Genomic DNA, 57,671 nt, shown 5'->3' with positions numbered 1-57,671 from the left:
TGTTGAATGGGTCCAGCCAAGTTTTTCCTTGGCTTTGGTCGGATCACCCAACAATTGTTCCACCTCTGTTGGGCGGAAATAACGAGGATCAACCTCGATCAAACATTTATTTGTTTTGGCATCATACCCTTTTTCAGCCTCGCCTTCGCCTTCCCAGCGAATTTCAATACCGACATGCGAAAATGCGATTTCGCAAAATTCGCGAACCGAATGCATTTCACCCGTGGCCAAAACGAAATCATCAGGCGTATCGTGTTGCAAAATGCGCCACATGCCCTCGACATAATCGCGCGCATGGCCCCAATCGCGTTGCGCGGACAGATTGCCGAGCATCAATTTGTCCTGCAGACCCAATTCAATCGCTGCAACTGCGCGAGTGATCTTACGTGTTACAAATGTCTCCCCACGAATGGGGCTTTCGTGGTTGAATAAAATCCCGTTGGTCGCGAACATATTATAACCCTCACGGTAATTCACCGTGATCCAATAGGCATATAATTTCGCCGCCGCATAGGGTGATCGCGGATAAAACGGGGTTGTTTCGCTTTGTGGAATTTCTTGAACTTTACCATAAAGCTCTGACGTAGATGCCTGATAAAATTTGGTTTTTTCTGTCAGTTTGAGCAAACGAATTGCTTCTAGCAATCGCAAGGTGCCAATGCCATCCGCGTTTGCTGTGTATTCTGGCATTTCAAACGAAACCTTTACGTGGCTTTGCGCAGCAAGGTTATAAATTTCATCTGGTTGGATATCCTGAACCAGTGAAATCAACGACGCGCTATCGACCATATCGGAATAGTGTAGATTGAAATTCGAATTCTTGTGGCTATCGATTTGCAAATGGTCAATACGACCCGTGTTAAAAGACGAAGAACGGCGTTTAACGCCATGAACTTCGTAACCTTTTTCCAACAAAAGTTCGGACAGATACGCACCGTCTTGGCCTGTTACACCGGTGATAAGGGCGGTTTTAGTCATTGTTTCTCCTTTGGGCGGTTAAACCCGCGCATAAATGTCTTCGTAGCGAATGATATCGTCTTCGCCAAGATAGCTACCTGTTTGCACCTCGATCAGGTGCAAATCAACTTTGCCTGGATTTTCAAGCCGATGCACCGCACCAAGGGGGATATATACCGATTGATTTTCAGTCAACAAATCCACGCGATCATCCACCGTAACGTTCGCCGTTCCTGCCACAACAACCCAATGTTCCGAACGATGCACGTGTGATTGAAGGCTTAGCTGTGCACCTGGCTTCACCATGATGTTTTTCACCTGAAACCGATCACCAAGAGCAAGCGTTTCGTACCACCCCCACGGACGGTGGCATTTTGGAAATTCTTCGGCCTGTGGCGCATTAATGGATTTCAAATGTTCCACGGCTTGTTTCACCGACTGTACCTGATCCATATCGGCCACCAACACCGCATCGCGCATGGCGATGGCCACGATGTTTTTCAAACCAATGCCCACTATTTGCACCTGATCACCGCGTGATTGCAGCAATGTATTTTCACAATCAATCGCAGTGGCCGTATCGCCCAAAGCAACACCGTCGTCGTCTTTGTCAGCCTCTTGCCAAACGGTTTTCCAGCTTCCTAGATCATTCCAACCTGAATCCAGTGGAACGGTTACACCCGATACATTTTCCATGATCGCATAATCAAAGCTGATATTATCAGCCCTATCATAATCCGGCGACATCCTGAAAAAATCGAGGTCTTCCGCGCCGTTTTTCACCGCCAGTTTTACTACATCTAACACTGCTGGGGCATGTTTTTCGAATGCGGCCAACACTGCATTAGCAGAAAACATGAACATGCCTGAATTCCAGAGGTATCGACCAGACGCCACCATTTTTTCGGCCGCTTTTTCATCTGGTTTTTCAACGAATTTTTCAAATGGTAATGCGGTTGGCACATTTCCATCAGGTGCCGCGTCCAACTCAATATATCCAAACCCCGTTTCGGGTCGTGTTGGGCGAATACCAAATGTCACAAACGCACCCTTGGCCGCTGCATCGGCGGCAACGTTCACGGCTGTTTGAAATGCGGCTTCATCTTCGATTACGTGATCGGATGGCGCGACAAGAATCAATGCATCTGGGTCTTGTTTTGCCAAAATCACCGCCGCCGCCGCGATTGCGGGTGCGGTGTTACGCATTGATGGTTCAATCACAATTTTAGATGGGCCCGCGTCCAGTTGCGCCAATTGATCGCCCACCAAAAAACGAAACGCATTGTTTGATAACATCAAGGGTGGTTCAAACCCAGCGCCCGCAAAACGGCGCACCGTTGATTGCAACAAACTTTCTTTGCCAAACATCGACACGAATTGTTTTGGATAAGATTTACGCGACATTGGCCACAACCGCGTACCAGAGCCGCCACATAAAATTACAGGATAGAGTTTATGAGCCATGTATCATCCTATGCTTTGTCCGCGACATCCTGAACAACCTGGCGCAACCGCGCCAATTGTTCAGGGATGGGGTGATGGTGATTGCCAACAAACAACCCGTCAACATCCACATCTTCTGCGGCGGTGATGGGGCTACCGACGGAATGTGGTAATTTTTCAATCACAGGGTTTTTCAAAAAATTGCCTGTCACAATCGGGCGACATTCAATTTCGGCGTCTTTGAAAGCATCAACCAACAATCCACGCTTACCCTTCATTTTGCCCCTTAAAATCATAGCAAAGCCAAACCAGCTGCTCTCGCCGCGCTCTTGTTGGATATCAACAAAATCAAGGTCGCTGAATAAGTCTTGGAATTGTTTACCGTTTTTACGCCGTTCACTTACGAAACCATCCAGTTTCGCGAGTTGTGGGATGCCCAGCGCACCCTCCATTTCAATGGGTCGCAGATTGTACCCAGGCAGAACAAATCGAAACTGGCGCACGAATGGATCAGGGTCCATCGGTAAATGCGTATCAGATGGCAAATCACGTACCCAACCATGCGCACGCATGGACAACATCGTGTCATACATTTTGCGATCATCGGTGATGACAACGCCACCTTCCATCGTGCAAATATGATGCGAGAAAAACGTAGAAAACGTGCCGCAAAATCCAAATGCGCCCGCCTGTTCACCATCATATTTTGCCCCCATTGATTCACAATTATCTTCCATTAACAATAAGTTGTGCGCCTTACATAATGTACGTAATTTGTCCGCCTCAACAGGGTTTCCCAACAGGTTCACGGCAAATACAGCTTTGGTTCGTGGGGTAATTGCCTGTTCGATCTTGTTCAGATCAATGTTCAGCGTTTCAGGATCAATATCAACAAACCGCAACATCAAACCAGATTGCGTAATCGGGAAATAGGTAGTGGACCAACTGACCGCAGGCACCAACACCTCATCCCCTGGCCGCAAGCCCAAATCGGGATGATGAAACGCCGACGAAATCGCCAACAAGTTTGCCGTTGATCCGCTAGAAGTCATAATCGCGTATTTCTTGCCAAATTTGTCGGCGAATTTTTCCTCGAATTCGCGCACCTTTGCGCCCATCGTGTACCGATCAGATGCGATGACATCTTGTAACGCGGTATGTTCGGCATCATCCCAAGTGGTATTTGCGAGCGGGTAAAACATTGATCAGTCCTGTGTCTGCATTTGAAATTTGTGAACAATTTGTTCTAAGGCTTGGTTAATGGGTGTTACGGGACCCCATCCGTGTTCTTTCGCGATGCTGCTATCCATAAGTTTTGCCATCATTCCCTCTGGCTTGCTGATATCAAAAGTAAATTCACCTTTGAATGAGAAAAGACCTGCAATCATTTGATAATATTCAAAAACTGAATGATCATGCCCATATCCAGTATTCAAATACGCGGGCAAATTATGCCCCTTGTCAATATTTTGCAAAATGAAACGCGCCAAATCATCAACAAGTAAAAATTCGCGCCGCGCCTTCCCTGATCCCCATATTTCAACCGTATCCTTATCGTTATTCACCGCATCTGATATCTTTGTAACAATTGCGGCGATCAGATGGCTGGCGTCTGACCCAAAATGGTCATTTTCACCAAACAGGTTGCACGGGATCAGTGTTTTATAGGCATATCCGCGTTGCACTGAAATATATTCGCACAAACGCGCGCCCGTGATTTTTGATAATGCGTAGCCTTCGTTTGTGGGTTCAAGCGGCGCTTGTAAAATATAATCTTCTTTGAGTGGCTGTTTGTAATCCTTGGGATACATACAAGATGACCCAAGAAAAAACAGGCGTTCGATTTTTGCCTCGTAGGCGCCCATGATGACGGCATCATTCATTTGCAAGTTTTGCGCAAGAAATTCAACGGGATGGGCAATATTTGCCTGAATACCACCAACGCGGGCTGCGCCGTGAATAACCGCGTCGAACCCACCGTTTTCCATGAAATTCGCTACCGCTGAACGATCCGTTAACATTAATTGTGAGCGTGTCGGCGCAACAATTTCGTGGTCTGGAAATTCACGCGCGGCAATGTCACGCAAACTTTGGCCCAACATGCCACTGCCACCTGTTAATAATATGCGCACGAATATCCCCTAGCCAGCCAGATTGTCCGGCGTTGTAATTGTGTTTAAACCTTCCATGCGACGAATATAATACCAATCGTCATCATACCCATAGGTTATTTGTTGAATACGTTCTGGCGTCATCACATCGTGATGGCGCGGCATTTCACTGCTTGGGTAATTTTCGGTATATTCGCGCATGATATTATTCATTTCGTCATCTGTAATATCGGGTGAATTTCCCAGATATTCGCGCAACAATTCACCCCCCTCTAGCGAAAGCCCCGTATTTATCGGGCGCGTTTCGAATTCCAATTTTCCTGGTTCGGAAAAACCTGTCATTTCGCAAATCAGTCGTCGCGAAATATCGTGAAGTTCTTCGTATTTCCAAACAGACAGGTTGATATCAGGCGTTGTTTTCAACAATTTTTCAAACGTTGCAGACCAGCGAAATCGGTCGATATCCATGCGTTCAATGTATTTTTGAAACGGCATAGATTTTTCAAGCCTTGCGATTTCACTATACGCAGAAATTACAAAATTGGCAGGATTGCGAATTCCAAAAAATAACCGCAGCGAACCTTGTTCAAAAATCTCGTGCAAGCGAACGCTTCGTGATGCTAACGGGGCATATGCCTGTGTATTAACAATCGGGGTGCGAATGGAACCTGCAATGCTATTGGTCATCACAACCAATCGCTTTGGGTTTTCGACATCCCCCATAAGTCTTTGAAAAAACTCTTCGCGTGCCTCTGATAGTGATTGGCCTTTATTGGTGTTCACAATCATTTGCGACACGGCACCTGCACCAGCCTTGGCCGTTGGTACGACGATATTTTCGCTCGCTAGAATTTCCGCGTTTTGCAGCATACACCGATTGAGATAATGCAATGCAACCCGATGCGCGCCGAGGAAAAAGCTAACTTCGATCTGATCTGTTGTGTTCACGTCGCATTTGCCTTTGGTTGTAGTTCACTAGTTAGGTATAGATTGATAAATTTCAGCGTCTAGCCATCGAAAAAATGCAAGTAAAGCACCTGAAACCAAAACAACACGACAATGGCGAGTTGATTATACCGAAAAACACCGTAAATATAGAGCCTTGCGATTAACCTAACGCGGCGACATCAGAAGAGCGACAATGACGAACTATTTGCACAAGGGCGATTTGCCCGACGATTTGGATCTTGGCCCAGTGGTGGCAATCGATACAGAAACCATGGGATTGAACCCACATCGCGATCGGTTATGCGTCGTGCAATTGTCCGATGGTAATGGTGACGCGCATGTCGTGCAAATCGCCCAAGGCCAAACATCGGCACCAAACCTGTGCAAATTATTTGCCAATCCAGATCAAATCAAATTGTTCCATTTCGCTCGGTTTGACATCGCGGCGATCGAAAATCATTTTGGTGTGCGTACCGCGCCCGTCTATTGCACTAAAATCGCATCAAAATTGGTGCGGACATATACGGATCGTCACGGGCTTAAAAACCTATTGCAGGAATTGCTCAAGGTGGACGTTTCCAAACAACAGCAAAGCTCAGATTGGGGCGCGGATAATTTGACAGATGCGCAAATCGAATACGCGGCCAGCGATGTGTTGTATCTGCATGGGTTGATGGATGAATTGAACGTTCGTTTGAAACGCGAGGGGCGCCGCGAAATCGCCCAAGCTTGTTTTGATTTTCTGCCCACACGTGCCACATTAGATTTGGCTGGCTGGCCAGAAACCGACATTTTTGCGCATATGTAATTGTGGCACAAAAAGATACATATTCAAAATTTGTCGCGCTGGCGAAATTCGTTTTGCCCGTTGTCGCCATTGGATTGTTTGGCAGTATCTTTTTGTTCACGAAATCCGATGCAATCCGTGAAGGTTTGATTTTTACCAATGCTGAAATGGCAGAATTGGCAACGGGACAAAAAATCACCAAACCCCATTTTGCCGGCGTCACACAATCAGGTGAAGCATTCACCGTTTCTGCCAAAGAAGCATTGCCAGATGCGCCCAACCCAGATCGTATTGATTTGCTGTTCCCCAATGCAGAAATCAATACCAAAAAGGGTTTGAACATTGTTTCCAAAGCAACAGATGGCGTGATCAATATCAAAAACAAATCCGCTACGCTCACTGGTGATGTCAGCATGGATACTTCAAACGGATATTCCGCGCGCACACAGCATTTGGTTTTCGATTTCAAAACTGGCAATGCCGAAAGCCCAAACAAAGTCATCGCACAAGGCCCGATTGGATCAATCGAGGCGGGCTCGCTTCAGGCCATTCAAAACCTTGATATCGCGCCCCAAGGCGGACAGGCGGTTCTGCTGTTCAAAGGGGGGGTAAAGCTGATATATACCCCTACAGATACCAACAGTGCCGAGTAGATAATGAAACACATATTGATCGCATCCATTACTTCGCTTGTCCTATTTTCATCGCCTATTATGGCGCAAACGGGCGTGTCACTGTCTGGGCCAACCCATGACACTCAACAACCCGTACAGGTCACTGCAGATAATTTAACCGTGCAACAGGCCAGCAACTCTGCGATTTTTGAGGGCAACGCCAAGGTTGCACAGGGGGTTGTGCGATTTGGTGCCGATAAAATTACGGTGCATTACGATGCAACGGGCAAAACTGTTTCCGACATTGTTGCGAACGGGGGCGTTGTATTCACCAATGGCGCAGAATCCGCCGAAGCGCAAAACGCCAATTTCAATGTAAATTCGAACATGGTGATTTTGACGGGGAATGTTTTATTGCTGCAAGGATCCAACGCAATTTCGGGTGATACGCTACGCTTAAATCTAACGACAAACCAGGCGACCGTATCTGGCAATGTAAAAACTGTAATCTCGCCCAATTGAAATGAAAACCAACACGCAACATCAAGGTGAACATCCAAGCGGTTTAACGGTTGCCAGTTTGGGTAAATCGTACAAAGAGAAAATTGTGCTGCGTGATGTGAACCTATCATTAAGCCGCGGCGAAGTCGTTGCGTTGCTTGGCCCAAATGGCGCGGGCAAAACCACATGTTTTTACGCGATTGCAGGTTTAATTGCACCTGATTTGGGAACCGTCATCGTCGATGGTTTGGATGCAACCCATTTACCGATGTATCGCCGCGCAAACCTTGGGCTTGGTTATTTGCCGCAAGAGGCCAGCATTTTCCGTGGACTGTCCGTGGAAAAAAACATCAGTTCAGTGATCGAACTGTGGGAACCCAATCGACGCAAACGCCGAGCACGTTTGGAACAATTATTGGATGAATTTTCCATTAATCACATACGAAAATCACCTGCTGTGGCGCTTTCAGGTGGTGAACGGCGCCGCGTTGAAATTGCACGCTGTTTGGCCAGCAATCCAAATTATGTCCTGCTTGATGAACCATTTGCAGGCGTTGATCCCATTGCGGTGGGTGATATTCGCGCGCTTGTTTCACAGCTAAAGAAACGCGATATCGGCGTGTTGATCACCGATCATAACGTTCGAGAAACACTCGAAATCGTGGATCGTGCATATATTTTGCATGATGGCGTGGTTTTGATGAGCGGCACACCAAAAGAAGTGGTCGCAAACAAAGATGTGCGGCGTGTCTATCTGGGTGAAGATTTCAAAATTTAGATTTTGTTAACTTTGGAATCAGTGTCAAAATCCACATTTTGCAACGCAACTATCTGCCATAAAATTTTGAAAATCAATATTGTTTGGTAACTGTTTGAGTCCTAGATTAGTGACATGTCTATCCGAAAAACACACAACTACCCTTTCATTTGACAGATGTCATCTGGGGGGATTGCGTGATGAAACAACAAAAAAGGAGGATAAAAACCACGATAGACACCCCATCGCTACCATCAAAACAGGAGAATTCATGCGATATCAAATCAGTGGAAAAAAACTCGACATTGGCGAATCACTTCAAACCCATGTGAAATCGGAATTGGGCGAAGTTATCGATAAATATGCCGAACGACCAACCGATGCGGTGATTACTTTTTCCAAAGACAGACATGAATTTCTATGTGAATCGACCATTCATTTGTCCACTGGGCTCACGGTCAATGCACATTCGCGCGCTAATGAGATATATGAATCCTTTGATATTTGCGCCGAAAAAATGGAAAAACAGCTGCGTAGGTACAAGCGCAGATTGAAAGATCATCACAATACACGCACAACACCAGTTGAGTTTATGGGCGCTTCGTCGTATATCCTCGCCAGCGACGGGAATACTGCAGAGGCGAGCGAACCTGAATCACTGCAACCCATAATTGTCGCAGAAATGGAAACGAAGATTAAATCGCTGTCCGTTGGGGAGGCTGTCATGCAAATGGAACTGGCCGACGAACAGGTATTGTTTTTTAAAAACGAAGGCCACGATGGTTTGAACGTGGTGTTTCGGCGTAAAGATGGGAATATTGGTTGGATTGACCCCGAAAACATGAAATAGGGGCGGCCTAGCTAATAGAGGCATAAAATGGAACTGAAAGACATCTTGGAAAAAGACGCAGTGCGGTTTGTTCAATCAACAAGCAGTAAAAAGCGCCTGTTACAGGATATCAGCGAGCAGGCGGAATCCAACTATGGCATCAGTGCCGAGGTTGTTTTGGCTGCTTTGCTGGAACGTGAAAAGCTTGGCTCAACTGGCGTTGGGCGTGGCGTAGCGATTCCGCACGCGCGCTTTGACGAAATTGACCGCGTTTTTGGTCTGTTCACACGTTTGGAAAAACCTGTCGATTACGATTCGATGGACAGTCAGCCTGTTGATCTAATTTTCACCATTTTAGCGCCCCAAAAAGAAGGTGCAGAGCACCTCAAAGCGTTGGCATTGGTTTCACGCACCTTGCGTTCAGAAAATATCTGCTCGAAACTGCGCGCCAATAGTGATTCCAACACTTTGTACAGCCTGCTTACCGAAGTGATGACTCATCAAGCGGCCTAACCCCACGGTTAGGCCCAATCGCTAAATCCAAACCGATTATAATCAATTTGATATGCCGCACGGGTGAGCTTTTCCACCTTTGCATCATAAATTTCGGACAGCGTGAACATATGATCTGGTTGATCCGCCTCTGGCAGCGTGATTGATTTTAGTCCCAGCTTGGTTTCTATGAACCCCAATGAATCTTGCAATTGGTCAGGTCGGATTATTACATCTGGCTGCACCCATTCAGACAGACCCGCAAGCACCGAAAACTGGCTTGCCCAACACGGATCAATCCGTGCGCGGGTCTGGCCGTTTAAATTGCCCTTAAGGTACTTCAAAAAACATTCAAATGCTTTTGCATGCTGCTCGGTGGTATATCCGTCTGCAATTAATGTTTCGCGGGTGGCATTTTCCATCTGTTCATCAGAAGGCAGCGGCGCGTCATAATATTGGATTAAATTTTTTCTAATCCATGGGAATACGGATGCGCCATTTAAAAAAATGTGATCGTAAAACGCCTTGTACGCACGATCCACGGGATGATCCAAAACACTAAAAACAGATCGGTTGTTTTTTGATTTTAACCAGTCATTCAAAACGGCTTTGTTTTGGTTGTTTGCCACGGATGAATCATGCCCCGTCATCCAGTCCAAAACATGATTTCGCACGGTAATTCCGACCGGAAAATACAACATCGGCGATACGTTGCCACAGTAAAACTGTTTCACATCCAATTGATACTTCGCACCAGACATGGATTCTTCGCGCAGGCTGGTAAAATCAATTGACGCGATCGACTGCATCATTTCATCAAAATTGGAAACCTTTTGCGATAACGGTTCGGGGTTTTGGCGTGCCATTTTTTGCGACAACGTCTTTTGCAATTTGCGCGCTCCAATGAATTGCGCCGCACCGTTCATCGCATCTATTGTATTTAGATCTTCGTATTTCAAACGAAAGGCCGCTTGTCCCGATGATTGCAAAGATTTCTCGATATGATCGGTATTGGCATCACGCTTGGCGATGTACATTTTGAACTCTTCAACATCAAATTGCACCATCGCCTTTCTACGTCTGTGTAAATCACCCATTTTCCATTGATCGGTTTGTTCCGCAATTTTTTGGGAAACAAAACTGTCCACTGGATTGCGCGTCAAAAGAATTTTTGCGCATTCTTCGTCTTCCAAACAAAAATCCAAAACCCGCCGATCATGATCCGAAAACCAACGAAAACCTGGCAGTGTATCTGTAACTGTTTCCACCAAATTGCGTAGTAATAAAAATGGATCGCGCTCGCGGGTTTTTAGATCCATCTCAACAACAGAGTCTTTTAACGGATACCCGACAAAGCCTGGATTGAACAATTCACCATGGCACGACAATTCGTCATACCCGTTGATGTGGCTTTCAAATAAATTTGAACCCGTGCGCATTTCCGCCAGCAGCACAAAATATTTGAATTTTCCATCCGCCATTATTGAACCAACTTCGGTGTGGAACGTGGCATTTCCCCACTACGTTTTTCGCCGGCTGATTTCACCAGTGCAACTGTTTCCAACGTCAGCCCTGCATTTTTCAAATCTCGAATTGCCTTGTTCACCCCCTGCAGATCAACCATCTTTGGCATATCTATCAACGCAGGTTTCGCGACATCATCCAAAATTCCTAATGCACACGTTAAAATATCACGCGGATTTTCCAAAACTTCTTGCAGGTTAAACATGGTGATCTGTGCCCTTGTGTCTTGCTGTTCCAATTCAAGCAGGAAAGCACGCTCCATATCTTGTAGCTGTCGCGCATATGACGGCACATCTTTGCCCAGTTTTTTCGCAGCTAGAAATTTCAATATCCAACCTTCGCGTATGACAATTATACGCGCATTATGATCCTGTATCAGACGGGTGCGCACCGCTTGATGATCACGCAAATCAAATTGAAAACTATGTTTGTTCGTACGATCATTCCACAGAATATTTTGCAAAAATCCATATGGATTACGATTGCGAATTTTCACATTTCCGTCCAATCCCCCCAGAAAATTTTTCGCCCCCGTCGCAAATTCAACTTTCTGTCGGTGGAACAAATGCCCGTGGCAAACCATATCGCTAGATTTGCAAAGCCATTCTGTAATATCAGGATAGAGATCATTTAATCCGTAATGCACGGCGAACGGCGCCACTGTTTGACCTAGTGAACCAGCATGGCCACCAGGGAATCGTCCCGCATTAAAATAACCGACACCGCCCGATGTACGGCGTTCAATCGCGAGTTCAAAATGTTCATCAATTGATTTCGCACCCACCTTTGACATTGGAACCTTGTCACGGTTTTCCGCCAGTAATTGCGCATACATTTCATCAGCACCCGCCCACACCTTGCGTACAAAAAATGCGTCTGATTTTGAAATGGCATCAAGATGATCGTCATACAGAATAAACGGTTTTCCTTGTGCATCAAATTTGGCAAATGTCAGGCTGCGCGATTCAATACGCTCGGAATGATTGCGAACCAGTGTTTGAAAGTAGGATTCATCTGGGATCCAGCAATGTTTGAAATATGAATCATTCACCCCACGGTTTGGATCATTCACAATCGCGCGCAATGTATGCCCCGTTAAACACCACCATTGTGAACCAGTGTGTGGCTCAATATGAATTGGGATTTGGCGGTTCACGCCAAACAAACGTTGCGCCTGAACCAATTTGTCGAATGTATAGCGATGCCGTTTCCAAGATACTGGGAAAAACAACGTAAAGCGTTCTTCGTTCAGACCATCCTGAACCCACTTATCTTTTTCAACAGATACGGATTGAATAAAGTCCGTCGCTTTGTGACGTGACAGAAAATGTTTGAATTGTTTGATCGGCCTGATCGGCAAACAAGAACCAGAAATTAGCGCGACATGCCCAATGTTCGGATGCCTTTGTAATAACAATTCTGCGGCGCTCAGGCTGGCCTGAACCAACGAAAAACGACCCCATTCGCAATGAATAGAATCCGTGAACATGACATGTTTGTTCGCCTTGAAACGATCCCGCAATTCGTTGCTTGCATCGATTGGCGTGTGTGCATCAATGTGTAAACTGACGGCACAGTTTTGGTTTGCCAAATACTCTACCAGCGCACCAACACGGTGCAAATTTTCATGCGCGAGTATGACAAAGCCAAGCTCCATTACGCCCAATCCCCTGATGACATCAGACCAAGCGTTTCCAATTGGCGCCAATCTTTATACTTTACAGATTGGCCATTCCAAAGATCGTGTTTACCGCCACGGTGTTTTGAATACGAATTGTATTCACGGCTAGCCGCGTAATGCTGTTTTCGCGCCAATTCTTCTTTGGTTTTGGTGCTGAACATTTCCAAAAATTTCGTATGCACCAAACAACCAGACGCACGCTGTCCGCCGTTATGCGCGTAAACCAAATTCAAACTGCGCGGTAACAGGTTATGTGTCGAACTTACAAACACATTCCCACGCTTCCATTTCACCAGCGGTATTTTGTTCAACGCGGGCGCGAATGCGGGACGTCCGGCAAAAAACCCTCGCTGACGTGCGCCTCCTTGGATCCACAAATTTCCGTACTTGCGGTTCCGTTCGTAATAATAATTCCCCGCATCAAAATGATCCGAAACCGTCATCGGATTATCGCCGGGACGGTAATGTGCCTCTGATATTTTTCCCTTGGGATATGTGTCCACCAATTGCGTGCCAAAACTACGCGTGGACGATTGATCCAACCAATGCGTCAGCGCCTGAATGGGGCGGGTATCACAATGCGGGTAAACAAAAAATTCATCGACATCCACAATCAAACACCAATGACCAACCGCATAGGCACCGAGCAATCCATTCAACCAATCCATACCAAACCCAGCGCGTTTATAGCTTCGCGTTGTATGCCAAACGGATACGTCTGGCTGGCTGATCAAATATTCCAGCGTGCCGTCGTCCGAACCGTTATCGACGAGACAAAAATGGTTCACACCCATTTTACGGTAATATTCAAAAAAGAACGGCAGCCGTATTTTTTCGTTGCGCAATGTAGAAAACAAAATCACATCGTTTTTTTGGATTTTCGAAACGTTCAACGCAGCAGGCGTCAGTTCTCTGCGTTTACGCAGCGATCTGGCCCGTCGGCGTTTGCGCTCTAATCGCAATCTATATTGATCCCAAAACTTCATGATCATCCTAAACTGGATACTGATTAAGGAAATTCTACGGCGAACACAGTATTAAAATGTGCCGTCCAAGTTGATTCATCAATTAATTTCAATTCTATGGCCGTTAGTTTTGCTTGTTTTTTCCCAATTTCCAAGCGGGATTTTATCGCAGCGTACCATTGATCAACATCTGTTGCAGGTACATAGGTTGGATAATCGCCAACACATTCACGAAACACTACAAGATCGCTACAAATTGTTGGGATATTTTGCGCCATGGCCTCTATCGCTGGCAATCCATATCCTTCGGCAAAGCTGGGAAACAACAATGCATGTGCGCCACTTACCGCCGCCGCAACAACATGATCGGGCAATCCTTCTTTTTCAAAAATATTCATCTCAATTTGCGATGACTGATCCAAAAAACGAAAAACATCCGCGTTGCCCCATCCCCGCCGCCCAATAACAAACAGATCAGGCATTTGCTCTGCGGGAATGGATTCCTGAAATTTTTGCCAAACGTCAAATAAAACCATGTGATTTTTGCGTGGTTCAATTGTACCCAAAACCACAAAATAGGGCCGCCCGTTGCCAAAATTTTCATCGCTTTGAGCATCCGCATTATGAATACCCAGCTTGGCAACACAGATTTTTGGCACATCGCCCCATTTCGAAAAATGATGATGAACTGCGCTTCTGGTTTGGTTGGAATTTACAATAATCCTGTCTGCAAATTTTTGGGCAGTTCGCATTTTTTGCAAAAAAACCGCTGGGGTATCAATGCGGCAATACTGTGGAAAATCCAGCGGGATCATATCATGAATGAAAACATGTATGTTTGAACATCCCCCGCGTTGGATTTGTTGAAAACATTGCTGGGTCAAATTTGAATGGGCCGTGTTGTAATATTCAAACCCATCAGGGAACGATCGGTGCAATGCATTTGCAAGTACGCGCCATTTTCCAAATGATATGGCGAGGCATCGAATTTCGCTTCGCAATTTACGTTGATCGCTGTTCAGTCGAAACCGCAACCGATCAAGACCCCTCGCGTTGGGCAAAATGCGTTGCGCAATCTTTTGTTTCATGGCGATAAACTTAGTGGGCGAAATGAGAGCAAAATCGCGACCCAGTGCGGTCAGAAACAATGCATCTGGAAACCGTCGGCCAATTTCGTCGATATAGGCAAGCTCGACCCGATCAACACCAGTAACCAATCCTTGGCTCATCCGTGAAACGGTGCGCGTGATATCCAATAATACTGTCAACAGCGCCCCATTTCACCACCTATACAATTTTGCAAATCTATTGCGCAGCGCGACGTGTTTCAACCATTTGCACCAAATAGTCCATCAAATCATCGCGCAAATCATGACGGGACAGGCCAAATGCAATGCTGGCCTGTAAAAATCCGGCCTTGGAACCACAATCGAACCGTTCACCGTCAAAACGAAACCCATAAACATTTCCACGTGCACGCAATTCCAAACCAATGGCATCGGTAAGCTGAATTTCATTTCCAGCACCTTCGCCCGTTTGAGCCAATTGATCCAAAATACTTGGGGTCAGGATGTACCGCCCGATCACCGCCAGATTTGATGGCGCTTTATCAACATCTGGCTTTTCAACCAACCCTTTGACGGACACCAGTTTTCCATTGTCATGTTTTACATCCAAAATGCCATATGCATCGGTGCGATCGAATGGAACCTCCATCGCCGCAACAATATTGCCACCCGTTTGTTCATGGGCATCAATCATTTCTTTCAAACACGATTTTTCAGATGCAATCACATCGTCTGGCAAGATAACCGCAAAAGGTTCATCCCCGATCAAACGACGCGCGCATAAAACTGCATGACCAAGCCCTAGGGGTTGCGTTTGGCGCACATATGAAATTTCGCCACATTCCATTGATGTTTTATAACACTCTTCCAGTAAATCCCATTTTCCACGGGATTTCAGGGAATTTTCCAATTCAGGTGCGGCATCAAAATAATCCTCAAGTGCGGACTTTCCTCGCGATGTTACAAATATGAATTCCTCGATACCTGCATCGCGTGCCTCGTCAATTGCATATTGAATCAATGGGCGATCAACCAGTGTCAAAATTTCCTTGGGAATAGATTTCGTCGCGGGCAAAAAACGCGTTCCCATTCCAGCAACGGGAAAAACGGCTTTGGTAACTTTTGGCATCTTGATCATCCTTTTTAACTGTTAGCAAAGGAATAGAATCAATTTTTTAAAGTTACGTTTGCGCCCGCAAATTTATCCACGCGAACTGTCTAAAATTTTCGAAAAATCACGCTGATCGCTGAGCAATACCTGTTCGCGTTTTGCCCGTGATCCCGTTGTATAGGGATGGAATATCGGATCGGTTCGATCAGAGCGTCCGTACACACCACCAGTTTGAACCCAAAATCCACGCGCGTCAAAATAGCGGCGGTGAAATAACGTCGTATGCGTAAAACAAAACACTGTTGTCGGAATGCCATGTGCCGCCATGCGTTCTGCTCGTTTTACCATTTTATTCCAACGCAACAATGATCCAACGATCGCGACCCCTTGTGGTTCGACATCACTAAATGCAGGTTTAAATTTGCGCTGTTTTTGCAAGGATAGATTACACTTCGGATCAATCACTTGTGCGCCTTGCGCCATGCCTTGATCCAGGCTTTGTAGTAATGCATCCCTTTGTGCACTGGTAATTTTTGTTCCAGAAACAAATGCCGATAATCGCTGTCCTTGCTCATCACGAAACGCCTGCAACGTTGCAAGGTCACCATATTGGCGCAAAAAATATGTCTTGCTAAACCCTATTTGAAACAACGATTTTGGGGCACGGTTTGCGCCGCGCGTACCGCTTGCCGCATAACCATGTTGCACCTCTGCCAGTGGCACAACCGCGGTATTCCAACCGGCACGGCCCATGCGCAGCGTCAATTCTGTTTCATCCAAATAGAACGCAAAGTTTTCATCAAACCCACCAAGATCGATCAACGCCGATGTTCGAAATGCACAGTTTGTTCCTTGAACCTTGGCAAACCTTTTATCGTATGTGTGAATGCTAACACTTGTATCATCAGCCCGATCCAGCGTGTGATCATTACCATTCATGTCGGTTGCAAGTGCACGCCATTGAAACGAAATCCCATTTCGCCCACGCACATAACCCCCCGCAACACCCACATCAGGGTTTTCAAAGGGTGCGATCAAACGTTCCAACCACCGTGGTTCTGGAATTGCGTCATCATCGCAAAACACGATGACGTCACCAACAGCGTGAGAGATACCAAGGTTTCGGGCAGTTGAAATATTGGCATCACCAAAATGTATAAATTTAACGTTTTTCAGCGCAGGATCATGATCCGCAACCACGACAATTTCGAAATTGTGATAGGTTTGAAACCGCAACGCCGCCAACACCCGTGCCAATCCATCGGGGCGCCCGTGACTGACGATAATCACACTGGCGGGTGGCGCAAAATTCATTCGATGCCCAGCGCTGCCAGTATTGATTCAACACGCGGTACATCTTCTGGATTGTTAACCTCCCAGAATACGCGGCCTTTTGCGTCGACTTCGACGCATTGAATATGGCGACCTTCGGCCAAAAATCGCATTTGTTCCAGACCTTCTTGGCGTTCCAATTGTGATTCAGGCCACTTGGCATATGCGCGTAAACTTTGCGGGCGGTATGCATAAATTCCACAGTGGTGATATACTTCTGCGTCGGGATTTTCCGCATATGGAATGACTTCTTTGGAAAAATAAAGTGCGCGATTGCTTTTATCAAACGCCGCTGTGGTACCACCCACCAACCCATTCATACGATCATTTTTCAGCTCTGCCACCATTTGTGTATCACAACGTAAAACGGGTGTGGCGACATCGGCCAAGGGCGCATCATGTAACCGTTCAATCAACGCAGGAATAAACCAAGGAGGCGTGAGCGGTGAATCGCCCTGCAGGTTCACCACGATCTCAAACTCTTTGCCCAATGCATCGTAAGCCTCGGCACAGCGTTCGGAACCATTTCGCGCAGATGATGATGTCATCACAACATCCGCACCAAAATCCGTTGCCACATCTTTGATGCTTTCGTCATCTGTTGCAACAACGACCTGTGCATCTGGCACGCAAAGTGCTGCTTCCCAGCTACGTTGTATCAGGGTTTTTTTGATCCCCGTTGCACCGCGCAACATGGCCAGTGGTTTTCCATTAAACCGACTAGAACCATAGCGTGCGGGAACAACGACAAGAACCGGCATATTATGACTTTTGCAACGCCACACCTGGCGCATATGCGATGAAAAACGGGTTTTCAAAGATGGGTTTGCCATATGTCAGTGGTTCGTGATTATCAAATCGCACAACATCGCCACCAGCGCCCAATAATACCGCGTGACCCGCCGCGGTATCCCATTCCATGGTGCGTCCAACGCGGGGATATAAATCCGCTTCGCCCGTTGCAACCAAACAGAATTTCAATGACGAACCTGCGGCGGCGCTGTCTTTGACCGAATATTTATTGATGTAATCTTCGGTTGCCTGATCGCGGTGCGATTTTGATGCAACGATAATCAGGTTGTCATTGTCAGGCTTGGACACAGAAATCGGTTTTACTTCACCAGATTTATCGGCGTCGTGATCGCCAAATTCTTCGACAGATTGACCTGTTGCATCTGTGTAAAACAACCGCTGTTTTGCAGGCGCATAAACCACGCCCGCCACAGGTTTGCCATCAACAACATAGGCGATGTTTACGGTGAAATCGCCACGACGGTGGATGAATTCTTTGGTCCCATCCAGTGGATCAACAATAAAGAATGTATCTGATGTTTCGCTATGTGTGTCCGACTGTTCTTCTGTCACGATGGCCACATCTGGAAATGCTGCACGTAGGCCCGCAAAAATATGCTTGTCCGCCGTTTCATCCGCGATTGTCACTGGGCTTTCGTCTGATTTTGACTTCACCTCAAAATCGTCGCTGTTGTAAACATCCATGATCAAGGCCCCAGCCTCGATCGCGAGTTTACGGATTATTTGCGTGGTTTGTTGCATGTCCATCAAAGATATCTTTCTTTCGTCAATTATTAACCGCAGTTGAATTACCATGACATATGATCACATGACACCTAAACAGCAAGTCGCCATTGGCAAAATTCAATAACTTGCATTAGATAATGAACATGATGTTACCAACAAACCAAAAAAAATCGAAACTGTCGAAGGCGATTTCGTTTTTCGAACTTGCCTATCATTCGATTGTGCGAAACGTCCGCAAGGGCCATTCGAATGCCGTTCAAGGTTTGATCATGGACGTCTTGCAAAACCTATTGCTGGTGGTTTTCTTTGCGCTGTTTATTGGAATTTTGGGCATGCGAAGCGTGGCAGTGCGTGGAAACTTTATCCTCTATGTGATGACGGGGGTGTTTTTATACCTAAGCCATATAAAGGTTATGGGCGCTGTGCGTACCGCCGCGAGCCCCACCGACCAGATGTTAAAACACGCGCCCGTAAATATGTTGCTGAACGTGATCGCAGCATCTTTTTCCGCGCTTTACATTCAGCTGTTGTCAATGGCGGTTTTGCTGTTTGCCACGCATGTGTGGTTGGAACCCGTGGTGTTTTATAACCTTAAGGGTGTGGCGGTGTGTTTTTTCCTTGCATGGTTATTTGGTATCGCGATGGGGGTTTTATTTTCATCGCTTGGGATATTTTTTCCCAAGCCAATGACGATCATCACCACCGCATATACCCGCATGAACATGATTTTCAGCGGGAAAATGATGCTTGCAAACAGCTTAACGCCCGCACTGTTGCCTTGGTTTACGTGGAACCCACTGTTTCACATCATTGATCAGGCACGCGGGCATACGTTTATCAACTATATCCCGCGAAACACAAATTTGACATATGTTTGGGTGGTGTTTTTGATCGTTCTTATGCTTGGGTTTATGATTGATCATTGGGCACGAAAATACGCATCGCAAAGCTGGAACGCACGCGGTTAATCAACCACCCGCAAGGTCAAATTCAATCGCCCATGTGCGTTAAACAAACGTGAGCTGCCAAATTTGATACGATCAATCCCGTGATACGCCAAACGCGCATCGCCCCCCATGACAACCACATCCCCTGATTCCAACCAAATCGATTGCGTTTTGCCGCCACGTTTAGTGCCACCGACACGAAACAGCGCAGCATCCCCCAGTGAAATGGAAAGCACAGGATACGAATAATCCGCTTCGTCATTGTCTTGGTGTAATCCCATCTTGGCGTTTTCACCGTAGAAGTTAATTAAACAACAATCAGGCATGCGGGTTTTGGAAACCAGATCCTGCCACACCGACACGATCCCATCAGGGATATCTGGCCAGCGAGTGCCGTTGGGGTGGCAATCTACATATCGATATCCGTTTGCATCCGAATACCACCCATATTTTCCCGCAGCACTCATCCGCACAGACATCTGGCCACCACTTTGGGTTTTTGGTGAAAACATCGGTGCTGCGCTGACAACATCGCGCAATTCTTTTGCAAATTCTTGCTGAACGGTGGTGGATAAGTATGATTTGTAAACCTGAAATCCCGCTAGGTTCAAAAACGTCATCACACCATCCTCAACATCGGAAATTTTTGCCCAAATTTATCATAATTATACTAATATCAGCTTCCAAATCGCGCGACACCCGTATTAAAGGTGAAAATTCGCACAAGTTAACAAAAACGTGCCCTTTCACCGCTTGCAGACATAGGTTGTGTCGCCTATATAACATTTTGCCTGTTAAAGGGCTGAAAAGGGATAGAGGTTGGATGCCGCATTAGGGTCCAACGTCCGCAAATCGCCAAAAGAAGGAAACGATCATGGCTAAAGTTATTGGTATTGACCTAGGAACAACAAACTCCTGCGTTGCGATCATGGATGGATCACAACCAAAAGTAGTTGAAAACGCCGAAGGCGCGCGCACAACCCCATCTATCGTTGGTTTCACCGATGATGAACGTCTGGTTGGCCAAGCAGCGAAACGCCAAGCGGTGACAAACCCAGAAAACACATTATTCGCAGTGAAACGCCTGATTGGCCGTTCCGTGAATGATCCCGTTGTTAAAAAAGACCTTAAGCACCTGCCATACAATGTTGTTGATGGCGGCAATGGTGATGCATGGGTCGAAGTGAAAGGTGAAAAATATTCACCATCACAAGTATCTGCATTCATTCTTGGTAAAATGAAAGAAACCGCAGAAAGCTATCTTGGCGAAACAGTAACGCAAGCCGTTATCACTGTTCCTGCGTATTTTAACGACGCACAACGTCAAGCAACCAAAGATGCCGGTAAAATCGCTGGCTTGGAAGTATTGCGTATCATCAACGAACCAACTGCTGCTGCACTTGCATATGGTTTGGACAAAGAGGGTGGCAAAACCATCGCTGTCTATGACCTTGGTGGTGGTACATTCGACGTATCCATCTTGGAAATCGACGATGGCCTGTTCGAAGTGAAATCAACCAACGGCGACACAGCGCTTGGTGGTGAAGATTTCGACATGCGCATCGTTCAATATTTGGCCGAGGAATTCAAAAAAGAAAACGGCGTTGATTTGTCCAAAGACAAAATGGCGTTGCAACGTTTGAAAGAAGCAGCCGAAAAAGCAAAAATCGAGCTGTCTTCAAGCACGCAAACAGAAATCAACCAGCCGTTCATTTCAATGGACCCAAAGGGCGGCCAACCGCTGCACTTGGTTTTGAAATTAACACGTGCAAAACTGGAAAGCCTTGTTGCTGATCTGATCGCTCGTTCAATGAAACCGTGTCAGGCCGCATTGAAAGATGCTGGCGTTTCCAAAGGTGAAATCGACGAAATCGTTTTGGTTGGTGGTATGACACGTATGCCAAAGGTTATCGAAGAGGTTACGAAATTCTTTGGTAAAGAACCAAACAAAGGTGTGAACCCAGACGAAGTTGTTGCCATGGGTGCCGCTATTCAGGCTGGTGTTTTGCAAGGCGACGTCAAAGACGTTGTATTGTTGGACGTAACGCCATTGTCATTGGGTATCGAAACATTGGGCGGCGTATTCACACGCCTGATCGATCGCAACACAACGATCCCGACCAAAAAATCACAGGTGTTCTCTACTGCGGAAGACAACCAAAATGCTGTAACCATCCGCGTGTTCCAAGGTGAACGCGAAATGGCTGCAGATAACAAAATTTTGGGCCAGTTCAATTTGGAACAAATTCCACCAGCACCACGTGGTATTCCACAAATCGAGGTTGCTTTTGACATCGACGCCAACGGCATCGTGTCTGTATCCGCCAAAGACAAGGGTACAAACAAAGAGCATAAAATCACAATCCAAGCGTCTGGTGGTCTGTCTGATGACGACATCGAACAAATGGTACGTGATGCCGAGGAAAATGCGGAGTCAGATAAAGAGCGCAAAGAATTGGTTGAGGCGAAAAACTCTGGCGAAGGCCTGATGCACGCAACCGAAAAATCGCTTGAAGAGCATTCAGACAAGGTCGACCCAAGCACGGTCGAAGTGATCGAAATGTCTATGGCAAATCTAAAAGACGCACTGGAAACAGACGACGCCGGCAAGATCAAAGCACAGATTCAAGATCTGCAAGAAGCAGCAATGAAACTGGGTGAAGCGATCTATAACGCGCAAGCTGGTGAGGGCGACGAAGACGAGCCAAAACCAGTTGACGACGATATCGTTGATGCCGACTTCGAAGACCTTGGCAAAGAAGACCGCTAAGATCACAGTGAACGTAACCACATGTTGGTTGGCCAATTTATTTGGCCGGCCAACACCATAGTGGAGGCGATATGTCAAAACGTGACTATTACGAAATTTTGGGCGTTGCCAAAGGCGCATCAGAATCAGAACTGAAAAAAGCCTATCGCAAAAAAGCGATGGAGCTGCACCCAGATCGCAACCAAGACAACCCAAAAGCAGAAGCACAGTTCAAAGAGGCCAATGAGGCTTACGACGTTCTCAAAGACCCCGAGAAAAAAGCAGCATATGACAACTATGGTCATGCCGCGTTCGAGGGTGGCATGGGTGGTGGTGGCGGCGGTTTCCGCGGACAGGGCGATTTTGGATCGGCTTTTTCCGATGTTTTCGACGATCTGTTCGGCGATTTCATGGGCGGCAACCGTGGCGGTGGCGGCCATCGTGCAACGCGCGGTTCCGATTTACGCTATAACCTGAATGTCACCTTGGAAGAGGCGTTCACAGGCAAACAGCAAACCATTTCGGTTAATGCATCTGCATCCTGTGACACATGTTCAGGAACGGGTGCGGCCAATGGTTCAGAACCATCTGGATGCCCCACATGTTCGGGCATGGGTAAGGTACGCGCACAACAAGGTTTCTTTACCGTTGAACGCACCTGTCCAACCTGTTCTGGGCGCGGCGAAATTGTAACCAACCCTTGTAAAGCCTGTTCAGGTACTGGCCAAACACAGCGTGAACGTTCGTTAAGCGTGAACATTCCCGCAGGTGTGGAAACCGGCACCCGTATCCGTCTGGCAAACGAGGGCGAAGCTGGCACACGCGGTGGGCCATCAGGTGATCTTTATATTTTCATCAATGTGGCCGATCATGAATTGTTCGAACGCGAAGGTTCAAATCTGTTCTGTCGTGTCCCGGTTAGCATGCGCACCGCTGCACTTGGTGGCGAAATAGAAGTGCCAAACATTGACGGTGGGAAATCCCGCGTCAAGGTTCCAGCAGGGGCCCAATCAGGCAAACAAATGCGCCTGAAAGGCAAAGGTATGCCAGCATTGCGCGGACATGGAAGCGGTGATTTGTATCTGGAAATCGCGGTGGAAACACCTGTGAATCTGACAGCAAAACAAAAAGAGCTGCTCAAAGAATTCGATGAACTCTCCGTGGATAACAATCCAGAAAGTTCGAATTTCTTTGGCAAGGTAAAATCATTTTGGGATGGGATGAAGGGTTAAACCTTCACCACCAATTCAAAAATTCGAAGGGCCTTTGGGGCCCTTCTTTTTTTATCCAACGTCACATGCCGCCATCACGGCCATATTCAAAATGTCGTTCACTGTCGCATTGACCGAACAAAGCTGAACGGGTTTATCAATACCTGTCAGGATCGGCCCGATCATTGTCGCCCCACCCATTTCTTGCATCAGCTTTGTTGAAATTGACGCGGAATGGCGTGCAGGCATCACCAAAATATTCGCAGGCGCCGACAGGCGTGCAAACGGATAATATTGTTTTCGCAACGCATCGTTAAGCGCCACATCCACTGTCATTTCACCCTCGTATTCAAAATTCACGCCGCGTTTATCCAACACATCAGGTGCCATCGACATTTTTTCAGCGCGTTCCGATTTTGGATAGCCAAAGTTGGAAAAGCTAACAAACGCAACACGCGGATCCAACCCCATTTTACGTGCCACTTCGGATGCACGTTCTGCAATATCGGCCAAATCTTCGGCCTCTGGCCATTCATGAACCAAACTGTCGGCGATCAAAACCATACGCCCCTTGTGTAACATCGCATTCACACCAATCGCACCGTCCCCTGGTTGGGCGTCAAATACGTGATTGATTTGGTTCAAGCACAATGCCGATTTACGCGTGGCGCCCGTGACCATGCCATCTGCATGACCATGCGCCACAACCAACGCAGCAAACACATGGCGATCGCGTGATGCCAGTTTGTGGATGTCTGACAAATCGTACCCATCGCGCTGCAAACGATTATACAAGAAATCCTTATATGGGCGCAGATGGTCGGTGGTGGCCGCGTTCAATACTTCGATATCTTCGAATGCTTCGCCCATGCCTGCCTGTTCAAGTTTTTCTTTCACGTCGGCCTCGCGCCCAATCACGATCGCACGGCCCAAGCCAGATCGCACATATGCAACGGCGGCGCGCAACACGCGTGGATCGTCACCTTCGGCGAAAACCATCGTCGCTTGGTTATTGCGAGCACGTTGGAACATCGCCTGCAAGAATTGTGCGGATGGGTCCAAACGCGATTTCAAATCCAGTGTATAGCGTTCCATATCGATGATCGGACGCCGCGCCACACCTGTTTCCATACCGGCCTTTGCAACCGCTGGCGGGATGATGTGAATCAGGCGCGGATCAAACGGTGTTGGGATAATGTATTCTGGCCCAAACTGTAGTTTTTTACCGTAGGCAAGACCGACTTCGTCTGGCACGTCTTCGCGCGCAAGTGCGGCCAATGCTTCGGCACAGGCAATTTTCATTTCATCATTAATTGAACGCGCATGCACATCCAACGCGCCGCGGAACAGATATGGGAAACACAAAACATTGTTCACCTGGTTTGGATAGTCAGACCGCCCCGTTGCAACAATCGCATCAGGGCGCACTGCATGCGCATCCTCTGGCGTGATTTCAGGATCTGGATTTGCCATGGCAAAAATAACAGGGCTATCTGCCATGGATTTTACCATGTCTTGTGTAACCGCGCCCTTGGCAGACACACCAAGAAACACATCCGCACCCTTCATCGCATCATCAAGTGTGCGCAATTCAGTTTTGATTGCATGTGCAGATTTCCATTGGTTCATACCCTCGGTACGGCCTTGGTAAATCACACCTTTGGTGTCGCAAATAATGCAATTTTCATTCTTTGCACCCATGCGTTTAATCAATTCCAAACAAGCGATGCCAGCCGCGCCAGCACCATTCAAAACAACTTTAACATCTTCGATCTTTTTACCGCTGATGTGCAAAGCGTTTAACAGACCCGCTGCGCAAATCACCGCCGTGCCGTGCTGGTCATCGTGGAAAACTGGAATATCCATCAGCTCTTTTAGCTGTTGTTCAATGATGAAACATTCAGGCGCTTTGATGTCTTCTAGATTAATGCCACCAAAACTTGGCCCCATGAGTTTTACTGCGTTAATGAATTCATCCGCGTCCTCGGTGTCGAGCTCAATATCAATTGAATTCACGTCGGCAAAACGTTTGAACAAAACGGCCTTACCCTCCATCACGGGTTTGGATGCCAGCGCACCCAAATTCCCAAGACCCAAAATCGCCGTGCCATTTGAAATCACCGCAACCATGTTGCCTTTGGATGTGTAATCATATGCAAGCTCTGGATTCCTACCAATTGCCTCAACAGGAACGGCAACACCAGGTGAATAGGCAAGCGAAAGATCGCGCTGCGTGCTCATTGGGGTTGATGCAATCACTTCGATCTTACCAGGTGTCGGCTCAAGGTGATATTGCAACGCTTCTTCGTCGGTTACACGTGATTTTCCGCTCATTTGCTTTTCCATCTCAATGATAGTTTAACATTAAACTAATGTCGTTTTGTTATTCATACTTCCTTTGTACAAAATTAACAACCTTGTGCGGCGCAACATAACACATCAAGTGCCCGCGCGATTATCGCCGCACACAGTCGTTTTGGCCAATTATAATAAGCAAATATCCGATGAAAACCCAAAGATATTTGAGCTAGACTTGTATATTTGGCTTGGTTTGACTACTTGTAGCCAGACATAAAACAGCCTGTGGATTCTAGGGGACAAATATGAAGGTAATAGTACTTGGTGGCGATGGTTTTTGCGGTTGGCCAACCAGCTTAAAATTGGCGAAAGAAGGCCATGACGTAACGATCGTTGACAACCTGTCGCGCCGTGCAATTGATCTGGAGCTGTCTTCTGGCAGCTTAACCAATATCGCATCAATCCGTGATCGTATCAAAGTAGCCAACGAAAAGGTTGGCAAGATTGATTTTCACAACATCGACATCGCAAAAGATTTCGCAGGCTTGCGTAACCTGATTGCCGAGGTGAAGCCAGATTCAATCATTCAATTCGCTGAACAACGCGCTGCACCATATTCAATGATCGGTGATACAGAGCGTCGTTACACCGTGGACAACAACATCGTTGGTACACACAACGTTTGTTCTGCAATCGTCGAAGTTGATCCATCAATCCACCTGATCCATTTGGGCACAATGGGCGTTTACGGATATTCCAAAGAATTTGGTAAAATCCCTGAGGGTTACTTGGACATCGAAATTAAATCCACAGCGCAGGACACACAAATCCTGTATCCAGCAAACCCTGGTAGTGTTTATCACATGACCAAATGCTTGGATCAGTTGATTTTCCAATTCTACCACAAAAACTGGGGTCTGAAAGTTACAGACCTACACCAAGGTATCGTTTGGGGCGTTGAAACCGCTGAAACCAAATTGGACCCAGTATTGGTGAACCGTTTCGATTACGACGGCGTTTATGGCACCGTGTTGAACCGCTTCATCAGCCAAGCGGCAAATGACGTGCCGTTGACTGTATATGGCATCGGCGGCCAAGAACGTGCATTTATCCACATCGCAGATTCTGCGCGTTGCTTGCAACTGGCTGTGGAAAATCCACCAGCAGACGGCGAACGCGTTCGTATTTTCAACCAAGTATCCGAAGTGCAAAGCGTCAAAGGTTTGGCACAAATTTTGGCAGACCAAACGGGGGCAAAAGTTCAATTCGTTGATAACCCACGCAAAGAGCTGGCGGAAAACGAATTGGAAGTTGCGAATGACGGTTTGCGGTCACTGGGTTTCGAACCTGTTTTGTTGAATACAGACTTGATCGAAGATGTGAAATTCATCGGCAATGAAACCAAGCACAACTTTGACAAAGCAAATGTTCTTAGTTCGCCCAAGTGGTAAGTGTTAGAAGTTGTTTACAAAAAAGGGGCCAACTGGCCCCTTTTTTACTTTATCGTCTCTAACAACTTTTTCACTTTTCGATTGTGATCGCCTTCACTTGCGAACTTTTCAAACGACGCTCTAATCTCCTGTGATTTTGATTTATCAATCAGCTTGCGCAAGATGCGGTCAAACTGATTTTTTTCTGGTGTGAACCCGTTGGCAACCGCATGATCAAACAGTTTTTTCTGTGCCTCATCTGAATTTTGAGCAAGATAGTCATAATCAACTAGCAGCGCCCGTCCTGCATTATTTGCCGCAATCTGATGAAGCACTTCATTGTCCTTTGCCACGCGTGGAACTAGATCAATAATCATTTGGTTAAGCGCGTCTAGATCCAGTTCTTTGCCTTCATACGGATCAACGTCTTTCATCCGCTTTGTGTCTCGGTGGTGATACACCGATGTGCTCCGCGCCACAGCGCGTGAAATACATTGATCCAAAACGGATTCACGGATGATGACAACCAGATTAACCGCGTCAAATTTTTCATAGGCCCAGTCGATAACAGACTGCATTGTCTTGCTTTTGTCTTTGTTGGCTGGCAGCCCTAGAAAATTACACAGCATGGGTGATTGACCAACCATCAATTTCACACCTGCTACATCGGGGTTGTCGTCTGCACATCCGTTTTCTTGCAAAAAATCTATGATGTCTTTTTCACTTCGCGGTAGCGGGCTGCCCTTCGCTTCGGCCTTTTTGTGTTCCCCGAACAAACGTTTAAAATGCTCTTTAGGCAATCCCAATCCGCCCAATCCGATCATATCTTTGCAAAGCAATGTCGAACCAGAGCGTTGCGTTGCCATAACCAAAGTCAATTTGTTCATTTCGAAACCTTTTTCAAAAACGTGTTTCAGTCAGCGTATTTTGGATTATCCAAAACATCGCGTAACACGGCATAGTCTTCTTTATTCAGCATCTCTCCCAAAAGATATTCGAAAAAATCTGATTTGATTTTTTCCGATCGATCGGTATCGATTAGTTTTCGTAAATATCTTTTTGCTCGTTTGTTTTCGGGTGTGATGTTATTACTAACCAGATGGTCATACAGCTTTTTTTGACAGTAATCTGCATTGCGAGACAGCGTATCATAATTGATGTTCAAGATGTCCGACTTGTTGTTCTTGATCACCGATAACAAGTCAGATTGCAATTCCCGCACAAGCGTCAAATTATCAAGAATGTTCTGGTTCAACAGCGTCCGGTCAATCTTGGCTTTTGCATATGGGTCTGTTTCTTTTTTACCCTTGGGTGAACGATGGTGAAACACATCGGTTACGCGCGCCATGGACCGTGAAATTGCCTGATCCATTATTGATTTACGCACAATCGAAACCAATGCAACTTGTTCAAATTGTGTACGCGCCCAATTGATAATTTCTTGCATCGCTTCTGCGCGATCTTCGATCAATTTCCCACTGATATTTTGATAGACCTGCGGCGCATAGGAAACCATCAATTTCACCGACCCAACCTCGGTTTGATTTTCGGTGCCCAATCCCGATCGCAAACTTTCCAAAACAGTTTCGATATCTGCCTTCATTTCGCGCCCAGCATTAAAAGCTGCGCGATCGGCGCGAACCATCGGCAACAGGTGCTCTCGTGGTACGCCAACACCACCCAAGCCTTCGATATCTCTACACAGCAATGTCGAACCGGAGCGCTGAGTCGCCAATATAAGAATAAGCTTTTTCAAAATTTCCCTACCAAACCCATTAACGTATGAGTTAAACCTTGCTATTGACTATTTTCTTGGCCAGACGTCTCGCAGCCTGTGCAACGCGTTTGGGCAATATTCCACCGCCTCGCAACACCCATTCAACCTGATTGCGCAATCTTTCGTGTCGATCTTTGACACGGTGAAGCTGCGATCGAAGCGCCTCCGCTTCTCGTGATTTCACATCCAATCTTTGGGCCAATTCGTTTTCGGGCAAATCACTGTATTTGGAAATATCCGGAATTCCACCGCCAACAAACCCCTTTTTGTTTATCGAAAATGATTTATCATATTCCGCATAGATCGGGTTATCTTCGTATCGATCCAGCGGCGTTTTTGGTATCGCAACTGGAATCTTTGCACCCTTATTCGCGGCGAGCATTTGTGATTTCATCGCGTTAAATTGCATCCGCAATTCATCACGCTCTTGCGCACGCGCGAATTTCATATCACGCTGTGAATCGCGATCTTTACGAAGCTTGTCCACCTGAGCCGTCAACCGCGCATGTTCTTCGTACATGCCATAGGAAAACAATAACAAATTGCGAAACACTGTTGGCCCGTAACGATAAAACGGGCGCACTTGGCGGATATTTTCAGCTTGGCGATTATACAATCTCAACGCCAAAAGTTTATCATTCAATTTGCGGCGCCAATAAAGAGGTTGTGGAATGGATTCACAAACACCTCCGTTCAAAGCGATGGAATGATACAGCTCTTTTTCATCACCCAGAATTCTGAAATCACCCGTAAATCCGCCAACTTTGTCAAAATCGGTGCGGCGTACCATCATATCCAGCGGTTCGGAATCCGCGTCAAAGAATGTGTAATTAAGATTCCCCAAAATCGGCATGCGCATAAATTCTGCGTTGGATGGCTGCGTTGGAACTTTGGATTTAAAATCATAACAAAAACCCGTCACAACACCGAGGTTTCGTGTTTGGGCAACCTTTACCAATTTACTCAGTGCGCCATCAAACAGCACGTTTCCTGAACGGGTAAGATAGATCAATTCCGCATCTGATCGTGCAATCGCATCATTCGCGCAGACACCGTAATCCAGACCCGGTGATTCAATATATTTCCAATTCAGCGCGGCAAAACGGCTGGTGATTTTTTTCAGATCCGCTTTGGCCTTTTGAACAATACTGCCGTCATCTACCAAATAAACATCAAAATTGCTGTAGTCTTGTTTTTCCAACGCTTTCAGGCTGTTTTTCAATCCGGCGATATCATCGCAATGCGTGACAACAACCGAAACCTTGGGCGTTGGTTTTTTTAACACAACCGGTTTAGTTTTAAATTTTGAAAGCGAATGATGGTATTGAATCCATGTTTCAATATTCTTATCATTATCAAACGAGCATTCAGCCACAACACCACCATTTTCCAGCGAACGCTCGATTTGGCGTGCCAGCGGGACGGGGTGAGGATCGCATAAAACATCGTCGTGATATTCTTCTTTCACTAATTCTGGGCTGCCGCCAGAATTTGATGCGACAAACGGAATTTGGCAAATCGCTGCTTCGTAAACCGCAAGCGACGAATTTTCGATAATGCTGGGCATCACCGCCAACCGATTACCAGAAAGCAAATAGCGCAGCGCGGGTTCTTGTTGGAAATCTGTCAGCAATTCAATTTCACACGGCCAGTCTTGGGAAATCTCTTTGATGAAATCCAAGACATCGACATCCGGGCGGCTTTGAATGCGTGCACCTGGTTTGCCCATAAAGGAAATTTTTGGCGGTAACTTTACGCCTTGTTGCACCAAGTTGCTGATCGCATCACAAAATACGGCCAAACCTTTGCGCGCTTCGAGGCGACCAAAGAACACGATTTCATCCACTGGCACACGCGTGCCAGGTGATACGTTGCGATCACCGATGATTTTTTTCAGATGCTCTATCGAAATAATATTTGGCTGCACAAATGTTGCATCGCGCTTCAATGCATAACCTTGGCTTGCCATCCAGCGCAGCAAATGTGCAGAGCCACCAATTATATGATCGCCAAGCTCTACCGATTTTTGTTCAATAAAAATCTTGTCCAGATCATCCAGCGTGCGCAGCGAGTGTGAACCATACAAACGATTCCACAGCCAAGGCGATGAACATTTCACCACAAAATGTGTGTCTTGGAACGCCAGCCCTTGTGATTTCGCCAACATGGCCAAATATCCAGATCCACGCCATTCTGACACATGCACCATGTCAAAATGGTGATCTTGTAAATAACGAAACATGTTGAACATTGGTGCGGTCCAACGATCGGACGCACCTTTGCATTTTTCTTCGGTATAGTAATCTTTGATCGGTACAAACTTTACACCAAAATCGGCATAATATTGTATCCACTCGTCAATCGTTCCCGTTTCACAATAAACGCCGCGCAAAAACAAAATGGTAACATCGAAACCTTGCTCGGCTAGAGTGCGCGCCAAAAATGAATAAGTCGTCCCGATGCCACCGTTGCGCACAGGGCCAACGATGTCTTCGGTTGCGATGCAGATTTTAGGTTTGTCTGTTTTAGACGTTAATAGTTTTAACGACGTTAAATCATTAAATTGTAAGTCCCAAGAGTCCGCCGCGGGCCCAACTAGATCACGCAGATCGGGTTTAATATTCACGTCCGAAATTGCTTCTTCCAGCAATCGAGACCCCAGTTTTATTTCCGTAGAAATTTTTGATGTATCAGACAAGTATCAACCCACATTCTCGTTTTTTGGCAGCTTATTTTGTTGAGTCAATTTGCGCAATCTCTTTGCGAATTTGCAAAATGCGCAATTCTGCTTCCATGATACCCATACGTGCCACTGCATCGCGATTTCGCAATTCGTTAACTTCTACTTTGCTGTGCAATTCTTCTACAAGCTTCTTTTGCGTAGCTTTCTTGTCTTCTAGTGTTTTTGTCATAACTTTAATCGCCCCAAAATTGGATTACCAAACAGTACATCATTGCCGACGATATAGTTGTTATCCCCGTAGGTTTAAAGATTTACTAACCAAGATTAGGGCAATTTTTTCGAAAAACCCAACGACACTTGAATGTTGAAACCCATTCAGCGCTGTGCGAAAAGGCATAAAATGAAACCGCGCGTTATGCGTAATAATTTTGGTGTTTAAATGGTGCAAGATAATCCTTTGATTTTAGTTGGCGGCTATGGCTTTGTCGGGCGCAATATTTTGGATGCGGTTTTGCAAGATCCCGCATTTTCGCAATTTCGACCACTTGTCATCGACAACCTAAGCAATGCGTGTTCAGGACATGAACAGTTGGGACTGCCAGAATGCATCGCCCATTATAATGATGCGACTGTGAAACCGTTCTTGGATCAACATGCTGATGCACCGCGCACGTTTATATTCTTGGCTGGTGAAACACGGGTGGCGGAATCCAAGGATCGCCCACTTGATTTCATCGATGCCAATATCAAAGACCCAGCGCAATTTGTGATGGAATCCGTGCGCGAGGGTGATCGATTCATTCTCATTTCTACTGCTGGTGCATTGTTTGATGGTACGTTTGAAATCAACACAGACAGCGTTTATTGCCCTAAAAATTTCTATGGCGCGTCCAAGGCCGCAGAAGAAATGGTTCTTGAAAAGCTGGTTGGTTTGCGCGGCGCTGAATTTTCGATTGTCCGTTTTACCAATGTTTACGGCACGCATTCAGAATTAAAGAAAAGCGCGATCCACGCGTTTACCCGCGCGTTGCTGCAAGATACATCTGTGACCATCAATGGCGATGGCGAACAACGCCGCGATTTTGTGTTTTCGGGCGATGTTGGCAACGGCGTTGCTACACTTGCAAAGCGCATGGCCAACGGCGATCATTTTGACAAGGTGAACATGATCGGAAGCGGTGAAACTGTATCGCTCAACGACGTGGTTGCCGCATTAGAATCCGCCGCGCAAAAGCCGCTTAAATATCAACGCGACGAAGCAAAAGAATTATTGGCAACGGAACCGCGCGAAGTGAGCGCGCGAAAATCAGATGTCGAAGTGTTGCTTGGTGAAAATATCACCAGCCTGTCCAGCGGATTGAAACAAACATTTCATTATTACCAAAACTTGCTGAAATAACCTGATGGCGGAGCAACGGCATAACAATGCTCCGCCGTTTAGCGTGCTTGCGGTTACTCACGCTGGGGAATCAGACGAAAATCTGAGACGGTTTTTTGACTCGTTGCGCACGCAAACCTTGCCTGCAAATGAAATTATCCTTGTGATTGACGGGCCGATCAACGACGCACGCAAAACATTATTGGCCGAACTTTCACACGCACTTCCGATGCGCCAATTCGAAACCGAAAAATCCTCGCATGGGATTAGCCTTAACTTTGGCCTGACGAAATGCCAACATGATTTGGTCATGCGCTGCGATAGCGATGATAACAACCTGCCACGACGGTTTGAAATTCTGCTCCAAGCCTTTCTTGCCAATGACGTTTCGGTCTGCTCGGGCCCAATCGAAGAATTTCAATCCGATGGCACGCGAAAAATTCGCGCTTTGCCAGCGGGGCGCATTACACATCGCAACCTATATTCGTTTTTCCGCAGCCCCATAAATCACAACAATTGTTGTTATTCAAAATCCGCAGTTATCGCCGCAGGCGGATACCAAGGTGGACGCTTGGAGGATTACAAGCTTTGGATCAATATGCTGCGCCAGCGCCACAGTTTTTATAATGTGGATGCAATATTATTGCATGCCGATGCTGAACGTCTTTCCTATCGCAGGGGTGGTGGTGATTTTTTGCGCGCTGAAATTCGCATGTTTATGTTAAACGCGCCGCGATTTTGGGGGCTTGGTGTGATCCCGTCGCTTGCAGCGCTTTTATTGCGGGCGCCGCTACGCTTATCTATGTCGCGGCCCATATTGGCGTTTTTCTATCAAACAATCCTGCGCCAAAAGGTTTAGCCATTTCATGACAAAACCCACACTTTATCTTCATATCGGGATGCACAAAACGGGGACGACGTTTTTGCAAAACATACTCGGACGCAATCGTGAACACCTATTGGAAAACGAAAGTCTTTTTTTTCCCGACTACGCAAGCGTTCTGAATGGGCAACTTACGACTCGCAGTGGTGCAAATTCAGGTCACGGCGCGTTTACACATCGCCGCCGACAGGCAGCCATTCATCAGCGCATAATAGATGACTGCAATAGGTTAAAGCCAAAGTCGGTTTTGATATCTTCTGAAAATTTCACCATTTGGCGCCGCAAGGTAACAGCAAAACAATATTTGTCTCGATTTCAATACTTTGATCGAATTGTTGTTATACTTGTTCTGCGCCGCCAAGACCGTTGGATTGAAAGTTATTACAAACAATTGCTCGACGGATTTATTGATTTTGAAATCCGCAGTATCGAGCAGTTTTGCGAAGACTTAGATGAACAGCTTTTTGACTACAAAAAACGTTTTCAACCGTGGTGCGATATCGTTGGGGCGAATAATTTTCGCGTTGGCTCCTATGACGATATCATCTCAGGGCCGGGCTTAACAACGTGGTTTTGCGATGAGCTTGGCCTATCTTCGGCATCCCGAGAATTTCTATCGTCGCAAGACGCACCACAATATCCAAGCGCAAGCGGATTAAATAGTTTTGCATTGCGCCTATTAAATAAGCTGGTCATCACGAACAAAGAAACACGCACAAAAATCGTTCGGGATTTGTATAATGCGGGTGAGGTTGAAAATTTTGATTTGTTACCAAAACATGTAGCCGAAAATTTGCGCGATAAATATAAAACGTCAAATGATTGGATTTCCAAAAACTGGATTCAGACCAAGACACCGGAGTTTTCGGAATGGAAAGCATTGCATTACACCGACACCCCCACGCCAAATACGCAACATGCCAATCTCATAAAAAAATTGGATGCGCTTGCAGATTCAATTGAACAGCATTGCGGGCCCAGTGCACGCGCACTCGCATTTCGAGATCTCGATAAAATCCTAGCGACGAACGGATCTGACACCAATTTTCCACAACGCATCAAAACCGTGAATGACGATTTGCGTCGCGCCTGTAAAATTCTTCAAGCGCGGCTTGCAAACAGTTCGAAACGCTTCTTAATTGCTGACCTCTCGCGGCAATTGAAAAAAGTCGGCGTGTCATTGTGGCGTCGCCTAAACGGCTAATCTCAACGCAATGATCGAGCAATCTTATTAATTACTCGTTGCCCGATATTGGGCACGCTAGTTTTTGGTTTTTCCAAATAGGTAAACCCACAATTCGCATTCCATTTCTCTTCCAGCAACTTAACTGTTTCGCGATAAAGTAATGAATATTCTTTGGGCGCAATTCCCCCTGAATGCCACGGTTTTTTCTTTCCTGAAAAATGAAAAATTTCGGCGTCTTTATGTTCATCTTTAATTTTTTGAATTTCAGAGGTTTCAGCATAACTGGAATAGAAAAACTGGATCATGTAATTAACCCTGCTGGTTAATAGCATCTTTTTACCGCTAAATACGATATTCACCGCGTCCTGATCACGTTGAACCAAGGCCGTTGCATCGGTCTTCAACATTTCCAAACTACGTAATGCACGGTTTTTGTATTCTGGATGATTCATGTTTAGTACCAACAATCCAGCATTGAGGTAATCCAAAATGTTTTCCTCACCACCAGCGATATTCACAAGACGGTTCATTTTATCCGCTGAAATTGATTTCGGATTATATTTGATTCGTATCGCGGCGCTATCGCTTGCCCCGGCTATGATATTATCCCCCATATCCATGTCGAACAAATAGGAAATGTCTTTCATGACCAACATATCACTATCGATATAAATCACCCGCCCGGATTGAATGTGTTCTGGCAAATATAGTCGTGAAAATGTTGCGCGCTTTTTGTCCTTGATACCCACATCGCGATCCAACTTAAGTGTTTCGTCACAAATATGTAGCTGTAGATTTTTGAACACATCAGAAAGCGAATTCAAATGTGCAAAATCTTCGGGTAGCAAACTATCGACAAGCAAAAAAATCCGTACCGGTTGGTTTGGATCCATTTTATCCATCACCGACAAAATACAAGCATACGCAGGCTTTACGAAGTTGCGATCACATGCCATTGCAAATTGATATTTGACGGGGTTTCTGGGCAAGACAGGATATTCAGGGCAAATATCAAAGCTGCTAAACCCTTTGACATTTTTTGCAGAATACGGCTGATCAAAATCAGTATCAGCCAAATTTGGTGAAAACAAATTTCCCTTACTTTCAAGTCGGTCAATTTGGTTCTGAGGCAAGACAAATAATGAGCGATACAGTCGTTCCAGCTCTACCAAACCATTGGTGTATGCATTCGCAAATAGCGTCAATTGTTGACGACGCTTTTCGCGCATTCCCCGCGCAAGCGTTGTGCCGATAAGGCGCTGCGTCCACTTTGCCCGCCAGGTTTCAATATTCCCGCAATCAAAATGAAGAATATGGCCAAACGAGGATTCAAGCTTTGATACCTTTAATTCATCGTTCTTGGGGTTGGGCCGATGCACACCAATGGATGCGTAATTCGCAGGGATTTTGTAAATCGTTTTCCCAGTTGTGTATCCAAAAAAACCTTTGCGTTGCAGGGATGTATGCTTGCCCTTTCGCACACCGAACCATGTGTTGGCAACATTGCGTTTCAAAAAGATATCTGCCCCAAAAGGGTTCGTGACATCGCTGGTTGGGGAATGGCGTGCCTCGACCACGCTTAACATGAATGATCCAAAATTTTCGGGCTGTTTATCCAACAAATCAGCAAGTGGTTGGGGCGCATAGACAAGCTCGTCACTGTCAATCGATGCAAGGTATCGAACACCCATTTCTTTGGCTAAATCAAGGCTCGTTTTCAAAGCAAACATTTGTTTTGCCTCGACACTTATAACGCGCCCTTTGATCCGTGTTTTCCAATAGTCCATTGTGCAATGCGTAATGGAAACCCGTGGATCAGACGAAAACAATTCTGAATAATCGTTTAAGGGACGATCAAGATAGATGAAAACATGTATAACCCCTTGATTTAAGTGCCAGTTTACGACGTTTACCAACTGATCCATCACACCAGCATGGGTTAAAGTTATTGCAATGCCAGACAACGGACGGTTCGTCATAATAATCCCTCAAATTTAGCCCGTTTTACTGGTAAGCGTCGCCATTGCAAAGTAATAACAATATAAATAATTTGCTCATAATTCTTAAGCAAAGCTCCCAATATAGAGAATTTATAATGGCCAAACTTACCCTGTTAATCGCAACCCAAAGATCTGGAAGCACGCTCTTAAGATCGGACATCCAAGATTTGGGCGGAATGGGTGTACCTGGTGAGCATCTGATGCCACTGATCCGCAAAGACAAGAAAGCATTCAAACAAGGCGGTGATTTAACGGTCAGCGAACAGGATGTCATCGATTTGATCGCGAAAAAGGGCGGGGACGATAATTCACCTGATGTCTATGGGTTAAAGCTCATGGTGTCATACGCAGATCACGTAAATTGGATGTTGGGTGGTGAAAAGGAAACCCACCCCGTGCAAGCGGCGCAAAATGTAATTGATTGGGCTTATCGCACATATGACGCTGTTAATTTGGTGTCCGTTGTACGCCCATCTATTTTGGATCAATCAATATCGCGTGCGATGGCAAAAACGACTGGCATGTATCATATGCCACAAGGTGATGGGGCATATGACCCCTATGCTCAAACTGAAATAGACGATGATCTGTTAAATTTTGCTATCTGGCGCGAGGTGCCAATTGTGATTAATCACATGCGAAACTTACAGTCCATTCTCGACGCGAACCAAGACAAAGTATTGAAGATCGAATTTCGTGAGTTGACCAAAAACCAAACGGAATCCAATCTTCGCATTGTCGAACATGCCCGCAAATTTGGGTTTGAACCACATAAAAACCTTGCCGAAAGAAAATTGAAAAAGCTGATCAAAAAAGAGCGTTCAGAGCAAATAAAGCAAAACTTTTTCAACTTTGCTCTTAATCAAGGATTTGGAGTTGAAAACTTTGAGATGATCAAATCAATTCTAAAGTAGCCTATGATAATTGCGCCGACAAATGTTGGGCAAATGCACGCATATAGATCACGCCGTAAGCTTCGTTCATATGTGCCCGATCGCCACCATTTCGTTTACTCTGTGTGGATGTGGGTTGCTGACGAGCAAATTTTTCAGATGTGGAAAATTCGGAGTTACGCGTTTCTTTTGGTTGGGCAAACACCGATACATCTATTTCCGATAATACTTCTGATAACATATTAATTCGATCGTCAAACGCGATCGCTTTGTTGTTCCATTGTTGAATGTAATCATCAAAATGCGCTTTTAGCGGATTAGGCGAAAACCAAATCGGTTTTTGTGTTATTTGACGCAACCGCAACACAACAACGGCACCCACGCTTGTTTTGAAACCATCTTCCATAAGCAGTTTTTTAACAGCAGCTGACAGGCGATTATCTTCTGCAAATATTTTTTGGCCACCGATTACAAAAAATGCATCATACGCGTTGGAATCAATGCTATCCAATCCGTTTGAAGACAATTCAAGTTTTGATTTTAGTTCGTCATTATTTGCAATTAACTTGTCTTCGCTGATCTCTAGCTGACCAAGTGTTCTACGTGCAGAGCTGAAAAACGTAACCGACACATCTGGAAACTCTTCGCAGATAACGTCCCAACCTTATTTGAGCGCGCCAGCATGGCTATTCCCGATCAACGCAATTTTTTTCACGATATTCTCCAGCTAAACACCATCACGGATCGTTATTTCATCGTGCTTAACAAAGCGGACATATATAATGCACCATAATCACCGTTCATATGGCTTTTCTCATTTTTGCCATGGCTTAGTTTTTTTGGGTTCGCGATTTTTAGTGGCTTTTTACCCAACGCAATACGCTTTTCATTCCGTTTTTTCTTTTCTTCGATTACATCGTTGAGTTGCGCAGAACGTAAACGCGCAGAAGATTTCGCATATTTTTCAACCGTCGAAAATTCAGAACTTCGCGTTTTAACGGGCTGTGAAACCACAGTTACAGAATGTTCTTGCGCAACCTTTTGAACGGCATCGATACGTTGGGCATAACTAAGCGACATTGATTTAAACTCTTTGACGAATGCCTTGGACTGTGCGCGCAATGGATTGTGGCCCAGATAAATTGGTTTGTCGGTCGCGGAGCGCAACAGTTTTGCCAAGTTTCCGCCAACAGTGTTTTCAAAACTATCCGAAGCGATGGTTGATTGAACTGCGGTTGAAGTACGCTTATCCACTGGAAAAATCTTCCAGCCCCCGACAATGAAAAATGCATCATATTGTTCAGGGTCAATTGCCGATACACCGTTTGAAAATTGTTCCAATCGACGCGCCAACACGTCATTGGTCGGAACCAATTTTCCATCTTTCAATTCCATATCCTGCAACGCTTCACGAGCCGCAGCAAAAAATGTAATTTCGACGTCTTTGTGCTTTTTTGAAATTGAATCCCAGCCCAATTTCAATGCACCAATGTGGCTATTACCAATTGCGGCGATCTTCATTTTTTGTCTCCGAAAGCGGCCAATAGTTCTTCTTCGCAAACCAATTCGTTTGCTTCTTCTTTGCGTTTTGCGGCGCGCTGTGTGCGTTCGGCTTTGTCTGCTTTGATTTTTTCAACATCAATACCAAGCCCTGCAAAGAAATTTGCCATCACATGATCAACACCACGTTGTTCTACGCTGCGAAGGTTTTGCGCAAAAAATTCACCGCGAAACGGAAAGCTACTGATGATTTCATAAGACGGGAAATAATCAACATTGCGACGATTGGTTGCAATATCACCTGCAACCGCTCGTAGTATCGATTTTGAATGCATCGTTGCGACCAGAACATGATTTCCAGACATGGTTGCGGTTAACGGAACAGGTGAAACCGTCAACAAGAACCGCAACGCGCGATTTGCTTCTTTCATCAGTTTCAGCGCATCCGTCAAATTTTTGTGGATCAACTTGTAATCCTGATTCACAAAAGTATGTTCCTTTTCATCAAAATCACCGGCAACCGTACCTGGGCACATTGGATATTCATATCCACCTGATTTATTGATCCAGCTTTCGGTTAAGCCCAATGTGAACACAAATATTTTTGAATCAACAATCGCGGCTTTGAATGCCTCGATACACATGTCACGCGATGCAATCATTTCATCAACACTGGCAAAACCGTTTGGCTCTACACGTGGGCGGAACGGGTCATAAATGCGCCCATCTTTTTCCCAATATTCCGCTGGTGGTTTTTCCTTGCCCAGCGCCCATTTTGTCCACTGTAACAAAAGCGATGTCGTGTAAATATTGCCAGTACGGCAAGTAAAAACACCATAATTATACAATAGTGCGTTTTCATCGGACAAACCGTCAGGTGTCGGTTCCGTATTGTTCCAGCGAAACCCGTTTTTGGTGAGCGCTTTGCTAAAGTGTTGCGCGAAGCACGATCCAAATGTTGCAACTTTGCTGCTTGGTTTAATCGGGAATTTTGGGGACCAAAGCTCGGATATTTCGAGCATGTCACGTTTGCCAACTGCGGGCGCCCAAAACGCCCTTTGATCTAGGTTTTGATACGGGTTCATAATGCTTCCTATCTGGATGCTCACTTAGTTAATTACTTAAATCCAGATTTAAACGATCTCGTACTAAAAAGAAAAGCACCATTCCTTCTACTTTGGGTTATTCACACAACTAACCTTACGGACTGGCGGTGAACACATCGTCGGATAGTTCCGCAATGGTTATCGCATCTACCGTTAAGATGTCTCTGTTTCCAAAATTAAAAACCACATTCCCGTCAACTTCAGCGGCGTAATCCCATACATTACCAACCGCGATGTCGCTAAGATCGAGCAAATCGATATCATTTTGGAAATCGAAAATCTGATCATTGTTATCACCAGTTTGGTAAATAAATTCGTCAGCGCCTGATCCTCCAAAATATTGGTCACGCCCTCCAGCCCCACCATATATTATGTCATCACCAGATCCGCCGTATAAAACATCACGCCCAGATCCGCCGTAAATGATGTTATTTCCCAATTCACCATCCAGAATGTCTGCACCGTTCCCACCAAAAATGGTATCATCATCTTGTCCGCCACGAATGTCGTCACGCCCGCCTTCACCCCACATGGTGTCGTCTCCGGTTCCGCCATAAATGGTATCACTTCGTGAATTGCCGTTTAAATAATCGCTCCCTGCGCCACCAAACAGTTCATCACCACCCGCAGCTGTTTCGATAATATCATCGCCATCACCACCTTCGACGATGTCAGATCCTGAACCGCCAAAAATGAAATCATCACCATCCCCAGCGTAAACGACGTCATGGCCATCTTGCGCGTAAATGGTATCGTTTCCTTCAAGACTATAAATCGTGTCATAGCCTGTATTGGCCCGAATATAATTATCGGCCTCATTGCCAGTAACCGTATCGTTGCCGCGCCCAAGATAGAGATTTTCAATCACCGTATCGGTGAAAATCACCATATTGCCAACCAAACCATAAACATCCGAGATACCACCACCGCGCATATCAATATTTTGATCCGCAGCCGTATTGATCAAACGCAATGTATCAATGCCGCCGTCATCAATAATGGTAAATGTAACAGGGCCGCTGGCATCAATGATGTCGTCATAATAATTGCCAGCATTCCCATTTTCACCATATGTGGTGTTGCCGGTGCGGATTGTATTGCTGTCGCCGTATAACAATTGTGCTGCGTGAATATCCGCGATCATCGGCGTCACAACAAATGCGCGAGTGGCGTCGATATATGTATTTTGGGTCTGTGAAAAATACGACATGACCGTCATCTGCCAGCTGTCGTTCAAAAACTCTGCGTGAGTTTCATATGTGGTACCACCACTTTCATAGTGCCCTGGATGCGCAATACCCAATGCATGTCCAATTTCATGGATATAGGTTTGAAACCCATAATCACCGATACCGCTGCCGTAAGTATCGATCCAAGATTGATCAACATGCACAAATCCCGATAAGATATAACCGCCCGATGATGACCACCCGCCAACTGGCCCGCCCGAAGTATCGGAAAAATCCAGTTGCGCCGCGCTAGCAGAGTTTACAAACGTAAATTCAATCCCCGTCACACTTGTCCAAGCTCCCAATGCCAACATTGCCACTTGTTGTGATTCATTGCTCATCCCAGAAATGTGAACGCTAATGGAATCGCCGGCACTCACATTCCATCGAACAGGCGTTGCCGCACTATCCCAACCTTCATCAATAATAAATTCTGCAACTTCGATCGGCGTCCATTCAGTAATCATATTCAATTTTCCCGTTTGTTGGCAATCACGTGGGTTTACTATTATTTATAACTTTGCTTGGGGCAAGCATTGCATACAATTATGGCGTGATTGGGCCAAATAAAAAGGCGCGAAAACATCGCGCCATTTTAGTGGTTATAGAACATTATTACAAAATTTCGGGTGCCATCGCTTCGATTGATGCGCCACCGTCAAATACGATATTCGCGTATTTTTCGACCTCTGGTAGCGTGTGTTTTGCAAACACTTGCGCAAGCGAGATTTTGGCATCAAGGAATGTTTGATCCCATGTGCCAGAATTCATCGCATCCTTTGCTGCAATTGCGGATTTCACGCTCATCCAGCCACCCGTTAATGTTCCCATCATCATCAGATACGGCACAGAAATTGCCGCCGCTTCACGTTGAGACAGGGTGTTTGACAGGATAAATTCAACCGCGCGTTGGGCTGTTTTGGTACCGCGCAAAACATCCGCCGCCGCATTGGCGATATTCGCATCGTCAACTTTGCTCGCGGTTTCTGCATCGGTTTTGATTTCGGCCAACAATGAATTCACGGCCTTGCCACCATCGCGTAGCGTTTTGCGGAACATCAAGTCATTGGCCTGAATTGCAGTTGTGCCCTCGTAGATCGGCAAAATACGCGCATCACGATAATGCTGTGCCGCACCAGTTTCTTCGATAAAGCCCATACCGCCATGCACCTGAACCGCATCAGATGTTAGGTTCAACGAACGTTCGGTTAACCAACCCTTGATGATTGGCACCATCAATGATGAACGCTCTGCCCAGAATGCCTTGTCATCGCCCGTTTCATAATGTGCACGATCCAATGCCGCCGCGCCGTATAGTGACATGCCGCGCTGGCCTTCGATTTCGGCGCGCATTGTTGCCAACAAACGCATGACGTCGGGATGGTGATCGATGGTGTCTTTTTCATTGCGATCCAACGGGCGGCCCTGCACACGTTCGCTTGCGTATTCTTTCGCCTGATAAAACGCACGATTGGAAATGGACAGCCCTTGGATACCCACGCCAAAACGGGCGTGGTTCATCATGCCAAACATGATTTTCAAACCTTGGTTTTCTTCGCCAACCAAATACCCGATTGCGCCTTTGTCTTCGCCAAATTGCAACACTGCTGTTGGGGATCCGTTGATACCCAGTTTATGTTCGATGGAAACACATTTCACATCATTGCGTTCACCAAGGCTCCCATCGTCATTGACCAAGAATTTTGGTACGATAAATACGGAAATGCCGTTAACGCCTTCGGGCGCACCTTCGGCACGGGCCAAAACCAGATGCACAATGTTTTCAGCCATGTCATGTTCACCATAGGTGATGAAAATTTTCTGACCTTTGATGCGATAATGATCGCCTTCTTTCACAGCCGTCGATTTGATCGCGGCCAAATCCGTGCCTGCCTGTGGTTCGGTCAGGTTCATCGTACCTGTCCAACGACCCTCTGCCATTGGCGGAAGGAATTTTTCTTTTTGCTCTTGGCTTGCGGATACTGTCAACGCATGTGTCAAACCTTGGGTAAGCAAGTGACACAAAGAAAACCCCATATTCGCCGAATGAAACATTTCGCCAACAGCCGCGGAAATTAAATGTGGCAATGCTTGGCCGCCGAATTCTTCGGCGATTTCGATGCCGTACCACCCACCCGCGGACAGCGCATCATGTGCTTTTTTGAATCCATCCGGCGTTTGAACGGTAAAATCGGAATTCCACTTTGATCCTTGAATATCGCCTGAATTATTGCACGGTGCCAATTCTTCGCGTGCGATTTTTGCCGCTTCGCTTAATACCGCGTCAACCAGATCGGGGGATACATCAGCAAAGGCATCAAGATGGCTGATTTGATCCAGCCCAATCGTGTGCTGGATGGCAAATCGCAAGTCATTTTCGGATGGATCGTACATGGTCTATTCCTTTGGGATTATTCAAATTTGCACATTTATCCGACAGTGCGTTTCAAAAAGAAACAATTACGCAGCGGACTTTGCAAAAGGTTATAGAATAAACCGCGGATCATCCACAATATCAAGTCCCGGAAACACCACGCGCTCCAAATCATTTGGCGCAATTCCAAATAAATGGCGCATTGCAATCGCGCCATAGCTGCGCACATCCGCTGTGGGCATTAAATCGCGATTGTTGAACAGGTTTTCATCCGCAAGCCCCGGCCATTTTCCATAAACCTTTCCACCGCGAATTGCGCCCCCCGCCATTAACATCGCACCACCCGTGCCGTGATCGGTTCCCTGTGTTCCGTTTTGGCGCACGGTGCGGCCAAATTCGGTCATGCACAGCACGGCCGTTTTATCCCAATTTGCGCCTAACTTTTCGCGCAATGTCAAAATCGCTGTGCTCAGTTGAGACAACGGTTTTTGAATAATAACCTTTTGATTGCGATGCGTATCCCATCCACCAATTGAAAACGCAGCGATGCGGCTGTCTTCGTTCAAACGATCGGCGGCAAATTCCGCCAATGCACCTGCGCGTTTTGCCAGTTTAATCGCTTGATTATTCGCTTTCATCTGGTCTTGCATGCTGTCCATTTCGTCCATCATGCCATCCATATCACCAATGGCCATCAAATCTTCGGTCAATTCAATCGCCACCTCTGCGGATGCGTGGAACAGCGGGTCGGATTCATACATGCGGTTTAACAATAATTGCCCTTGGGCAGACATCAACAAACTCCGCCCTGGCGCCCAAGATGCGTGTGGCGCGTCGCCTTGCAATAACAACAAATCATCCTGCCCAACGGCATATGCCGTTTCGGTTTCGACGTTTGGCACCAGCGTTAACATACGGTTCAACCAACCGCTGGTTCCCATGCGGCGGCGCTCATCCAAACTGGCATAACCTGCTTCTAATAAATCCTGCCCGTCAAAATGGCTGCGTTTATTGCGGTATGGCGTGGAAACAGAATGGGCAAAGGCAAGCTGTCCTTGATCCCACAACGGGGAAAGATCGCTCAAACCGCCGTGCATTCCATAAAAACCATCCAAATCAATTGCATCGGTTTTTGCCAAATCGGGGCGATGTTGCGCAAACATTTTATCCCCATAGGGACGCACAACATCCAACCCATCCATCGCTCCGCGCAACACAATCACAACCAAGCGATTGTCCCACGGTGTGGATGCAAATGTAACGGGGGTTACCAGCGGGCTTGCCGCTGCGGAACAGCCCAGCGCCGCAGTGTTTAACAAAAACTTGCGTCTGGTTTGATCGTTCATCGCTTATCTCCTGTTAAAATCAGGAGAGGCAAGAATTAGTGCCAATCCTTCGATCTTGGATTCTGCACGCGCCGCCGCCAAATGAATGTCTTTGCTGGCATCTCGCCCAACCGCTTGCGTCACAAATGCGCGTGGATCGACATCCCCATCCATCGTTTCGGCCATTTGCATCGCAAATTGCACACGCCCTGCCAATCCCGCTGGTGTAATCCAGTGTTCGCCATCTTCTGGCCAACCATCGGGCCCATCAGGTTGCAAAAAATTTTGACCCATAAGGCGCATGGGGACATGTGTTTGTGAATTAAATCGCCCGCGTTTTAGTGCCAAGATACCTTGACCTGACCCACCCAATGCACGATGCACGGAGACCACAAAATCAAACGGCTGTTTCACCTTGGCACGCGGCGTTTCCCACGCCGATGTATGAGATAACATCGCGCTGTAAATTTCGTGCAGGTTACCGTCACTAGCCAAGTATTTATCTGCCATATGTTCAATCAAATCTTCAGATGGCATATCTGAAATAAAATGAACCGCTAGTTTTCGCGCCAAATGTTTAGCCGTTATCGGATTCACTGAAATATCGCGCAAAAACTGTTTAATATGGCGAAGCTCTTCTTCCTCCCCGCCATATGATTTACCCAGAATATATTCCGTTCCTGGCTCTGCAAACACAGGGTTATATCGCACACCCTTGGCATTCACCCGCAATCCTGTCAGCAATTCCGCCAATTCACGCACATCCGTTTGTGAATACCCACCACCCACACCCATGGTGTGTAGCTCTAACATTTCACGTGCTAAATTTTCATTTAGCCCCTTATTTTTACGCTTTTGCGCAAAATCGCTATTGGGGCCGATTGAACTGCTTTGATCCAGATATTCCAACATCGCAGGGTGTAAATTAACAGCCATCAACATGTCGCTAAATTTCCCCGAAAGGTTGGGGCGGATTGCGGAATCTATCATTGTCGGCATCAATACGCCCAGCTTGCGACCGCGCGCCGACACCGAAAAATGATCTGTCCAAAACCACGACAACCGTTCGCGAAATCCGTCCGTGCTATCAACCGCGCGCGCAAATAGATTTCGATATGTCTGCTGTGAAAGTTGGCGAACAATCTTTTTTTGTGACTTAACCATCGCGGCCCCATCGGCCGCTCCGGTTTTTTCAACTTTTCGCGCCGCCGCAAAATCGGACAGCGCGTTTAATCCTTGATCGGTCGAATACAGTGGGAACTTTATCGCAAATGTATCCACCCCGTTCAACTGAGCCAGAACAGAGCTTAGGTCTTGTGGGTTTGGTTGATTTGGCGACAAACCAAATCCAAAACGAATTGCAGCCTGTTCATCAATTTGCAAAACCATCACTCCTAATGTTTCGCGATACATAAGCATTATACGAAACAAATTCATCTGTCCGTCGAAATTTCGCGCCATATGGTTGCGAAACCCCACCCGAAAAACCGCTTTTCGCGGCGCAGCAGTTTGGGTATCGTCACGCGAAACACTATTGGGGAATGTTTGTGTCTGCATCGAAATCAACCGTCACACCAATGATGGCGCAATTTTTGGAAATCAAATCTGAATATCCTGATGCGCTATTGTTTTATCGCATGGGTGATTTTTACGAAATGTTTTTCGATGATGCTGTTCACGCGGCCGAAGCATTGGACATCGCACTCACAAAACGCGGCAAACATAATGGCGATGATATCCCAATGTGTGGCGTTCCACATCATGCCGCTGAGGGGTATTTTTTAACTCTGATCCGAAAGGGTTTTCGCGTTGCCGTTTGTGAACAACTGGAATCACCAGAAGAGGCGAAAAAACGCGGTTACAAATCTGTTGTGAAACGCGGTGTTGTGCGGCTCGTGACGCCTGGTACCTTGACCGAAGACAGCCTCTTGAATGCGCGTCATCATAACTATCTTTGCGCCTGTACAGAGGTGCGTGGTGAATTTGCACTGGCATGGACCGATGTTTCGACAGGTGATTTTTTGGTGCAAAGTTGTCCGCGCATTGCGCTTGGGCCATTGCTCGCACGCCTTGCCCCAAAGGAAGTGTTGATCACCGATGCATTGGGCCAAGAATTGCACGAAATCATAGAAGACGCAGGTGCTGCGATCACTGAACTTTCACCCGCGAGCTTTGATAGCACAGCGGGAACTGATCGTTTGCAAAAACAATTCGGTGTTAAATCATTGGATGGGTTTGGCCAATTTGCCCGCGCTGAACTGGGTGCGCTTGGCGCAATCGTCGATTACCTTGCCATCACGCAAAAAGGCAAATTACCCTTACTGCGCCCGCCAATCAAAGAAAGCGCAAATACCGCGATGCAGATTGACGCCGCAACACGGCGCAATTTGGAAATCACGCACAATTTGTCCGGTGGTCGCGATTCAACGTTGCTGCGCACGATTGACCGCACTGTCACAGGCGGTGGAGCACGTTTGCTGGAACGCCGATTGACCGCACCTTCCACCAATATCACCACGATAAATGCACGCCTTGATGCCGTTGGCTTTTTTACACAAGCCACCACCGCGAAAGACATCGCTCGTGACGCATTGAAACAAACACCAGATATGGATCGTGCATTATCACGCATATCCCTCGATCGCGCGGGCCCACGTGATTTATCCGCCATTCAAAAGGGTTTGGAACAGGGCGCACAACTGGCAAACGCTTTGTGTGCAGATGAATTGCCACAAAACCTGATTGATGCTTGCAATGATTTGCAAGGTCACGACGAACTGTTCAACGCACTTGGCGCGGCACTTGTACTTGAACCACCGCTATTGGCACGCGACGGTGGGTTTGTTGCCGATGGATATAACGGTGAACTCGATGAAGCTCGCAAACTTCGCGATGAAGGGCGCAAGGTTATTTCAGCACATCAAGCGGAATACAGTACCTTAACTGGGATCAATGCCCTAAAAATCAAACACAACAATGTTCTTGGGTATTTCATTGAAACGCCAGCAACCCACGCGTCAAAAATGCTGAGTGATAAATTTTCGGACAAATTCATTCACCGTCAAACAACAGCAAACGCCGTTCGATTTACCACGGTTGAATTATCAGAGCTCGAAACCAAAATTTTGAATGCGGGTGGTCGTGCATTAGAAATTGAAAAACAAATATTTACACAACTTTGTTCATCCATATTGGAACAATCTGATACGGTATCCGTTGCCGCCAAGGCTTTGGCTGAAATTGATCTTTCTTCCGCACTTGCCGATTTGGCAAATGGCGACGATTGGGTACGCCCGAAACTATTAAATGATCGCACGTTCAACATCGTTTCTGGCCGCCACCCCGTTGTTGAATCCGCGTTGCGGCGCGATGGTAACCATGCGTTCGTGGCCAATGATTGTGATCTAAGTGCTGATGGCACCGATGCAAAGCCCGCTTGGCTGTTAACGGGTCCAAACATGGCGGGTAAATCGACATTCCTGCGCCAAAACGCGTTAATCGCATTGCTTGCCCAAATGGGAAGTTTTGTGCCCGCAGCAAGCGCCGAGATCGGAGTTGTAACGCAATTATTTAGCCGCGTTGGCGCATCGGATGATCTTGCCCGCGGGCGTTCCACATTCATGGTTGAAATGGTTGAAACCGCCGCGATCCTGAACCAAGCAAACGATGGCGCCTTGGTTATATTGGATGAAATTGGTCGCGGTACGGCCACTTATGATGGGTTGTCAATTGCGTGGGCTACATTGGAACACCTGCATGACGTAAACAAGTGCCGAACATTATTTGCAACGCATTATCATGAACTTACAGGTCTTACTTCACAGCTTTCTGGTCTTATGAACGCCACCGTATCTGTGCGCGAATGGGAAGGTGACATCATTTTCCTTCACGAGGTAAAACGCGGTGCTGCTGATCGTTCATATGGTGTACAGGTTGCCAAACTAGCTGGATTGCCTGCTGCCGTTATTGAACGCGCGCGATCAGTATTGGAAAAACTCGAAGACGGTGCTGCATCTGGCGGCGGCAAAACACAGTCATTGCTGGATGAATTGCCATTGTTCAACGCCACCCCAACACCAGCACAGCCAGCAGCAAAAGAATCCGAAATCGAAAATGCGATACGTGATATTTTGCCAGACGAACTAACGCCCAAAGATGCACTTGCTCTGATTTACGAACTACGTGGCAAACTGGATTAAACCCCAGCCTTCATTTTGTTCAAATAACCAAAAACTACAATCCCGGACCAGCCGTGCCAGGCGTTAAATCTTGACCAAAACACATCCGATTACCGTCCAGATCAATCACTTCTAAATCGCGACAGCCATAAACCTGATCCACTAATTCGCGTGCAAGTTCAATACCATTTCCTTGAATATGATCCGAAAACGCATTGATATCATTGACATAAAAATACGAAACCCAGTTTTCACCAGATCCACGTGCATCCGTATCACGCATCAATCCAACGGTAATCGTATCCAAATGAACGATGGCAAAATTTACGCTGCCATCGTCGTTATTCCAGTGTCCCGCAATATCAAATCCCATTCCCGCGAAAAAATCAGCAGATTTCAAAACATCCTTTACGGATAATATCGGCATTGATCTTTGGCCTTGGGACATGATTTCGCTCGCTTAAGTTGGTGATCCTGATGATACGCCAACTTGTGCAGGGCGCAAAAGTTTTTCTGCGATCATGAAACCTTCGTTCATCACCTGTGCAACGCAACCTTTGTCCACACCAGGGACGGGGGCTTCGTACATTGCTTCGTGAATTTCGGGGTTAAATTTTACGCCGACTTCTGGAACGATTGGCACGATTTGATGTTTTGCAAATACGCTGATCAATTCACGTTGAGTTAATTCGATACCCTCAAACAAACCTTTGTTTGCTGCACGCTGTTCGTCTGTCGCATGTTCCAATGCGCGTTTCATATTGTCGTACACAGGCAATAAATCACGGCCCAGCTTGCGCCCGCCATAAATTTCCGCATCACGGCGATCACGTTCGCCGCGTTTGCGTTGGTTTTCTGCCTCTGCCATTGCGCGCATCAAACGATCCTTTAGGTCTTCGTTTTCTGTTTGCAACGCAACAACTGCATCGTCATCGGTTTCTTCTTTTGGTTCCGCAATCGGTTCGGCGTCTTCGTCCAAAAACCGTTCCAAATCTTTCATTTCTTCGTCCAAATCAATCTTTGGTTTGCCGTTTGTATCCGCCATGTTTCAGCCTCTTAACATGCGCCCAACCAATTGGGCCGTATAATCCACAATGGGCACGATCCGCCCATAGTTCAACCGCGTGGGGCCAATTACGCCGACCGCACCGATCACTTTTCGATCAGCATCCATATACGGTGAAACCACCAATGACGACCCCGAAAGTGAAAAGAGTTTGTTTTCAGAGCCAATAAATATTTTCACCCCATCACCCGCATCCGTAAGATCCAAAAACTGGGCGATATCTTTCTTGGCTTCTAGATCGTCAAACAACTGGCGAATGCGCGCCATATCTTCTTCGCTTCCAGCATCAGTTAACAAGTTCGAACGACCACGTACGATCAATCGTTCCTCGTTATTTGCATCCTTACTCCAGACCGCAACGCCAGCGGTGATCAGATTTTGCGCCAGCGCATCCAATTCAGATCGACGCGCCGATATTTCACGTTCAACAATTGATTTCAGTTCGCGCACGGTATGCCCAGCCACCATCGCATTCAAAAAATTTGCAGCCTCGCGCATTGCTGATGGTGTTTGGCCAATAGGGGGCGTGAATACGCGATTTTCCACATGCCCATCTTCGGTTACCAAAACGACCAATGCACGATCAGGGGCAAGGCTGACAAATTCGATGTGCTTTATTGGTGATTCTGTTTTTGGCGCCATCACCACCGAAGCGGTGTGCGTAAGACCAGATAACAATGATCCGGCATGATCCAATAGGGATGAAATTTCGCTTTCATCTGACATCTGTTTATCAATTTCACGCCGCTGCGCACCACCCAGATCGCCGACCTCCATGAACCCGTCAACAAACAGACGCAGGCCAAGTTGTGTTGGGATGCGCCCGGCACTAATATGAGGGCTGTTTAACAAACCCAGATGTTCCAAATCCTGCATCACATTGCGGATGGTGGCAGCGGACACTTTTTCAGACAAGCTCCGCGTTAACGTGCGCGATCCAACAGGGTCGCCCGTTTCCAAATAAGATTCCACCAACAAGCGAAAAACTTCGCGGCTGCGATCTGTCATATCATTGGTTGGGTTCGTCGTGTTCACGTCAAATACCACATGGTTTATGCCTTACGTTCCTAAAAACTCCGTGCGCATTGGTCAATCTGGATTAACTGCGCATTTGTTTTCGAAACAGGAACAGGAAAAACAAACCAACAGCAAAACAAGTTAATCCAAACCCCATCACATAGGAAACCGAAATGTGATCAGCAGTATAGGTTGGGTAAAATCCTTTGCGCACCATACCTGTCACATGCGTAAGTGGATTGATCAAAAGATATTTTTGATATTCTGATGGCACATCTTCGACAATATACAAAACCGCCGACAAAAACACCAACGGGCGGGTCACAATGCGCCATAGGTTTTCCCAATTAGGCACATATACAAAAAGAAATATATTCAGCGTTCCAACGCCAAGCCCCATAATGGTGGCCATCAAAACACCAAGAATCATATATTCATATTGATGAACTGTATGCGTCACATACAGCCACTCGATTGCTGTAATCAGAAAATAGAATACTGTTACCAATATCGCCAAATTTACAAACAACCGTGCGAAAATAGCATCTGTAAATTTTACACGTGAATAAGACAAAAGCCGTTTGGAAAATGACAAAGAGTTAGCGATTTTAAGTTGAACCTGAGAATACACATAAAACGGTAAATAGCCTGAAGCGTAAAATATCGCAAAATTTGAGCCCAACGACGGCGACTTTAGCGCCAAAGAGAATACAAACGTCAATAATGCGATGCTCAATACCGGTTCTGCGACCGCCCAAAAAAAATCACTTGGCGATTTACCATAGCTGGTCGCCATTTCACGCAACATCAAAGACAATATTGTCCGCGCAGATGCAAAGCGTTGCTTTTGAATTCCAAGTGCTTGTGATTTCATTTCGGTCAAGTTGGGGGTCTTTTCTCTTACATTGCTTAACTTTATTCCCTAAAACATGGTTTAACAACCTAAACTCCGAGCGATAAGCAACGAAAGCGTTATGTCAAATTCAAGCAGACAATCCACATCAAAAAACAAGATAACGAGTGAAAACATGAAGGAAAAAAACGACACGACAGCAGAGGCCGATTATTCGTCGATGCCAATCCCATCGGGAAGGTCGCGTTTCAAACTTCGTCATCTTTTTGTGCTTCTTTCATTTATTTTGTTTGTTGTCGCACCAGCCGCTATCTGTATCTGGTATTTCAGCGCGCGCGCTGCGGATCAATTTTCATCAACCGTCGGGTTTACCGTACGCCAAGAGGAAACATCGTCTGGCCTTGATATCCTTGGTGGCGTCGCATCACTTGGATCGTCTGGTACATCCGACACTGATATCTTGTTTGAATATATTCAAAGTCAAGAATTGGTGGCCAAGATCAACACATCACTTGACCTTAAGGCACTGTACAGCAAGCCCGACAATGACCCTGTGTTTTCGTTTGACCCGTCCGACCCAATCGAAGAATTGGTGCGTTACTGGTCGCGCATGGTGAAAATATACTACAATTCATCAACGCAATTAATTGAGCTTCAGGTGCTCGCATTTAGCCCAGAAGATGCGACGCGGATCGCACAAGAAATATTTGATGAATCAAGCCTGCTTATCAACCGGCTTAGTGCGATTGCGCAATCCGATGCCACCCGCTTTGCCAAGCTAGAGCTTGATAACGCTGTTGAGCGGCTTAAATCCGTACGCCAAATAATTTCCAAATTCCGATCGGATAATTTGATTGTCGATCCCAACGTAGATTTGCAAAGCCAGATGGGAATTCTATCTTCGTTGCAACAACAACTCGCAGAGGCATTAATCGAACAGGATCTGTTGGATAAAACCGCCAGTCGGCAGGACGCACGCAAAGATCAAATTTCACGCAAAATTGCCGCGATTGAGGCACGCATCGCACAAGAGCGCGCAAAACTGGGAGGAAGTGGGCCGGAAAACATGCGCTTTACCGATCTGTTAACAACCTACGAAGAAATGCGTGTGGATTTAGAATTTGCACAAACATCTTATGTCAGCGCATTGGCCACATATGATAGCGCGCTATCGGATGCTCGCCGCAAGAGCCGGTATTTGGCCGCATATATTGAACCAACCCAAGCTGAAACATCTCAGTTTCCAAAACGCACCACAATCACAGGAATGATCACATTTTTCCTCTTTCTCATTTGGTCCATTGGAACCTTGGTTTTTTACAGCGTTCGCGACCGCCAAGCATAGCATGATTGAAATCCGCAATCTGACAAAGGTATACCGCCTGAACGGCACATCACACAAAGTTGCCGACAATTTGTCCGTGACTTTCCCATCGAACAAAAGCGTCGCGCTGCTTGGTGCAAATGGCGCGGGGAAATCCAGCCTATTAAATATGATTTCGGGATCAGTTCACTATGATTCAGGGACGATCAAAAAAACAGGCGCTATTTCATGGCCCGTTGGTTACGCAGGCAGTTTTCACAAAGAACTAACTGGTGTGCAAAACGTCCGATTTTTGGCGCGGGTTTATGGTATTGATACTGATGACCTTATCGAATTTGTCCGCGATTTTGCAGAGCTGGGAAAACACTTTAATTTACCCCTAGAGTCATATTCATCAGGGATGCGTTCACGCTTGTCATTTGGTGTCTCTATGGGTGTAAAGTTCGACACATACTTGGTTGACGAGGTCATGGCAGTTGGTGATGCAAGGTTTAAAAACAAATGCCGGCTCGTGATGAAAGAGCGACTACAAGACAGCGGCGCAATTATTGTTTCACATTCCACGCGCCAAATATCAGAGCTATGCGATTCAGGTGCGGTGCTAAAAGATGGGAAGGTCACTTATTTCGAAGACGTTCAAGACGCCCTAGACTTGCACCATAAAAATATGGAACAAGCGGGCGAACGACGGAGCCGTATCGACCCAAAACAAAAACAGCTTCGTAAGGAAAACAAAAAACGCCGGCTTGAAGAAAAACTCGCAAGGTTAGCCGCCAAAAAAGATTAGGATTACATCATGCGCCCATCAGGCCGAAAAATTGACGAAATGCGCACCATTAGCGTTGAAACAGGTATCACCAAACACGCCGAAGGGTCTTGTTTGATCAAATGCGGTGATACTCATGTGCTATGCACCGCATCTGTCGAAGATCGCTTGCCGCCATGGTTGCGCAATTCTGGTCTGGGGTGGGTCACTGCGGAATATGGCATGCTGCCTCGTGCAACAGGTTCACGCAATCGCCGCGAAGCCGCAGCAGGAAAACAATCTGGCCGCACCCAAGAAATCCAGCGGTTAATCGGGCGTTCATTGCGTGCGGGTGTTGATCGTGTCGCATTGGGTGAACGCCAAATCACCGTTGATTGTGATGTCATTCAGGCTGATGGCGGCACACGCTGTGCATCAATCACAGGTGGTTGGATTGCGCTTCGCCTTGCGGTGGATGCCCTGATGAAAGCGGGCGATATCAAAGAAAACCCATTAACGGATCACGTCGCGGCGGTCTCTTGTGGTATCTATGGCGGTCAACCCGTGTTGGATTTGGATTACGCCGAAGATTCCGAAGCAGGCACAGATGCAAATTTTGTTATGACTGGGGCAGGCGGCATGATTGAAATCCAAGGCTCTGCGGAAGGTGCAACATTTAGCCGCTCTGAATTCGATCACCTTATGGATCTCGCTGAAAAAGGCGTTGCTGAATTGGTTGCCGCACAAAAGGCAGCAATCGCATAATGCGCAAGCTCACCGAAAAGAAAATCGTTCTCGCATCGCATAACGCGGGCAAGCTTCGCGAAATCGCGGCGTTGCTGGAACCTTTTGGTATTGATGTTGTTTCCGCTGGCGACCTGGGGTTCGATGAACCCGATGAAACCGAAGATACATTCGCAGGCAACGCACGGATCAAGGCGCATTACGCGGCAAAAAAATCTGGGCTCCCTGCATTATCCGACGACAGCGGAATCGCTGTTTCTGCCTTGGCTGGTGCACCTGGTGTTTACACCGCCGATTGGGCCGAAACCCCAAATGGCCGCGATTTTGTGATGGCCATGACCAAAACATGGGATTTGCTGGAAAAGGCAGACGCACCAAAACCGCGCACAGCACAATTTTGCTGCACCCTGTGTATCGCATGGCCAGATGGGCATGATGAGATTTTTGCAGGCACCGTTGATGGTTCGCTTACTTGGCCAATGCGCGGGGATCTTGGTTTTGGGTATGATCCGATATTCGTTCCTGATGGATTTACAGAAACCTTCGGCGAAATGGATCCTGCACAAAAACACAAGATGAGCCATCGCGCCGATGCTTTTGCGAAACTTGTTTCACAATGTCTGAACGCGTAATCACGCAAGATTGGCAAAACGCAGGTTTTGGCATTTATATACATTGGCCGTTTTGCGCTGCCAAATGCCCATATTGCGATTTCAATTCACATGTACGCAACAGTGTTGATCACGATCAATGGCTGGCGGCGTTAATTGGCGAACTGCGCCTTGCATCAATGCGCTCAAAAAATCGCACCGTTGATACAGTTTTCTTTGGTGGCGGCACGCCAAGTCTTATGCAACCACGGGTTGTTCAAAAACTCATCGAAACCATTGATACGCTTTGGGGGCTGTCACCCAACGTGGAAATCACGCTAGAGGCAAATCCAACATCTGTTGAAGCTGGCAAATTTGCGGATTTTTCCCGCGCAGGGATCAATCGCGTTTCAATGGGTGTTCAGGCATTAAATGACCCTGATCTAAAGCGGCTTGGCCGTATGCATTCCGTGGCAGAGGCAGAAGCCGCATTTGATATTGCCAAGACCCATTTCAAACGTGTGAGCTTTGATCTTATCTATGCCCGCCAAGACCAAACACTTGCCAATTGGGAAACCGAATTACGCCGTGCGCTCGATATGGCTGTTGATCATTTGTCATTATACCAACTGACAATTGAACCCCAAACCGCGTTTGGGAATTTGTTTGAGCGTGGCAAGTTACACGGGCTTCCCGCCGATGATACCGCCGCCGATATGTATGACATCACCCAAAAAATTTGCGCTGATGCGGGCATGCCAGCATACGAGGTTTCAAATCACGCAGCAGCGGGCCAAGAATCCCAACACAATTTGATCTACTGGCGATATGGCGATTACGTTGGCGTCGGTCCTGGCGCACATGGGCGGATCACCGTTGATGGAAAACGCATCGCCACTGTATCCATTCGCAACCCAGAGGCCTGGTTAAACGCAGATCAAAAAACCAGCGATGTGGAAATCATTTCAACCACCGATCAAGCATCCGAATATTTAATGATGTCGCTACGCCTGTCAGAAGGCAGCGACGTTGCACGGTTCAAAAACCTGTCGGGGCAACATTTGCCCGATGACGTCATCACCAATCATTGCGCCGATGGATTGCTCCGCCAAACCAACAGCCACATCATCGCAACGCAAAAGGGGCGGATCATTCTTAACGCTTTGCTTCGTGATCTTTTAGTTTAGACAGATACCATGAGAAATCTTTGGACATTGGCTGGGTTTGTAATGGTCGCGCTCGGTGCGATTGGTGCGGTATTGCCGTTGCTGCCCACCACGGTGTTCATGATTATGGCTGCGTTTTGTTTTGCCAAAGGTTCCGATCGCGCCCATGCGTGGTTAATGAACCACAGCATATTTGGAAAGGCGATCCAAGATTGGCAACGCAACGGGGCAATTGCGCCAAAATCAAAACGCATCGCAACCCTATCCATTGCAGCCGTGTTTTTGTTGTCGGTTTTCTTGGCGGTCAAAACCCCAATCCTGATATTACAGGCAGGGATTTTGGCATGTGTTCTGATTTTTA

Annotated in this window: 52 protein-coding genes (2 of these 52 only partly in view); 21 read left to right on the top strand and 31 right to left on the bottom strand. The window is 46.5% G+C overall.

The window, feature by feature from the left end:
- The 5 genes in view from gmd to IE094_RS06125 are tightly spaced (at most 18 nt apart) and all read right to left on the bottom strand, a layout consistent with a single transcriptional unit that may run on beyond the window.
- Window positions 1-978, bottom strand: partial view of a GDP-mannose 4,6-dehydratase gene (gene gmd / locus IE094_RS06145; RefSeq protein WP_189639705.1) — the 5' portion only. 93 nt of this gene lie to the left of the window's left edge; only the first 978 of its 1,071 coding nucleotides appear in the window; its start codon is at window positions 976-978; the stop codon falls past the left edge of the window.
- A gap of 18 nt (window positions 979-996) precedes the next feature.
- Entirely contained in the window at window positions 997-2,421 is a 1,425-nt protein-coding gene (locus IE094_RS06140; protein ID WP_189639704.1) for a mannose-1-phosphate guanylyltransferase/mannose-6-phosphate isomerase, read from the bottom strand.
- Window positions 2,422-2,429: 8 nt separating this feature from the next.
- The gene (locus IE094_RS06135) at window positions 2,430-3,602 is read right to left on the bottom strand and encodes a DegT/DnrJ/EryC1/StrS family aminotransferase (RefSeq protein ID WP_189639703.1); all 1,173 of its coding nucleotides are present in this window, start codon (window positions 3,600-3,602) and stop codon (window positions 2,430-2,432) included.
- Between the two features lie 3 nt (window positions 3,603-3,605).
- Window positions 3,606-4,532: an NAD-dependent epimerase/dehydratase family protein gene (locus IE094_RS06130; protein ID WP_189639702.1), complete on the bottom strand. Its 927-nt coding sequence runs from the start codon at window positions 4,530-4,532 to the stop codon at window positions 3,606-3,608.
- 9 nt (window positions 4,533-4,541) lie between these two features.
- The gene (locus IE094_RS06125) at window positions 4,542-5,459 is read right to left on the bottom strand and encodes a hypothetical protein (RefSeq protein ID WP_189639701.1); all 918 of its coding nucleotides are present in this window, start codon (window positions 5,457-5,459) and stop codon (window positions 4,542-4,544) included.
- A gap of 193 nt (window positions 5,460-5,652) precedes the next feature.
- On the opposite strand from IE094_RS06125, the gene IE094_RS06120 reads away from it, so the two are divergent.
- The 6 genes from IE094_RS06120 (at window position 5,653) to IE094_RS06095 (ending at window position 9,460) form a co-directional block, all read left to right on the top strand.
- The gene (locus IE094_RS06120; RefSeq protein ID WP_189639700.1) at window positions 5,653-6,267 is read left to right on the top strand and encodes a ribonuclease D; all 615 of its coding nucleotides are present in this window, start codon (window positions 5,653-5,655) and stop codon (window positions 6,265-6,267) included.
- Between the two features lie 2 nt (window positions 6,268-6,269).
- Window positions 6,270-6,899, top strand: a complete 630-nt coding sequence (locus tag IE094_RS06115; protein WP_189639699.1) for an LPS export ABC transporter periplasmic protein LptC — start codon at window positions 6,270-6,272, stop codon at window positions 6,897-6,899.
- Window positions 6,900-6,902: 3 nt separating this feature from the next.
- A complete protein-coding gene (gene lptA, locus IE094_RS06110; RefSeq protein WP_189639698.1) occupies window positions 6,903-7,382 on the top strand; it encodes a lipopolysaccharide transport periplasmic protein LptA in 480 nt (159 codons plus the stop codon).
- 1 nt (window position 7,383) lies between these two features.
- Entirely contained in the window at window positions 7,384-8,139 is a 756-nt protein-coding gene (gene lptB, locus IE094_RS06105) for an LPS export ABC transporter ATP-binding protein (RefSeq protein ID WP_189639697.1), read from the top strand.
- Window positions 8,140-8,389: 250 nt separating this feature from the next.
- Window positions 8,390-8,968, top strand: coding sequence for a ribosome hibernation-promoting factor, HPF/YfiA family (gene hpf / locus IE094_RS06100; RefSeq protein WP_189639696.1), 579 nt, complete (start codon window positions 8,390-8,392; stop codon window positions 8,966-8,968).
- Between the two features lie 27 nt (window positions 8,969-8,995).
- On the top strand, window positions 8,996-9,460 hold the full coding sequence (locus IE094_RS06095) for a PTS sugar transporter subunit IIA (protein ID WP_189639695.1): 465 nt from the start codon (window positions 8,996-8,998) through the stop codon (window positions 9,458-9,460).
- Between the two features lie 8 nt (window positions 9,461-9,468).
- On the opposite strand, the gene IE094_RS06090 is transcribed toward IE094_RS06095, so the two are convergent.
- From IE094_RS06090 to cysQ, 8 genes are all read right to left on the bottom strand, one after another.
- A complete protein-coding gene (locus IE094_RS06090) occupies window positions 9,469-10,920 on the bottom strand; it encodes a nodulation protein NodH (RefSeq protein WP_189639694.1) in 1,452 nt (483 codons plus the stop codon).
- Entirely contained in the window at window positions 10,920-12,620 is a 1,701-nt protein-coding gene (locus IE094_RS06085; protein ID WP_189639693.1) for a DUF5927 domain-containing protein, read from the bottom strand. The genes IE094_RS06090 and IE094_RS06085 overlap by 1 nt, the downstream gene beginning before the upstream one ends.
- Window positions 12,620-13,630 (bottom strand): glycosyltransferase family 2 protein, encoded by a 1,011-nt coding sequence (locus IE094_RS06080; RefSeq protein WP_189639692.1) that lies wholly within the window; start codon window positions 13,628-13,630, stop codon window positions 12,620-12,622. Before IE094_RS06080 ends, IE094_RS06085 begins: the two co-directional genes overlap by 1 nt.
- A 23-nt stretch (window positions 13,631-13,653) precedes the next feature.
- Window positions 13,654-14,877, bottom strand: coding sequence for a glycosyltransferase family 4 protein (locus IE094_RS06075; RefSeq protein ID WP_189639691.1), 1,224 nt, complete (start codon window positions 14,875-14,877; stop codon window positions 13,654-13,656).
- A gap of 37 nt (window positions 14,878-14,914) precedes the next feature.
- Entirely contained in the window at window positions 14,915-15,805 is an 891-nt protein-coding gene (gene galU / locus IE094_RS06070; protein ID WP_189639690.1) for a UTP--glucose-1-phosphate uridylyltransferase GalU, read from the bottom strand.
- Window positions 15,806-15,877: 72 nt separating this feature from the next.
- The gene (locus tag IE094_RS06065; RefSeq protein WP_189639689.1) at window positions 15,878-17,101 is read right to left on the bottom strand and encodes a glycosyltransferase family 2 protein; all 1,224 of its coding nucleotides are present in this window, start codon (window positions 17,099-17,101) and stop codon (window positions 15,878-15,880) included.
- Complete coding sequence (locus IE094_RS06060) at window positions 17,098-17,880, bottom strand: 3-deoxy-manno-octulosonate cytidylyltransferase (RefSeq protein WP_189639688.1); 783 nt, start codon at window positions 17,878-17,880, stop codon at window positions 17,098-17,100. Before IE094_RS06060 ends, IE094_RS06065 begins: the two co-directional genes overlap by 4 nt.
- A gap of 1 nt (window position 17,881) precedes the next feature.
- On the bottom strand, window positions 17,882-18,679 hold the full coding sequence (gene cysQ, locus IE094_RS06055; protein ID WP_189639687.1) for a 3'(2'),5'-bisphosphate nucleotidase CysQ: 798 nt from the start codon (window positions 18,677-18,679) through the stop codon (window positions 17,882-17,884).
- Window positions 18,680-18,801: 122 nt separating this feature from the next.
- Between cysQ and IE094_RS06050 the strand changes: the two genes are divergently transcribed.
- Window positions 18,802-19,626: an ABC transporter permease gene (locus tag IE094_RS06050; RefSeq protein WP_189639686.1), complete on the top strand. Its 825-nt coding sequence runs from the start codon at window positions 18,802-18,804 to the stop codon at window positions 19,624-19,626.
- Here IE094_RS06050 and IE094_RS06045 read toward each other — a convergent pair.
- Window positions 19,623-20,225, bottom strand: a complete 603-nt coding sequence (locus IE094_RS06045) for an alpha-ketoglutarate-dependent dioxygenase AlkB (protein WP_189639685.1) — start codon at window positions 20,223-20,225, stop codon at window positions 19,623-19,625. The genes IE094_RS06050 and IE094_RS06045 overlap by 4 nt on opposite strands.
- Window positions 20,226-20,479: 254 nt before the next feature.
- Here IE094_RS06045 and dnaK point away from each other — a divergent pair, with 254 nt between their 5' ends.
- A complete protein-coding gene (gene dnaK / locus IE094_RS06040) occupies window positions 20,480-22,375 on the top strand; it encodes a molecular chaperone DnaK (protein ID WP_189639684.1) in 1,896 nt (631 codons plus the stop codon).
- A 71-nt stretch (window positions 22,376-22,446) separates the two neighbouring features.
- Window positions 22,447-23,586 (top strand): molecular chaperone DnaJ, encoded by a 1,140-nt coding sequence (gene dnaJ / locus IE094_RS06035; RefSeq protein WP_189639683.1) that lies wholly within the window; start codon window positions 22,447-22,449, stop codon window positions 23,584-23,586.
- Window positions 23,587-23,637: 51 nt separating this feature from the next.
- On the opposite strand, the gene IE094_RS06030 is transcribed toward dnaJ, so the two are convergent.
- Entirely contained in the window at window positions 23,638-25,899 is a 2,262-nt protein-coding gene (locus IE094_RS06030) for an NADP-dependent malic enzyme (RefSeq protein ID WP_189639682.1), read from the bottom strand.
- A gap of 269 nt (window positions 25,900-26,168) precedes the next feature.
- On the opposite strand from IE094_RS06030, the gene IE094_RS06025 reads away from it, so the two are divergent.
- A complete protein-coding gene (locus tag IE094_RS06025; protein WP_189639681.1) occupies window positions 26,169-27,314 on the top strand; it encodes an NAD-dependent epimerase/dehydratase family protein in 1,146 nt (381 codons plus the stop codon).
- A gap of 44 nt (window positions 27,315-27,358) precedes the next feature.
- On the opposite strand, the gene IE094_RS06020 is transcribed toward IE094_RS06025, so the two are convergent.
- The 4 genes from IE094_RS06020 to IE094_RS06005 are packed head-to-tail and all read right to left on the bottom strand — an operon-like array spanning window position 27,359 to window position 31,982.
- Entirely contained in the window at window positions 27,359-28,159 is an 801-nt protein-coding gene (locus IE094_RS06020) for a Stf0 family sulfotransferase (RefSeq protein ID WP_268247216.1), read from the bottom strand.
- A 47-nt stretch (window positions 28,160-28,206) separates the two neighbouring features.
- Window positions 28,207-29,049 (bottom strand): Stf0 family sulfotransferase, encoded by an 843-nt coding sequence (locus IE094_RS06015; protein WP_189639679.1) that lies wholly within the window; start codon window positions 29,047-29,049, stop codon window positions 28,207-28,209.
- Between the two features lie 31 nt (window positions 29,050-29,080).
- Entirely contained in the window at window positions 29,081-31,768 is a 2,688-nt protein-coding gene (locus IE094_RS06010) for a glycosyltransferase (protein ID WP_189639678.1), read from the bottom strand.
- Window positions 31,769-31,799: 31 nt separating this feature from the next.
- Window positions 31,800-31,982: a hypothetical protein gene (locus IE094_RS06005; protein WP_189639677.1), complete on the bottom strand. Its 183-nt coding sequence runs from the start codon at window positions 31,980-31,982 to the stop codon at window positions 31,800-31,802.
- A 210-nt stretch (window positions 31,983-32,192) separates the two neighbouring features.
- On the opposite strand from IE094_RS06005, the gene IE094_RS06000 reads away from it, so the two are divergent.
- From IE094_RS06000 to IE094_RS05990, 3 genes are all read left to right on the top strand, one after another.
- Window positions 32,193-33,152, top strand: coding sequence for an NAD-dependent epimerase/dehydratase family protein (locus IE094_RS06000; protein ID WP_189639676.1), 960 nt, complete (start codon window positions 32,193-32,195; stop codon window positions 33,150-33,152).
- A gap of 4 nt (window positions 33,153-33,156) precedes the next feature.
- Window positions 33,157-33,990 carry a glycosyltransferase gene (locus IE094_RS05995; protein WP_189639675.1) on the top strand — a complete coding sequence of 278 codons (834 nt, stop codon included), beginning with the start codon at window positions 33,157-33,159 and terminating at the stop codon, window positions 33,988-33,990.
- 328 nt (window positions 33,991-34,318) lie between these two features.
- A complete protein-coding gene (locus IE094_RS05990; RefSeq protein ID WP_189639674.1) occupies window positions 34,319-35,218 on the top strand; it encodes a hypothetical protein in 900 nt (299 codons plus the stop codon).
- 2 nt (window positions 35,219-35,220) lie between these two features.
- On the opposite strand, the gene IE094_RS05985 is transcribed toward IE094_RS05990, so the two are convergent.
- A complete protein-coding gene (locus IE094_RS05985) occupies window positions 35,221-37,179 on the bottom strand; it encodes a glycosyltransferase family 8 protein (protein ID WP_189639673.1) in 1,959 nt (652 codons plus the stop codon).
- Between the two features lie 116 nt (window positions 37,180-37,295).
- On the opposite strand from IE094_RS05985, the gene IE094_RS05980 reads away from it, so the two are divergent.
- Window positions 37,296-38,114 (top strand): Stf0 family sulfotransferase, encoded by an 819-nt coding sequence (locus tag IE094_RS05980; protein ID WP_189639672.1) that lies wholly within the window; start codon window positions 37,296-37,298, stop codon window positions 38,112-38,114.
- Window position 38,115: 1 nt separating this feature from the next.
- Here IE094_RS05980 and IE094_RS05975 read toward each other — a convergent pair whose 3' ends face one another.
- From IE094_RS05975 to IE094_RS05945, 7 genes are all read right to left on the bottom strand, one after another.
- Window positions 38,116-38,724 carry a hypothetical protein gene (locus IE094_RS05975; RefSeq protein ID WP_189639671.1) on the bottom strand — a complete coding sequence of 203 codons (609 nt, stop codon included), beginning with the start codon at window positions 38,722-38,724 and terminating at the stop codon, window positions 38,116-38,118.
- 116 nt (window positions 38,725-38,840) lie between these two features.
- Entirely contained in the window at window positions 38,841-39,614 is a 774-nt protein-coding gene (locus IE094_RS05970) for a hypothetical protein (protein ID WP_189639670.1), read from the bottom strand.
- On the bottom strand, window positions 39,611-40,678 hold the full coding sequence (locus IE094_RS05965; protein WP_229802090.1) for a GSCFA domain-containing protein: 1,068 nt from the start codon (window positions 40,676-40,678) through the stop codon (window positions 39,611-39,613). Before IE094_RS05965 ends, IE094_RS05970 begins: the two co-directional genes overlap by 4 nt.
- Before the next feature lie 115 nt (window positions 40,679-40,793).
- Window positions 40,794-42,395, bottom strand: coding sequence for a M10 family metallopeptidase C-terminal domain-containing protein (locus IE094_RS05960; RefSeq protein WP_189639669.1), 1,602 nt, complete (start codon window positions 42,393-42,395; stop codon window positions 40,794-40,796).
- A gap of 148 nt (window positions 42,396-42,543) precedes the next feature.
- Window positions 42,544-44,322 (bottom strand): acyl-CoA dehydrogenase family protein, encoded by a 1,779-nt coding sequence (locus IE094_RS05955; RefSeq protein WP_189639668.1) that lies wholly within the window; start codon window positions 44,320-44,322, stop codon window positions 42,544-42,546.
- Between the two features lie 90 nt (window positions 44,323-44,412).
- On the bottom strand, window positions 44,413-45,648 hold the full coding sequence (locus IE094_RS05950; protein WP_189639667.1) for a DUF1501 domain-containing protein: 1,236 nt from the start codon (window positions 45,646-45,648) through the stop codon (window positions 44,413-44,415).
- 3 nt (window positions 45,649-45,651) lie between these two features.
- Window positions 45,652-47,184, bottom strand: coding sequence for a DUF1800 domain-containing protein (locus IE094_RS05945; protein WP_189639666.1), 1,533 nt, complete (start codon window positions 47,182-47,184; stop codon window positions 45,652-45,654).
- Here IE094_RS05945 and mutS point away from each other — a divergent pair.
- On the top strand, window positions 47,169-49,826 hold the full coding sequence (gene mutS, locus IE094_RS05940) for a DNA mismatch repair protein MutS (protein WP_229802088.1): 2,658 nt from the start codon (window positions 47,169-47,171) through the stop codon (window positions 49,824-49,826). The genes IE094_RS05945 and mutS overlap by 16 nt on opposite strands.
- Window positions 49,827-49,860: 34 nt before the next feature.
- Here mutS and IE094_RS05935 read toward each other — a convergent pair whose 3' ends face one another.
- The 4 genes from IE094_RS05935 to IE094_RS05920 all read right to left on the bottom strand — a co-directional run bounded on the left by IE094_RS05935 (window position 49,861) and on the right by IE094_RS05920 (window position 52,762).
- A complete protein-coding gene (locus tag IE094_RS05935) occupies window positions 49,861-50,232 on the bottom strand; it encodes a VOC family protein (protein WP_189639665.1) in 372 nt (123 codons plus the stop codon).
- Window positions 50,233-50,265: 33 nt separating this feature from the next.
- Window positions 50,266-50,850 carry a nucleotide exchange factor GrpE gene (gene grpE / locus IE094_RS05930; RefSeq protein ID WP_189639664.1) on the bottom strand — a complete coding sequence of 195 codons (585 nt, stop codon included), beginning with the start codon at window positions 50,848-50,850 and terminating at the stop codon, window positions 50,266-50,268.
- Window positions 50,851-50,853: 3 nt separating this feature from the next.
- Window positions 50,854-51,879, bottom strand: coding sequence for a heat-inducible transcriptional repressor HrcA (hrcA, locus tag IE094_RS05925; RefSeq protein ID WP_189639814.1), 1,026 nt, complete (start codon window positions 51,877-51,879; stop codon window positions 50,854-50,856).
- Between the two features lie 91 nt (window positions 51,880-51,970).
- Window positions 51,971-52,762, bottom strand: a complete 792-nt coding sequence (locus tag IE094_RS05920) for an ABC transporter permease (protein ID WP_229802083.1) — start codon at window positions 52,760-52,762, stop codon at window positions 51,971-51,973.
- A gap of 154 nt (window positions 52,763-52,916) precedes the next feature.
- On the opposite strand from IE094_RS05920, the gene IE094_RS05915 reads away from it, so the two are divergent.
- The 6 genes in view from IE094_RS05915 to IE094_RS05890 are tightly spaced (at most 9 nt apart) and all read left to right on the top strand, a layout consistent with a single transcriptional unit that may run on beyond the window.
- Window positions 52,917-54,086 carry a KpsE/RkpR family capsule polysaccharide export protein gene (locus IE094_RS05915; RefSeq protein WP_229802082.1) on the top strand — a complete coding sequence of 390 codons (1,170 nt, stop codon included), beginning with the start codon at window positions 52,917-52,919 and terminating at the stop codon, window positions 54,084-54,086.
- Between the two features lies 1 nt (window position 54,087).
- Window positions 54,088-54,852: an ABC transporter ATP-binding protein gene (locus IE094_RS05910; protein ID WP_189639662.1), complete on the top strand. Its 765-nt coding sequence runs from the start codon at window positions 54,088-54,090 to the stop codon at window positions 54,850-54,852.
- Window positions 54,853-54,861: 9 nt separating this feature from the next.
- Window positions 54,862-55,575, top strand: coding sequence for a ribonuclease PH (gene rph / locus IE094_RS05905; protein ID WP_189639661.1), 714 nt, complete (start codon window positions 54,862-54,864; stop codon window positions 55,573-55,575).
- Window positions 55,575-56,186, top strand: coding sequence for an RdgB/HAM1 family non-canonical purine NTP pyrophosphatase (gene rdgB, locus IE094_RS05900; RefSeq protein ID WP_189639660.1), 612 nt, complete (start codon window positions 55,575-55,577; stop codon window positions 56,184-56,186). Before rph ends, rdgB begins: the two co-directional genes overlap by 1 nt.
- Window positions 56,171-57,331, top strand: coding sequence for a radical SAM family heme chaperone HemW (hemW, locus tag IE094_RS05895; protein WP_189639659.1), 1,161 nt, complete (start codon window positions 56,171-56,173; stop codon window positions 57,329-57,331). The genes rdgB and hemW overlap by 16 nt, the downstream gene beginning before the upstream one ends.
- Before the next feature lie 9 nt (window positions 57,332-57,340).
- Window positions 57,341-57,671, top strand: partial view of a YbaN family protein gene (locus IE094_RS05890; RefSeq protein WP_189639658.1) — the 5' portion only. 23 nt of this gene lie beyond the right edge of the window; only the first 331 of its 354 coding nucleotides appear in the window; its start codon is at window positions 57,341-57,343; its stop codon lies off the right edge, out of view.

The organism is Paramylibacter ulvae (assembly GCF_014652655.1).
Classification (GTDB): domain Bacteria; phylum Pseudomonadota; class Alphaproteobacteria; order Rhodobacterales; family Rhodobacteraceae; genus Amylibacter; species Amylibacter ulvae.
The sequence above is the reverse complement of the archived record's forward strand: the minus strand, read 5'-3'. Positions and strand labels throughout refer to the sequence as shown.

Bases quoted from the DNA above. Each gene is read 5' to 3' on its own strand.
- IE094_RS06140 (WP_189639704.1), bottom strand. From the start codon at position 2,421: ATGGCTCATAAACTCTATCCTGTAATTTTATGTGGCGGCTCTGGTACG.
- IE094_RS06135 (WP_189639703.1), bottom strand. From the start codon at position 3,602: ATGTTTTACCCGCTCGCAAATACCACTTGGGATGATGCCGAACATACC.
- IE094_RS06120 (WP_189639700.1), top strand. From the start codon at position 5,653: ATGACGAACTATTTGCACAAGGGCGATTTGCCCGACGATTTGGATCTT.
- lptA (WP_189639698.1), top strand. From the start codon at position 6,903: ATGAAACACATATTGATCGCATCCATTACTTCGCTTGTCCTATTTTCA.
- lptB (WP_189639697.1), top strand. From the start codon at position 7,384: ATGAAAACCAACACGCAACATCAAGGTGAACATCCAAGCGGTTTAACG.
- hpf (WP_189639696.1), top strand. From the start codon at position 8,390: ATGCGATATCAAATCAGTGGAAAAAAACTCGACATTGGCGAATCACTT.
- IE094_RS06095 (WP_189639695.1), top strand. From the start codon at position 8,996: ATGGAACTGAAAGACATCTTGGAAAAAGACGCAGTGCGGTTTGTTCAA.
- IE094_RS06090 (WP_189639694.1), bottom strand. From the start codon at position 10,920: ATGGCGGATGGAAAATTCAAATATTTTGTGCTGCTGGCGGAAATGCGC.
- IE094_RS06085 (WP_189639693.1), bottom strand. From the start codon at position 12,620: ATGGAGCTTGGCTTTGTCATACTCGCGCATGAAAATTTGCACCGTGTT.
- IE094_RS06080 (WP_189639692.1), bottom strand. From the start codon at position 13,630: ATGAAGTTTTGGGATCAATATAGATTGCGATTAGAGCGCAAACGCCGA.
- galU (WP_189639690.1), bottom strand. From the start codon at position 15,805: ATGCCAAAAGTTACCAAAGCCGTTTTTCCCGTTGCTGGAATGGGAACG.
- IE094_RS06065 (WP_189639689.1), bottom strand. From the start codon at position 17,101: ATGAATTTTGCGCCACCCGCCAGTGTGATTATCGTCAGTCACGGGCGC.
- IE094_RS06060 (WP_189639688.1), bottom strand. From the start codon at position 17,880: ATGCCGGTTCTTGTCGTTGTTCCCGCACGCTATGGTTCTAGTCGGTTT.
- cysQ (WP_189639687.1), bottom strand. From the start codon at position 18,679: ATGGACATGCAACAAACCACGCAAATAATCCGTAAACTCGCGATCGAG.
- IE094_RS06050 (WP_189639686.1), top strand. From the start codon at position 18,802: ATGATGTTACCAACAAACCAAAAAAAATCGAAACTGTCGAAGGCGATT.
- IE094_RS06045 (WP_189639685.1), bottom strand. From the start codon at position 20,225: ATGACGTTTTTGAACCTAGCGGGATTTCAGGTTTACAAATCATACTTA.
- dnaK (WP_189639684.1), top strand. From the start codon at position 20,480: ATGGCTAAAGTTATTGGTATTGACCTAGGAACAACAAACTCCTGCGTT.
- dnaJ (WP_189639683.1), top strand. From the start codon at position 22,447: ATGTCAAAACGTGACTATTACGAAATTTTGGGCGTTGCCAAAGGCGCA.
- IE094_RS06030 (WP_189639682.1), bottom strand. From the start codon at position 25,899: ATGAGCGGAAAATCACGTGTAACCGACGAAGAAGCGTTGCAATATCAC.
- IE094_RS06025 (WP_189639681.1), top strand. From the start codon at position 26,169: ATGAAGGTAATAGTACTTGGTGGCGATGGTTTTTGCGGTTGGCCAACC.
- IE094_RS06020 (WP_268247216.1), bottom strand. From the start codon at position 28,159: ATGGCAACGCAACGCTCTGGTTCGACATTGCTTTGCAAAGATATGATC.
- IE094_RS06005 (WP_189639677.1), bottom strand. From the start codon at position 31,982: ATGACAAAAACACTAGAAGACAAGAAAGCTACGCAAAAGAAGCTTGTA.
- IE094_RS06000 (WP_189639676.1), top strand. From the start codon at position 32,193: ATGGTGCAAGATAATCCTTTGATTTTAGTTGGCGGCTATGGCTTTGTC.
- IE094_RS05995 (WP_189639675.1), top strand. From the start codon at position 33,157: ATGGCGGAGCAACGGCATAACAATGCTCCGCCGTTTAGCGTGCTTGCG.
- IE094_RS05985 (WP_189639673.1), bottom strand. From the start codon at position 37,179: ATGACGAACCGTCCGTTGTCTGGCATTGCAATAACTTTAACCCATGCT.
- IE094_RS05980 (WP_189639672.1), top strand. From the start codon at position 37,296: ATGGCCAAACTTACCCTGTTAATCGCAACCCAAAGATCTGGAAGCACG.
- IE094_RS05970 (WP_189639670.1), bottom strand. From the start codon at position 39,614: ATGAAGATCGCCGCAATTGGTAATAGCCACATTGGTGCATTGAAATTG.
- IE094_RS05965 (WP_229802090.1), bottom strand. From the start codon at position 40,678: ATGAACCCGTATCAAAACCTAGATCAAAGGGCGTTTTGGGCGCCCGCA.
- IE094_RS05960 (WP_189639669.1), bottom strand. From the start codon at position 42,395: ATGATTACTGAATGGACGCCGATCGAAGTTGCAGAATTTATTATTGAT.
- IE094_RS05955 (WP_189639668.1), bottom strand. From the start codon at position 44,322: ATGTACGATCCATCCGAAAATGACTTGCGATTTGCCATCCAGCACACG.
- IE094_RS05950 (WP_189639667.1), bottom strand. From the start codon at position 45,648: ATGAACGATCAAACCAGACGCAAGTTTTTGTTAAACACTGCGGCGCTG.
- mutS (WP_229802088.1), top strand. From the start codon at position 47,169: ATGTTTGTGTCTGCATCGAAATCAACCGTCACACCAATGATGGCGCAA.
- IE094_RS05945 (WP_189639666.1), bottom strand. From the start codon at position 47,184: ATGCAGACACAAACATTCCCCAATAGTGTTTCGCGTGACGATACCCAA.
- IE094_RS05935 (WP_189639665.1), bottom strand. From the start codon at position 50,232: ATGCCGATATTATCCGTAAAGGATGTTTTGAAATCTGCTGATTTTTTC.
- grpE (WP_189639664.1), bottom strand. From the start codon at position 50,850: ATGGCGGATACAAACGGCAAACCAAAGATTGATTTGGACGAAGAAATG.
- hrcA (WP_189639814.1), bottom strand. From the start codon at position 51,879: ATGACAGATCGCAGCCGCGAAGTTTTTCGCTTGTTGGTGGAATCTTAT.
- IE094_RS05920 (WP_229802083.1), bottom strand. From the start codon at position 52,762: ATGAAATCACAAGCACTTGGAATTCAAAAGCAACGCTTTGCATCTGCG.
- IE094_RS05915 (WP_229802082.1), top strand. From the start codon at position 52,917: ATGAAGGAAAAAAACGACACGACAGCAGAGGCCGATTATTCGTCGATG.
- IE094_RS05910 (WP_189639662.1), top strand. From the start codon at position 54,088: ATGATTGAAATCCGCAATCTGACAAAGGTATACCGCCTGAACGGCACA.
- rph (WP_189639661.1), top strand. From the start codon at position 54,862: ATGCGCCCATCAGGCCGAAAAATTGACGAAATGCGCACCATTAGCGTT.
- rdgB (WP_189639660.1), top strand. From the start codon at position 55,575: ATGCGCAAGCTCACCGAAAAGAAAATCGTTCTCGCATCGCATAACGCG.
- hemW (WP_189639659.1), top strand. From the start codon at position 56,171: ATGTCTGAACGCGTAATCACGCAAGATTGGCAAAACGCAGGTTTTGGC.